The following is a 57,671-nucleotide window of genomic DNA, read 5'->3' as shown; positions in this document are numbered from 1 at the left end:
GCTTGCGCGCCAACATCCGCCATTAAAAGCGTATCTTCTACATCTTGCCAATCGTCTTCACTAATATTATCTTTGCTTAAAATGTTAAAAAGCGCGCGTCCAAAAGGATTTTGACTATTCGCAAGCTTGCCTCTAAGCCTAGCCATTCTAGACGTTGCATTTTCTGGCAATTGCGCGCTAAAATCGCTATTATTTTCAGCGCCACTAGACAATGGGTCTTCTTTGCTAGTAGGTATTACTGGGCCATGCGATTTTCCAATAATTCGCAAAACAACAGCTACCGCCACTAAAGCAACAGCTAAAATAACTGCGCCAACAGTAAACCATATAATCAAATTTAAGTCCATAACCATGTTCATATAATAAGCCTATGAAATTAAAGGGACACATTAAAGGGAATTTGCTCAAATTTTAGTTAAAATTGTTGATTATTCGCAAAAATTACACAAATATTAGTGTTCTAATACAATGATTTTACAGACCATTATGAGTGAAAATTTATAATACATTTGCAAACCACTTTAATTGCCACTTTAATGGCCACTTTACAATCAAACTGAATTGGGGTAATAGTTTATGGAGAATCTGCCATTAGTCGATGTTTACGGAGCCGATTGGTGTGGCGATTGCATTCGCGCAAAGTCCGCTCTTAACCAGTTTAATGTTGCTTTTACTTGGCACAATATTGAGTCCGAAGACGGAGCTGCTCAAAAAGCTATTGAGATTAGCGGTCAGAAGCATATTCCTGTTGTGACTTTTAGCGACGGCAGCTTTATGGTTGAGCCATCCGCAAGTCAAATCAAAGATAAGCTTATGCAACTAGGACAACTTGCAAATTAACACGCCAACATCAAAGAAGTTGGATTAGTCTACAAAATGTAGTATACTAAGCATTTGTTGCCCCTTTAGCTCAATTGGCAGAGCAGAGTCCTTTTAAGTCTTGGGTTGTGGGTTCGAGTCCCACAGGGGGCACAAAATAAGCACTGCACGTAGCAGATGGTTCTTAAATTCCAAATCATCTTGTTAAACGCAGTGCTTTTATGCTATAACACTTAGATTTCTATATCTCTACAAACAGATAACAAGCAAATAACAGATAAATAGCATATAAATATAAACTTATTTACCTATTTACGCTACTCTCCAGCAAACACCACGCCCTTACGCAGCATAATGTTAGCGTATTGAGCACGCTCACCCGTGGCAACAACACAATATGCCTTCTTTGCCTCATCGTAGAACGCAAATCTTTCAAGAGTTCCTAAAGTGCTTGCTCCACGTTTATCGTATTTAGCAATAATATCTTCATATTCTTTCCAAATTGGAGTTTCGCAAGGGTCTCCTGGAACAACTTCCATAAGTGTAGCTGGCTTATCGGTGTATTGATCGAGTGGCATCAACTTTAAGATTGCAGTTAGCAATTCCGAAGTTCCATGACCATCGCAGCGTACAACTATAGCGTCTTTTCCTACAGACTCAGTTGGAAAATTTCCATCGGCCAATACTAAAACATCTCCATGGCCCATTTCGCAAAGAACCTTCAGCAATGCTGGAGGAATTATAGAATCTACACCTTTTAACATAATAATCTCCCTTGATTAATTGATAAATAACTATGATTAGTTGGCAATCATTGACAACTAACAAGAAAATTCTATCACCATTCACAAAAGAAATTAACAAAATTCCTAAAATAAATACGAATTATTCCACATTTCAGAGAGAATAATTCCACACTTCACTAAACAAAAGTAAAGCAGATGCAAAACAGGTGTAAAGTAAGGAATCTCTTAAAACGCTAGCAAAACAAAAAAGCTCACAAAAAGCTCACAAAAAGCTCAGCTTGCCCAAACACTTGCGTCTTGATCGTACTCGTCATCGTCATCACTCGCTGCAGCGGCAGGAGCAGCTGCAGGCACAGGCGTAGAATATGTGTACTCGTCGTCTACAACGCCAGAATCCGCATCCGCATTAATCGCAGCCAAAACGCGCTTATCCATCTTGTATTGTGGCAAAACGTTCTTAATATAGCTTGTTACAGCGTCTTGCATAGAAACATCATGCCCAACGCGTTCCGCCATAAACCAACGATGATCCAAAACTTCGTGGAAGAACTGCGCAGGCTGAATTTGCGATCTAAACTCAGGCGGAATCATGCGAACTGTAGGCTCAAACACTTCGCGCATCCAGTCTGTAGCAACAATCTCCAGCTCTTCGCCTTGACGCCATGTAGAAGTGCGATACGCGTCTAAATCGTTAAGAAGCCTACGCGCTTGATTTTCTTGCACGTCTAAGCCAGTCAAACGCAAAAGCTTTCTAGAAGCGTATCCAGCGTCCACAACTCGCGGTCTAACCAAAACTCTTCGCCCATCTTCGGAAGTCTTCATCTCAAGCTCGTCTACATCAAATCCAAGCTCGTTAAGACGATTCACGCGGCGCTCAATACGCCACATTTCGTCTGGGCTAAACTTATCTACGTCTGTAAGCGTGCTCCAAAGCGAATGGTATCTGTCTACAAGCCTGTTTCCAATGCTAATTTCGTCAACTTCTCCAGGCAAAAGCTGGCCAGAACTCAAATCCATTAATTCGCCGATTATATTTGTGCGAGCTAAATCAATATCGTATTCGCGCTGGCCTTCGGTAAGGCTTCCGTGCAAATCGCCAGTTTCCGCGTCCACCAAAAACGCAGTAAATGCGTCGGCATCTCGCAAGAACAGAACGTTAGAAAGCGAAACATCTCCCCAATAGAATCCCGAAAGATGCAAGCGAACCATAAGCACAGCAAGCGCATCAATTAAACGCTCCGCAGTATCTGGTCGCAAAGTTCTAGCAAATAGTGCTCGATAAGGCAGTGAGAATTTAAGATGACGAGTAACAAGCATTGCTTCAAGCGGCTCACCATTCTTATCTTTTCTACCAGCAACAACCGCTATAGGCTTAACTGTTGGAAGTTCCAGCTTGCGCAAACGTCTTAAAAGCTCATATTCGCGCTCCGCGACTTGACGAGTAATCTCCTTCATTGCGTACACTTCGTCGCCTACGTGCACAAAACGCACAACGTGCCTAGATATGCCTCGAGGAAGGTTAACAAAAAGATTTGTAGGCCATTGAGAAAGCGGCAGCTCCCAAGGAAGCATAAACATTTGAGGATTAGAGCTTGCAGCAGTAATCTTCAACGCTGGCGGTTCCGCAGAAGATACGGTCTCGCTAAGAGCAGAAACCGATGTTGCTTGCGCAGCACGCGGATCCATTAAAGGAGTTTCGTTCCATTCCATAAAATCTAGTCTACCTGTAAAGATGAACGCTAATAACCAAATAATCACCAAATGTGAATAAATGCAAATACAACTACAGATTAAAATAAGCTAAATCATGCGAAAACGGGGCTCGCCTAGCGAACCCCGCCATACCCTTATACAGAAATCTTGGGCACTCAAAACAAGAATCAAGTGCCCAAGAAAACGCTAGTTCAAACGCAACTCTGTAGAAGGTGCAAACAGGTGCATCTTGGATGGATCAATCTTAATCTTTACAACGTCACCAACCTTTGGAAGCGCACGTGGGTTCACGCGAATCGTTGTGAGCTTGTTCTGGTCGCTCATCATTGTAGATGCTTCTTCTGGAGATCCATCGGTGATGATGTTTCCGTAGATGTAACCGTCGGAGCCAAGATCTTCCACGTTTACAACCTTCAAGGAGAAGGCATTTGGATCGTCGGAAGTTGCCAAGCTTGCATCTTCTGGACGGAAGCCAACAATAATCTGACCCTTATCTTCCTCGGTAAGCTTATCAACAGCTTCTGCTGGAAGAGTGATGGAATCCTCGCCAATTTGAGCCTTGCCATCAACCACTGGATGCTGGTTAATATTCATAGATGGGGAACCAATGAAGCCTGCAACAAACACGTTTGCTGGGCGGTCATAAAGCTCGGTTGGAGCACCAACCTGCTGCAAAATGCCAAGCTTAATAACGGCAATGCGGTCGCCCATTGTCAAAGCCTCGGTCTGATCGTGCGTTACGTAAAGAGTAGTAACGCCGAGCTGACGCTGCAATGCTGCAATCTGCGTACGAGTCTGTACGCGAAGCTTTGCATCAAGGTTGGAAAGAGGCTCATCCATAAGGAAGACTTTTGGTTCACGAACAATTGCGCGACCCATTGCAACACGCTGACGCTGACCACCAGACAAAGCCTTTGGCTTACGATCCAAGTACTCAGTCAAATCCAAAACTTCAGCAGCTTTTTCAACGCGCTTGCGGATTTCTTCCTTGTTTACGCCTGCAATCTTAAGAGCAAAGCCCATGTTATCTGCAACAGTCATATGTGGATACAATGCGTAGTTCTGGAACACCATTGCGATATCGCGATCTTTTGGCTGCATTGTAGTAACGTCTTGACCACCAATAAGAATGCGACCTTTGTTAACCTCTTCCAAGCCAGCCAACATTCGTAGCGTTGTGGACTTACCGCAACCAGATGGACCAACGAGTACAAGGAACTCGCCATCCTTAATAGTCATGTTCAAATCATCAACCGAAGGCTTATCGTTGCCTGGGTAGATTCGAGTTACATGATCAAATACAACTTCTGCCATGATATTTTCCTTTCATCGGCAGGTACGTGCCGAACGATCCGTTGTGAAGGGTGTGCACTAAAGACCCCAAGTCCTACATCGGCGGCGTCAATCGTCCACATTTACTTACATGGTTCATTGAAGGTTCTCTTCGTTGAGCCATGATTCAATATATCATGTTTATTCAGTAAAAACAGCAAAATTACAGTATTTTCTAACACTTCGGCGTGTCGAGTATAAAAATCACTCATAAACAAAGGCTTATAAACACGATTACTTTTACAGTAGATATATAAACATTTGTTTATAAAATCGCGTGTTTAGTGTTAAAAAACAAATTGGCATAGCTGCACACTAACATAATGCATTATGGAAGATGTGAGCATGTTTGACTTGCGCTCTGGCCAAAATGTTGGCGGATACACGCTGATTGAGCGACTGGGCGGAGGCGCTATGGGCTCCGTTTGGCGAGTAAAAGACGACGGTGGCCATTTTTACGCAATGAAGATTTTGCGCGCATCAATGCTAGAAAACCAAGACGATGATTTGGAATCTGCAGAAGTTAGCAATCCGCAAGAGCAAGCAAGACTTAGACTTAGGCGCGAGGCGCTAGCTTTGCAAAAAATACACCACGAAGGCGTGTGCTCAATAGTAGACATGGAGCTTGATGCTTCAATCGCTTTTATAGTCACAGAACTTATTGACGGCCACAATCTTAAAGAAGACGTTGCAATTAACGGCCCATACGTTGGTGGTGATTTAGAACGACTTGCACACAAACTAATCGACGCTGTAAAAGCAGTTCATAGCGCGGGCATAATTCACCGAGATATTAAGCCTACAAACATAATGATTTCCACTACTGGCCCTGTTTTAGTTGATTTTGGAATATCTATGGGGCAGGGCGAGTCGCATGTTACGCGAACTGGCCTTGTAATGGGAACCCCAGGATTTATTGCTCCAGAAATCATTGAAGGTGGAGAATCGAGCGAACTTACAGATTGGTGGAGCGTAGCTGCCGTTTTAGCTTTTGCAGCAACAGGAAAGCCTGTTTTTGGAACCAAGCCAATAATGGCAGTTTTAGAAAGAGCAGCATCTGGGAACGCAAATCTTAATGGCCTTCCAATAAGAACAATGCAAGCGTTCAAAAGCGCATTGAATCCTAAAAGAAGCGAGCGATGCACTCCAGAACAGCTTGAAAACGCAATTTTCCAAGATGCCATGAACCCTACAGACTGGCAGGATTCAAGCTACCCTTTTGAGAACAGCTTTAGTGGAGAAACTGTACCTAATAATGCCAAAACTCACGATTTTAACACGACTTTTCAAACAAAAAAACTTCCAGAAAACCCTAGAAAAATGTGGGTTTCTAAGAATGTTGACAATACAACTTTGTTACACTCTACAGAATCGGATTTAATAGATTCCGCGCCAACATCTTTGCTAGACGCCACTAGCACATCTATTACCAAAGTCTACGCGCACAACCCAGAACAAGTTGCAGAGACGGAACAAGTCGCAAACGATCCAGAACAAGCGCCCGAAATTGCTGTGCTGCCTAATCCAGACGAAAATCCGCATCCAAACGTAAATAAATACTTATTTCGTGGGCGAGTGGCGTCGGCTATATTCCTTACTCTTGCAAGCTTACTAGCTGCGATTTCTCCAATAGATGCGCTTGCAGCAAATCTTATTTTTATGCTAATTACAGCAACAATCGGATACAATGTTTGCTCAAGCGTACGCAGAAAATGCGCTAACGAATCCGTTGGCGGAAAAGACGTATTCATAAGAATCGCTAGCATACCGTGGCATTTTATTAAAGCAATAGCATACTCGATTAAAAAAGTCATAACTCTTGCAATAGCAGGAGTTATTGGAGCATACGTGTACCCAATTTTAATCCACGCATCTAGCCAATTAATCAAAGTTCAAGTTTGGTCAATTAGCGTGATTTTACCAACATACACTCCAGATATTTGTTCGCCAACTTCAATTGGATACATTATTGGATTTATTGCAGGATGGATTATTTCTTTTATATTAGGTAAAACTAAAATATTCGCCGTTGGAGCAGGGGCCATTTGCGGCGCGGGAAAATCGCAAGCAACCGATGGCGATTAAGCCCGTTGATACCGTAATCTAAACTATTCTTTTAGATTAATTTACTTATGTATGTTATTTGTAAAAATCAGGGGAAGGATAGGCATGCCTAACAGTAGCAAAAGCGCGCAAAATCAATCAAATCAAAATCTTCAAGCGCGCAAAGCTAAAGAATTACGCCAACAAACAATCGTTGGAATTGTTGTTGTTGTCATTTTAATTGGCATGATTGCAGCAATTGGAATTACAGCTCTTAACGCCACTAATGCGCAAAATCAAAAGAATGTCGAGCAAGCTCAACAAGCAAGACGAGCTGTTAAAAATCTTACGACTAATCAAAAGCCTAAGTACGCAAACGAACAAGGCGGAATTTTAATTAGTAAAAGCGGCTATAACACAACGGCTCCAAACGCTCCGACTATAGCGGTTTATGCCGATCCTCTGTGCCCAGGATGCGGTAATTTTAATCGCGATTCCGATCAAATGCTTATTGCAATGATGAAAGCCGGCCAAATCAACCTTGAGATTCACCCAATGTCGTTCTTGGATCGAATTTCTAGCGACCACTATTCAACACGCGTAACTGGCGCAATCGCATACATTTCTTCTAACGACGACAATCCTTCGCACTTACTTCAATTTATTAACAACATTTTTGCAGAAGACTTCCAGCCAGAAGAAGGCGACGACTACAAGCCTGTTAGCAACAAAAAGCTGATTGAGCAAGCCATAAACGCTGGCGTTAGCGAAGAAGTGGCAAACAAAGCATTCAACAGAAATTATCTTGATTGGCAAAACGCTATTAATGCCGATACACCAAATCGCAAGGCTTTGTGGAATGTTAGTGGAGCGAATAAGGGAGCTATGACAACGCCAACAACCACTATCAACGGAAAGTTGCTAGATATGGTTGCGGTTAGTAAGAATAAGCTTAGTACTCCAGATGCAATTCTTAAGTCTATTGGATTAGACAAGTCTAAGGTTGGAGTTGAAGGTGTTATGCCAAAGGTAACAGATAAAGATCAGCCAAATCCTCTTGACTAGTTCTTGTTGATTAGTGTGTTGGTTCCAAAAGTTGCACTTGGCAACGGGTGCTGATACACTAATCAATGTTTTGCTCGCGAAGATTTTTAACTAGCGTGCAAGAACTCGCCTCCTTAGCTCAGATGGCCAGAGCGGCCGCCTTGTAAGCGGCAGGTCGCCGGTTCGATCCCGGCAGGAGGCTCCATTTTATAGGCGTTTTGCATAACAAAAACGGTCTAAATTATAAAAATCCACTTGTATGCATATTATGAGCCATAAGCATATAAAAAGTTTTTAGTAAATTTACAATAACAATAATAAGATAATAAATTATAAATAGATTTATTTTATGATGAATCGTAAAGCTTACAAAAATACTTTATGCTGATTACTTCGCTTGAGTAAGTTCTCGGGAACCTTCCCCCAACTCAGGGTTTCCGAGCATGAGGATGGAGCGTCCCCCAACCAGCTCCTCCTCATGGGGGCAGGACAAATCCCCTTCTCTCCTGCCCCCCTTTACCTTTTATAGTTTTATAGTTTTATAATTTTATAATTTAAGACTGATTCTTCTTAACGCATTTTTAATGAGTTAGATCATATGCTTATAGTCTTATTTTTGGCTGATTGTAATCATTGCTATAATTAAAATTCAGTTTTGCATTGAAAGTGAGGTTGAATGGCACGCAGATGGACGCCTCAGCGGTTTGTAATAATGAGAAGACTACGCGTTTTTATATGCGTTCTAGCTCTTGTTATTTCTAGCACTGGGATTTTTGCACTTTCTGCGCGTAAATCTATTGCTTTAATCATAAATGGCAAAACTAAAGTAGTAACAACTTATGCATCTACTACACAAAGACTTCTACAAGAACAAAAAGTACCAGTTAAAACACACGACCAAGTTATTAGTACTTCGGGAGACGTACTAGCAGATCGCGCAACTGTTACCGTTAGAAGCGCTTATCAAACATCCATTACAGTAGACGGTGTAACAATACCATTTTGGACTGTTGCAACAAGCATTGACCAATTAATCGGATTCTTCCAAGCAAACGCAGATCATGCTGCAAAAATAACTGTTAATTTGCAAAACATTTATAACAAGCTTACTGGTGGACTTTCTATAAACAAAAAAGGACCAGTCACAGTTATTTGCGATAACAAAACAAGAGTTGTTCCAGACGGAACACTGCCAGCAAGCTCCATTCTTGATTCTTTAGGAATAGTCTTAGGAAAAGAAGACCAAGTAACTGTTAGCGAAGAAAACGGAAAAACATTGCTTCGCATTCTTAGAGTAACGCATGGAAAAGAATCTAGAAACGTTGTTATTCCATTTAGCACTGTAAACATAATCGACCCAAGTCTTGCAATAGGAGCTAGTGTTATTAAACAAGCTGGCGTAAATGGCGAGCGCATAGATTTGTATAACGTGACTTATGTGGATGGCAAAGCTCAAAGTGCAACGCTAATAAAGCAGTCAATTGTTAAGCCGTCGATTGATCAAATTGTTGCAATTGGCGCAAAGTCTACTCCTAGAACACAAAACGAGTCTAAGCCAAGCAAACGAATCAATAAACAAGAAGAAAACAAGAAACCAAATAATCAAACTCAATCGCAAAAAACAAACACGAATCAACAAAATACTCAAAACCAGAGCACACAACAGGGCGCGCAAAATCAAAACATTCAACAAAATAATAACAACAATCAGCAAAATTCTAAGCAAACTGCTGAAACTTCACAAGCTATAAAACAAACACCTGCCCCAACACCAACTCCCGCACCCGCAGATAACCCAAATGGCATGGTTCACGCAACGCCCGAACAAGCAAAACTTTACGCTCAAGCAGCATGCGCACAACTTGGTTGGACTGGCGCAATGTGGGAAGATCTTGTTAAATTGTGGACAAAAGAATCGAATTGGCGTTGGAACGCAGAAAATAAAAGCTCTGGCGCGTACGGAATTCCGCAATCACTTCCAGCAGATAAAATGGCGAGCGCGGGAGCAAACTGGCACGAAGACGCGTCAATACAAATAACGTGGGGCCTTAGTTACATTAGAAGTAAATACGGAAATCCTAGCGAAGCATGGAAGCATTCACAAGAAGTTGGATGGTATTAAAGTTTGGATGGTATTAAATTGACGAAAGATAATATTGAAAATCAACAAGGCCGTCTTCTTGGAGCAGTAGATATTCGCGCAATCGCAGCACAAGAGGGCATTACACCTACAAAAAAGTTTGGTCAAAATTTTGTTATTGACCCAGGAACAGTTAAAAAAATCGTTGCTGCGTCAAAAATTAATTCAAACGATTTTGTTATGGAAGTAGGCCCTGGTCTTGGCTCGCTTACACTTGCGATTCTTCAAGCGGGCGCAAATCTTACTGCTGTAGAAATAGATCCGCATCTTGCTAAGCGTTTGCCAAGAACCGTTGAAGAATTTATGCCTAATGCTTTAGAACGGTTTAATGTGATTCTTAAAGACGCGTTAGAGGTAAACGCTCAAGACGTTCCCGATTTAGCAAAAGCGGCGCACTTTACGCTTGTTGCAAATCTTCCATACAACGTTGCAACACCGATTATTCTTACTCTTTTAGAAAAATTCGATAATCTTACAAGCTTTCTTGTAATGGTTCAAAAAGAAGTTGCAGATCGCTTATGCGCGCAGCCTGGCAATAAAACGTATGGCACTCCAAGCGTAAAGTTGGCGTGGTACGGTACTGCTCAAAAAGCTGGTTTGATTGGCAGAAACGTATTTTGGCCTGCTCCAAACGTTGACTCCGCGCTAGTGTACTTTAAGAGAAACAATAATCCAAAAGGCAGCGAGCAAGAAAAAGAAAAAGTGTTTAAGATTATTGATGCAGCATTCCAGCAGAGAAGAAAAACGCTAAACGCAGCACTAAAAGGCATTGTTCCTAAAGAAGCCTACGAACTTTCTAAGATTGATTCAACAAGACGAGGCGAAACTTTAACTTGCGACGAATTTTTAGCTCTGTCTAAAGCTTTTAACAGTTAAAATACGCTTATAAACGCCGTCATGCATAGTAAGTAAAATAGCTAACACTTATGCATACGCATATGCACGCACAACGCGCACAATACAGGTACACAATACAAGCACACAGTACAGATCGGAAGTTAGCATGACGCAGTTTTACGACGAGCGACTAGCCCGAAGAGAGTTCATGTATCAAAGAAAACGATTTGTGCTATCGTCTGTTGCAATCGGAGTTGCAATTGCCTTTGTTCTAGCTCTTATTGTGCAATCTCATCTTTTTGGAATCGCTGCTCCTAGAACTCCAGAAGTAGACCCAAATTACGGCGTTCAAGCGCCTTGTGCTATAAAAAACAAAGACGAAAATAAAGCATCTTATATAGATAATCGTGCTGTTTCTATACGCGTTCTAAATGGAACAAAATTCCGCGGATTCGCGCGAGCAGTCGGGGAAGGCCTTAGAAATCGCGGTTTTAACTTAATCGAAGTTGGAAATAGCGAAACACGCGTTAAGCGCACAACAATCTATTTTGGAAAACAGTCGATTAACGAAGCTTATACACTAGTTGCCAATTTTAAGGACGCTATTTTGCGCATGGACGACCGTCAAGATAAGCTTATTGACGTTGTTTTAGGAACCACTTTTAGCAATCTTCGTCCTAAAACCGACGTTCCTGCTGCTGGAGCTACGATTAACGAGATTAGAGGCTGCGCAGCGTATAACACAATTAAGAATCTTCCAAAAGCTGCAAACCACAAGCCTATTCAGTAGTATTCTAGCTTGTATAGACGCTTATATAGACGCTTTGCGTGATTCGCTTTATTCAGCTTTGACTTTCGTACCATTTTTTAAGCTCTTCAACAGCAACACTGTGCTCTACAGGACCATTATCTAGTCTGTATTCCAACATGTGCTTGTATGCCTTCCCAACAATCGGGCCAGGCTCTAGGCCAAGAAGATTCATGATTTCATTGCCATCCAAGTCTGGACGAATTGCGTTAAAATCTTCCTGCTTTTTTAATTCGCGTACGCGATCTTCCATCTCGTCCATAGCATGCTCAAACATAAGCGACTTGCGCCTGTTTTGTGTAGTAGCGTCTGCGCGAGTTAAGCGATTTAGCCGCTCGTACAAGTGGCCAGAATCCTTAACATACCTTCTAACTGCAGAATCCGTCCAAGGCTCATCTACGTAGCCATGGAATCGCAAATGCAAATTCACAAGCTCGCTTACATCGTCAATAATATGATGGTCAAAATGCAAAGCTTTCATGCGTTTTCGAGTCATTTTAGCTCCAACAATATCGTGATGATGGAAGCTAACTTTTCCGCCGTCTTCAAACTTTCTAGTACGCGGCTTGCCAATATCGTGCAAAAGAGCCGCAAGTCGCAAAGTCAAATCAGGCCCAGGAACAGCACCTTCGTCATCTGTTTCAAGCGCTATTGCGCGCTCAAGAACCATCATTGTGTGCTCGAAAACATCCTTATGCCTGTGATGCTCATCAATTTCTAAGCGCAAAGCAGGAATTTCTGGCAAAACCCTATCTGCAATACCAGAATCAACCATTGCTTCAATTCCAGCGCGCGGATTTGCCGAAAGAAGCATCTTTGTTATTTCGTCACGAACGCGCTCCGCAGAAACAATATCTAATCTAGAAACCATGCTCAAAATGGCCTCAGCCGTGCTTGCTTCAATAGTGAAACCAAGTTGAGCAACAAAGCGAACAGCACGCATCATTCTTAAAGGATCGTCGTCAAAAGATTGACGTGGGTCTACCGGAGTTCGCAAAATACCTTTAGATAAGTCGCTTGCTCCGCCAAATGGATCCACAAATTCTAGACTTGGCACGCGCAAAGCCATTGCGTTTACAGTAAAATCGCGTCTAGAAAGATCACCTTCCAAAGTATCGCCATATTTTACTTCTGGCTTTCTGGAATCTGGATTATAAGCATCGCATCTGTAAGTTGTTATCTCTACTTTTACTTCGGTTCCGTCTTTTCTGCGCTTCAAAGCTCCAAGCGTGCCAAACTTTCGACCCATGTCCCAAAAACCGTCATGACCCCAAGACCTAAGAAGTGGCTCAAACTCTTCTGGCTTAGCAGATGTGCAAAAGTCAAGATCGTGCGAAACTCTATGCAAAAGCATGTCTCGCACAGGGCCGCCAACAAGCGCCAACTCGTAATTGTGATCGGCAAATAATTTACCCAACTCTATGGCTTCTGGCCAAACTTCAAAGTTCACAGACACGCTTAAAAACACCCTTTCAGCAAAAATCAAACTACATTCCAGCATACCGTTACCCCAATGCACAGCGGATTGAGTAAGGTGGAGTGTATGGTTACTCCGAAAGACTTAAGACGCATGCTCGCCAGAGCCTCGGATAATCATACCCAAAACACTCCAAGCATTCGAGTCACTCCTCTTGATGTTGCTAGAATGAAAAGCAAAATTCATCCACAACAGGCCGAAGAAGAGGAGTCGATTTTTGTTGATATTTCGGGCTTTTCAGGCAGCTACACTGTTGAAAACATTCATGTTAATATAACGGAATCCAGGCAGCAAATATCTTCTATTAATGCCCCTTCTCCTGCATTAATGCCTCAAAGAAGAGTTAATGACGGCCCTAAAACTTTTGCTTCTCTAGACGCACAGGATTTGCCTATTGTTCGAGAATATTCCGCTGGAGGATTAGTTTTTGACTCTCTTGGGCGTGTCGCGGTTATAGCACGGCATTCGCGAAGTGGACACATGGAATGGTGCTTGCCAAAAGGCCATATTGAAAAAGGCGAAACACCGCAACAAACAGCAGTTAGAGAGATTCGCGAAGAAACGGGTATTCTTGGCGAAGTTGTTGATTCAATTGCAACTATCGACTACTGGTTTACTGGAACAAGCCAGCGTGTGCATAAACTTGTTCACCACTTTGCGCTTAAGTATGTTAGCGGCGAATTATCTGTTCTGGGAGACCCAGATCACGAAGCAGAAGACGCGATTTGGGTTGATTTTAAGAACCTTAACGACATTTTAAGCTACCCAAACGAACGAAAAATAGCATGGATGTATGCTAAAAAGGCGAATAGGCGGCAAAACCGTGATTAACGTTACTAACGTGATTAATGTGATTGATTTTTCAAAAAACCAGTTGCGTAAGTCGCAAAAAAACGCGTTTTTAAGACTTTGCGTAACCACAGTTCTAATGGCACTCTTGCTTGCGACTTTCCCATTTTTCTTCGCACCAAAAGTCGCGTATGCTAATCAGTCTTCCTTAAGCTCCTACTCTTTGTATAACACAAAATTCAAAGGAATCTCGCTAAAAATCGTAAAGTCAACTTCGATTCTTACAGATAAAAGCGGATACCACATTAATCTTCTGCTTAAAAATAACAGTTCTAAAGATTTTCCAGAAGGCAAAATTCAAGTCACTTTTAACCCTTGGTACACTTTTATGTCTAGAACCGACTTGCAAAAATGGAGCCAAGCCGAGTCTAGGATTCCAACGCCTCAACTAATAGGCGAAGTTAGTGTTCCAGCGCTTGCAAGCGGAAAATCCTATAGTGCGCAAATTGACGTTGATGCAAACAGTCAAAATCTTTCAAACATTATTTATTGGGGTCCAAAACCTGTTTCAATAACGTATTCTTCTTTAGATTTTAAGCATTATTATTCTGTTAAATCGTTTGTAACTCGAGCAAATATTGGCATTAAAAACGTTCAAACTCCGCCAATTAATGTGACTTTACTAATGCCAATAATCGCAAAATCTTCCGATTGGCGTTTTAACATTAGCAAGCACAATATTTCTCCTTCTATTAGCGCCATTAGTGAATCGCAAGAAGATTTAGCAGGTTCTACAGCAGGTTCTACAGCAGGTTCCACAACAAGTTCTGCAACTAACAGAAAAATCAGACTTAGTAAAAGCAGTATTAAGCGCATTACTTCTTTGATAAATCTTGTTCAAAAGCATCCAAAGTTGCAAACAATAGCAGACCCAAACACTCTTAAATTTAGTGAACCAACATTTACGCCTTCCGTATTTATGCAAAATAACGGTTTTAACATAAGCAGGTATGCGGAATCTGAAAATCGTGTTTCTTATAAACTAGCTGGAATTGGTTTAGATTCTTGGAGTAAAAAATCATCTATATTAGAAAATTCAACAACAAAGCCGCTAAATCTTGATTCCTACGCTTTTCAAACAGGCGAAAAATGGACTCTACGCGCACTAGAGAAGGCTGCCGCAAACGGATACAAAACAGTAGTGGCCACTAGCGGATTCGACCCTCTAGCAAACCGTTTTGCCGTAAAAAATGGTGTTTACGAGGTTCAAACATCTTCGGGAAGCGTAAAAGTGCTTTCTTGCCAAGAAACGCTTAACGAATTAATAAATGGACATTTTACGAGCGCTCAATCGGCAGCAGAAACTACTAGCGCAGGACTTCTAAACAGACTTGCAGCACAAAGCGCCTTCTACCAGATGGAACAGCCTTATATGCCTAGGCATTTGCTACTAACGTTTAGCCCAGATTCTTCTATACCTTTAATCGAATCAGTTGTAAGCATTCTAGAAAAATCGCCTTGGATTAGTCTTCTAGATATAAATTCTTTAACACACTCAAAAGCGATTACTAAAGAGCACCTTGGATATAGCCCAGTTCCTAAGGCGAGTGCAATCGAAGGAAAATCATTAATCGCAAGCAAATCTAAGATTAGCCAATTAGCTTCCGATAGAATGCTAGTAAACCAATTTATAAACAGCATTCTTGATCAAAATGAGCTTAATAACCATAAAACATGCGAGTCAGATGCTCAGTCTCTTGCAAAACAAAACGCAAAGTTAAAAATTAATCAAAACAGCAAAATCTGGAGCGAAAATCTTATTAAACTTTTTGACGCAATGGCTCAAAGAGAGCTAGATAATACGTTAAATAGCGCTAGCCAATCAAACAGTAGCGCTAGCGAATCGCAGATACAAACCAAAAATGGCACTCACGATTTGGCTAAAATGCTCATTTCTGGAATCAATATTATTCCTCCAAAAGACGTTACTCTTGTAAGCGAAACAGCAACCATGCCGATTACAATCAGCAACACAAACCCATACCCGATTAGCGTATATTTAACTGCGTATACCAATTCTATGGAAATAGTAACTAGAAGAAAAACACCAGTTAAAATCGCAGCAAATAGCGAATCCCAGGTGATTTTGCCACTTAGATCTACAACATCTAGCAAAGTTAAAGCCACTTTTGCTCTAGAAGATAGAAACCACAACGTTTTTAGTAGCACTAAAGAGACGGCAATCACAAGCACGCTGCAAATCAGCGATAAAAGCGGTACGATTATTATAATATTTGCTTTTGCACTTGGAGCTTTTGGGCTTTTCAGGCAGTTTAATCGTAAAAAGGATCCAGACGAATGAATTCAGTAGGCCGCAACTCGATTATAATGGCAAGCGGCACGGCTGCTTCCAGAATAACTGGCCAGATTAGAACAATTTTGCTCGCCGCAGCCCTTGGCACAACTGGTTTGGCAGCAAATGCTTACCAGGCTGGGTCTATGATTCCTCAGCTTATTTATACGCTTGTTTCTGGCGGAATTTTCAACGCTGTTCTTGTTCCACAAATCGTTAAGACTCTAGAAAAACAAGATGCAAAAAATAGGCTAAATAAGCTAATAACATTTGCTATTATTCTGCTTTTAGGCGTAACCGCTTTAATGGCGATTGCCACACCTGTTTTAACATGGCTTTACGTTGGATCAAACCCAGCAATGATTGCACTTACAAACGCTTTTACGCTATGGTGTATGCCTCAAATATTCTTCTACGGCCTTTATACCGTACTCGGCCAAGTTCTGGCTGCTAAAGGCAAATTTGCAATGTATGCTTGGAGCTCGGTTGCTGCAAACATTGTTAGTTGCACGGGATTTGGCGTGTTTATTGCGATTTTTGGAAAGGCAAGTAGACAGCCTGCGCATTTTTGGAACAACACTACAATGCTTTTAACTGCAGGCTTTTGGACTTTAGGCGTTGCAGCTCAAGCACTTGTTTTGTTTATTCCTCTTAAAAAAATCGGATTAAAGTATAAGCCAAGTTTTGGCATTAGTGGCATTGGCTTGCGCTCTATGGGACCTGTTGCAGCTTGGAGTTTTGCAATAGTGGCTGTTAGTCAGCTTTCTACAATGGCTACAACTCACATAACAACAAGCGCACCTTCTATAGCCGAAGAAACATTGGGATTAAGCCAATTTGATGTTGCAGGAAACGCCACTTTTCAAAACGCATACACAATGTTTATTCTGCCATATTCGCTTATAGCTGTATCGGTTGCAACCGCTGTTTTTCCAAAGATCTCCAAGTCGATTGCACAACACGATTTATCTACAGTTCGCGCAGATTTAAGCTCCTGCATTAGAAGCGTTAGCATTTTAATGTGCTTCTTTAGCGTTGCTTTTATTGTTATTCCAATGCCTATCTCTTTGGCTCTTTTGCCTTCAATTAGCATAAAAGAAGCATACTTAATGGCGGATCCGCTTATGATGCTTTCGATTGGCTTGCCACTATCTAGCGCCTATTTGATTATTCAACGCACATTCTACGCTTTTGAAGACGGAAAGCATCCATTTATGTTTTGTGCAGCGCAACTTTGCGTAGAGCTTGTTATTGTGTTTTCTTGCATAAAGTTCCTTCCACCAAACTACTGGGTTAGCGCTTTAGCAGCAGCTGCATCATTTAGCTACATTCTTACTTTCCCTGCGCTTGTTAAAATGATTAGGTCTCGTTTTAACAATAATTTAGACGATAAGCAGCTTATTGTTACTCACATAAAGGTGATTGCGGCTTCGATTGTTTCTATTGTTGTTGGAATTTTGACTAGAGAATTTATTTACAAGTGGATTTCTTTAGATTCACCAAAGCTTCGTGGTGTTAATCGATGGTTGCTTGCGATTTTTGTTTGCGCAATTATAACTATTATTCTTGTAATCGTTTACGTATCTACTCTTTTGCTTTTAAGAACAAGCGAATTGGCGATTATTATTAATCCAATTCTTAAAAAAATCGGCGTAAAATGGTCGTTCTTGCTAAATCTTGAGCGTGCAAATGCTGTTAAAAGTAATGTAAAAAGTAATGCCAAAAACAGCAGCGAAAACAGCAGCGAAAGCAGCAGCAACAATGGCAACAAAAATAATTCGTCTCGCGTTGTTCGTTCAAAAATAGGCAAAAACAGTGCATAATGTGCAATAAAAGGCCACAATAGTCAACAATAAATCGTCGCAATAAAAGTCGATAAAAATAAATCAACACAGTGAGCAATAATTAAATCAAAATAATTAAACAACAATAATTGCAAAATAAGGAGCGTTTTACTAAATTCTGCAATTACAATAATTGATGGGATTTATTATTTACGCATATTCATTACTCATGTAGGAAGCCGGGGAGTAGATGAAACCTCAGTTGGGAGATATTATACTTAATCGCTATGCTCTAATATCACCTTTGCGAGAAGAAGCAGGCGTTCAAGTATGGAAAGCTAGCGACCGCATACTTGCTAGAGATTGCCAGCTCTTTATTGTGCGCGACCGTAGATTCCTTCCCGAAGTAAACACAATATCTTCTACTCTTGCACTATCTAGAATCCGCAAATTTACGCCAGTTCTAAAAATTCATAACATAGATGATGTTGCTATTATTATAACTGAGTTGGATTCTGGAATAACTGTAGACGACTACATAAAATCACATAGCTCTACACTTAGCTACGAAGCTATACGCTCTATTGTTGCCGAAGCAGCAAATGCACTTAGCAAACTTCTTGCATCTGGAATAACTCATTATGCTATTTCAACAAACACAGTAAGAATCACAAATAATGGAGTAGAGCTAGCTTGCGCGCCAATAAGCCCTCTACTAAAAGACGTTACTGTTGAATATTCAAAGCAAGATTCGCAAAAAAACAAACAAGATAAGCCGAATACTAAAAATAAGCAAGACGCGCAGGATTCGCAAAACGAAAGCGAAAATCAAGACAAAAGCGAAGAACAGTCTAACAACTTGCCACAAAGTGTAGAAAACATTGCAACACATCAGCTTTCTGCACTTTTATATGCTCTTCTTACGCGTACAGGATACACGCAAAATAACACAGTTTTTAACGTTTCTAGACTTGCAGACGGCGTTCCTGGCGAATTTGTTATGATTTGCAAAAGAGGCCTTTCTTCTGCTAAGGATTCAAGCATTATTCCAATGGCATCTATTGGGGAGCTTCTGGCACTTTTAGGCACATATACTCCTGTTAAAAAGCTTAGCGAAAAAGATATTATTCTTAACAATAATGCAAGCGAATCTTCTATTCAAAAAGCACTACTTTTACCTTGCAAAGACGAAGATCTTATTGATTTTCCAGAAGGATTATCTAAGAACGAAGATTTGCTTGAAAACCAATTATCAAGTCAAGAATCTATTGGTATTTTAGATTCAAGTGATTTATCAATAAAAAATGAAGACGAAAAGCCTAACAAGTTTGGCAAAAACGCTAAAAATACTGGTCTTAAAAATGCAAGCAAAACCATTGGTGCATTGAGCGCTTTGCTAAAAAGAAATGGTGATAATTCTGAGAAAAAACTTGATTCTTTACCAGAGTCCGATTCAACTGGAACAGACTACGACTTCCACGATATTGCTGCAGCAGAAATGGCGAATATTTTAGCTCCAACTGAGCTAGACGCCGATGATTCAATTTTCCACAATTTGTCTTCAACATACACAAGTTTCCCTGGCTATTCAACCGATAAATCGCAAGCAAGCGAAGAGAATAAGGTTGGCGAAAATAAAAATAATAAAAATAACGAGAATAGCAAGAATACAAACATTGGCAATGATTCTACAAACGACTCGTACGCAAAAGAAAATGGCAATAAAAGCGCGTTAAACGCTTTAGACTCGCTAACTTCTGGAAACGATTATTCACAAAAAGATGACTTATCTTCGCCACTAATGCCTAGAAGATTCGACTTTGAAGACCTTCTAAGCAGTAACACAAGGCACACGGAGTTGCTTTCTAAGCCGCAAATCTTGCCATTAGAAGCCGAATCAACAGGAAGAGTGCCTGTTGTAGACAGCAATGGGCGTTTTGTTGCTCCTGGCGAAGAATCCGCTAGAGCGTTGCGAGAAGAGGAGCTAGAAAACGAGGAATATGGCGATTATAGCAGCCAAAATACTGGATTATTGTCTCACTCATCCATGCCTCCTAGCTTCCAGCCTAACGAGCATCAAGACGACTTAAAAGCAAAGAAATCTTCTGGTCAAAACAATGTAGATATTGCGGATGCTAAGATTTTTGGAGGACTTTCTACAAAAGTCTTAGCTATTGGCGTTGTTGCATTGCTGGTAGTTGTTGTTTTTGCAATATCTTTGCATAGTCTTTTTAACTCTCACGAAGCGCCATCAAACTTTGCAAAATCTAATTCTTGGGATTCGCAAAGTGTTGAAAATGTGCCTTTTGGAAGCCAAGGTGTTCTTTCGGAAGATAAAAGCGATTCGTCTAAAGAAAAGCAACCAAATAAGAACAATACGAGTAAGTCTGACGAAAAGAAGGCTGGCGAAAAGAATAAGAGCAATAAGGATAATAAAAGCCTTAAAAACAAGCATAAGAAACAAAATAGACGCAAGAAAGTAAAGCAAGTACCAAAGCCTAAAATGCCTACTAACAACACGCCTTACCCTATAGATATTCAGCAATTCTTGGAAGATACGGGCAATCAACGCGGCTACGGCTATTACATGCACTTAACTCAGCCTCAAGAAGCATACAGATTTGTTGTTTCGATTCGTTCTTCGGGCGGGCATGGATATTTGATTGCAAATTCCAAGAACGATCCTAGCGCTGGAGAAAAAGTTGCAGACTTTACTTTTGACGCTAGCGGAGTAACAGATGTAAAGTTCAAAAAGCCTATAACAGCGCAAGACTTTATCTTGTGGGTTCCACAAGGGTCTATACCAATGAATGTGCTATACATAAACTACGTTAGAATTTACTAAAAAATATTAAAACTGTTAGAAATATTAGGAATATTTTATGAAAACTGTACAAAAAAACGTAATTATTATTGGCTCTGGTCCTGCTGGGTACACTTCTGCTTTGTATTTAGCGCGCGCCGGCTACAGCCCTCTAGTTATTGCTGGAGCGCTAACACCTGGCGGGCAGCTTATGAACACTACCGAAGTGGAAAATTATCCAGGATTTGCAGACGGCATTTTAGGCCCAGACCTAATGGAAGCAATGCAAAAACAGGCAGAAAAATTCGGAGCACAAATCTTGCTTAACGATGTTATTTCTGTAGATTTTAATGGCGATTTAAAAGCGGTTACAACAGATGATGGTGTAACTTATACATCTAAGGCTGTAATCGTTTCTACGGGCTCACAAGTGCGCAAATTAGGTGTTCCAGGAGAGCAGGAGTACTCGGGCCGCGGTGTTTCTTATTGTGCAACTTGTGACGGATTCTTCTTTAGGGAAAAGCCTATTGTTGTTGTAGGCGGCGGTGATTCTGCTTTCGAAGAAGCGCTTTTCTTAACTCGTTTTGGCTCTTGCGTAACGCTTATTCATAGGCGTGATTCATTCCGCGCATCTAAGATTATGGTTGACCGCGCGCGCAAAAACAGCAAAATCAATTTTGTTTTAGATTCTGTTGTTTGCTCTGTAAACGGCGTGGATGGAGATGCACAATCTGTAACTGTTAAGAATATTAAAACCGGCGAGACTCAAAATATTGAGGCAAGCGGCATTTTTGTTGCTATTGGACACTCCCCATCTACAAGTTTCTTAGATGGTGCTTTAGATCTTAATGAAGACGGTACTATTGCTGTGCAAGGAGCATCTACTAAAACTTCAGTTCCTGGCGTTTTTGCTGCTGGCGATGTTGTAGATAGCGTATATAGGCAAGCAATATCTGCTGCTGGCATGGGCTGCCGCGCGGCCCTTGATGCACAAGCCTATTTGAACGATTTAACTGATTTGAACGAACAATAATTTTTTGTTCCACGTGAAACAATAACCCCCAATAGTTGTATTAACAGCTTATTGGGGGTTTATTATTAATCTTTTTTATCTACTAAAATATTGACTATTCGATGCAGTTCTTCTGGAGAAGAAAATACTATTTCGATTCTTCCGTGATTTTCACTTCCCTTAATGGCCACTTTTGTGGAGAATCTATCTTCAAGCTGCTTTCTAATTGGAGAAGACACCCACTTGTTGTTTCTTTTAACTCTAGTTCTTCTAGAAGAATCGTCTCCATTGTCTACTTTAATCGAAACAATTTCTTCCGTACTGCGAACCGATAAACCTTCTGCAATAATGCGCTTTGCAAGAGCTTCCATTTCTTCTGTAGAAGCTAATGCAAGAAGAGCACGAGCGTGACCTGCAGAAAGCACTCCCGACGCAATATGCTTTTGCACACTGGCTGGCAAATTCAAAAGTCGCAAGGTGTTTGCGATTTGCGGACGAGACTTAGAAACGGACTTAGAAAGCTGAATTTGCGTAAGTCCAAAATCATCAATCATTTGAGCATAAGCTGCAGCTTCTTCTAGCGGATTTAATGCAACTCTGTGCAAATTCTCCAAAAGCGCATCCCTAAGCATGTTTTCATCCGAAGTGGTTCTAACAATCGCTGGAATCTTTTTAAGACCTGCTAATTGCGTTGCTCTCCACCTTCGCTCGCCCATTATTAACTCATAATGAGCATTGTGTAAATCATCTTTACTTACATCCTTAATTTTTCGCACAACAATCGGCTGCAAAACTCCAACCTCTTTGATTGAAGCAGATAATTCTTGAAGTTCTTCTTCATCAAAAATTGTACGTGGCTGATGAGCATTAGGAATAATATCACTTGGATCTAAATACTCTAAATACCCACCTTCAATAGGCTTTAGCTCTTGCGTTTGGCTTGTTTGTTTATCTTGCGATATTTTTTCTACAACTTTATTTTTATCATTATCTTCGTTCTTTTGCTTTGAAGAAACAAATGACTTAGAAGCAGAATCACCAAAGAAAAAGTCAATTGGCCTTGTAACGTCATCAATTGACGGCATAGAAGTTCGCTTTGCCGAATGCTTGTTTTTGCTAGCGATTGACGGCACTGTTTCACGTGAAACGGAAGTATTTTCCCCCAATTTTTGGCTTAAATGCGGGGAAATTGCGTTATCTACACTTGGTACTTTAGTAGATATCTTAGCGAAGATTTTGGTTTCACGTGAAACATTTTTTTGCGTATTTTTATCTACGATTTTACTGTCTGTTTCACGTGAAACAGTGCTCGAAGTGTCATTACTCTCTAATGTTTCATGTGAAACATCTTCAATCTTTTTGTTAGCAAACTCATCTAAACTATCTTCTCCAGGAAGTGCAGGGAATAATGCTCCCAATCCTTTCCCCAAACGCGATTTACTTGCACTCATCACTAATTACCCTCTCTTTTTGAATCAATAACAGACAAAATTACATCAGACTTATTAGCTATCTCAAATGCAGCTTCTCTATAAGACACAGCACCTGTTCCATGCGGATCGTAGGTTATAACACTTTGATTAAAACTTGGCGCTTCTGGAATCTTAACAGTTCGCGGAATAGTGGTATTAAGAACAATATTTGGATAATGATTTTTAACTTCTTGAAAAACTTCCCTACCAAGAAGAGTTCGCTTATCAAACATTGTTACAAGCATTGTAGAAACAACAAGCGCAGGATTATAGTGCTTTTGAACCAAACCAATTGTTCTAATCAACTGACCCAATCCTTCGAGCGCATAGTATTCTGCTTGAATCGGAATTAGCATCTCGTGCACAGCACACATTGCATTAATTACTAAAAGACCAAGAGAAGGTGGGCAATCAATAAAAACGTAATCGTAATGTTCGCTGCTAGAGCTTAAAAACTCATCAATTGCATTCTTAAGAAGATTATTCCTATCTTCCATTTGAGCAACTTCTAATTCAGCACCACTTAACTCGATCGAAGCTGGAACAACATCTAGCCCTGCAATATCTGGGCACTCTTGTTTAACATCAGCAATGGTCTTTCTTCCTTCAATAACATCATAAATAGAAGGATCTGCGGAAGAATGTGGTATATTCATTGCCGTAGAAGCATTACCTTGCGGATCCATATCAATTAATAAAACTTTCGAGCCGCCAACAGCCATTGCTGCCGACAAATTCACAGCGGAACTGGTTTTTCCAACTCCGCCTTTTTGATTCGCAACCGCAATAAAACGTGTAGTCTTCGGCTTAGGGAACACAACGCCATCAATGGCGTGAAAGCGACTGGTTATATCTGCCAACTCACTGCCCAAGGAAGATCCAGAATCCCCAAAAATACGTTTAATTGTATCTTCTGCTGATTCCACCATTCACACCACCCGCCCACCTATGGGAAATTACCAAACTTAACCAATTTAACCGTAGTATTTTCAAGTTTCCTTTCTTCTATGGACATAAAACACCATAAAAATTGCAGAAAATACTACAAAAATATTATAAAAACACACAGTTTCACGTGAAACATATAACATTTTTATTCAGTTTCACGTGAAACATTCAATGAAAGTTAACGCAACAAAATAATTGCGCATAAAAGTACAGAACTAAATCACAAAACTTAAATCAGCCTTTATAAATCAGCCTTTATCAATTATTACAACACTTGTTGATTGAAGGCCTTTAGCAACAGGGGCATCAACTACTCTAGGATTTAACCCTTTTACTTTTTTAATCATCTTTTCAGCTTTATCAATCTCCGCTTGTGCAGACTTTCCTTTTAACGCGATTAGTTGGCCATTCTTGCCTAATAGTGGAATGGTCCATCCAGCCAATTTTGTCATAGGTGCAACAGCTCTACATGTAACTACGTCAAAGGCTGGAATTTCGTGAGACTTAACTTTAGCAATAACTTCGTCTGATCTTCCATGAAAAACTGTAACATTTTTTAGGCTCATAACCTCTACGCATTCTTTTAACCAAAGAACTCGTCTTTCCATTGGCTCAATTAATGTTACTTTGCAATCAGGCAAACACGCAGCTACAACAATTCCTGGAAAACCTCCGCCACTTCCAACGTCTGCAATAGATTTCTTACTTGACTTTTCAACTGCTTTTTTAACAAATGGAACAACCGCAGCAGAATTTAGAATATGCCTTTCCCAAAGAATATTCATATCTCTAGGACCAACAAGGCCGCGAACTAATCCCTCTTTCTTAAGTTTCACGTGAAACATCTTGCATTTATCAAGAGCATTGCCCAAAACTTCACTCAACAAAGGGGAGTTGTCTAATTCATCTACATTGTTTTCATCTACATTGTTTTGTAAATTGTCAGCCTGTTCCATATCTAAAATCTTTTCCGCAAATCAGCCCCTCAAACAAAAAGTAACACAATAAAACATTTTTGTTCTATTGTGTTACTTTTTATTTAAGCTAATTGCTACTCTGTATATTCTTCGTCCAACTCTACGTCTACATCATCCATGTCTACATCCACATCTTCATCTAAATCATCGTCTTCAATGGCGCTTGCAGGCATATAAACAGTAACGTAGCGGTGTGGTTCTTCTCCATGAGACCTAGACCTTAAGCCTTCTTCTCTAACTGTATCGTGAATAACTTTACGCTCAAACGAATTCATTGGCTTCAAATCAACAGAATCGCCAGTTTCGCGAACTTCATCAACAGCATCCAACGCAATATCTCGCAAATGTTGACGCTTACGCTTAAGGAACCCATCAACGTCTACAATTAAGTGCGATCTTTCACCAGTTTTTTGCTGAATAGCTAGACGGCTCAATTGTTGCAAAGCATCAACAACCTCTCCATCTCTACCAATCAAATGCTTAATATCTGAATCGTCGTCTGCAACAATTTGAATCATTGGTCTATTGTTGCGAACTCCCATTTCAATATCACCTTCGTAATCAGCAATATCTAAAAGTCCTTCTAAGTAATCGGCAGCTATATCAGCTTCCTCATTGAGCTGGTCAATGCTCCTGGTCTCGTCTTGTGCCATTTACATACTCCTTAATTTCAATAAATGTCAAGAATCACAATTCTGTGTACAGTTTAACTGAAGATAAATCCAAATTTATAAATTATTTTAATAATTTTAATAAATCTAATAAATAAATTCACATTTACCTTGTTTTTACATTATTTACTTGTTTTTCGCTTGCGATTAGGCTGCTTACGTTGGAACCCTTCGGATTCTCTGCGCTTAGCTTCTTCTCGAGCCTGTTGAAGCTTTTCTTCTTCAATAGAAGGCAAACCTTCGCGCTTTCGGCGCTCGGATTCTTTTTTGTAATCGCGCTTTTCTTTTTCCTCTGCTGCAGGAGATCCTGGGGTTGGGAAGGCATACACCTGCCAAATAGAGCGAAGCATATTAATAATGTTGTTTACAAGCCAATAAACAAGCATTGCAAATGGAAGAGCAAATGCAGAGAAAACATAGATTAATGGGAATCCCCACATCATAAGTTTTTGCATTGTGTACTGGGAACCCTGCTTCGATTCTGGCGGAAGATTCTTACGAATATTGTTAAATTGCATGTACCACATTGCAGCACACATCAATATAACAAAGATTACAATAACAACTTTTCCGCCTGCTTGAACCGTCATAAACGTGTCGGAAACACCAACACCAAACACATGCGTTTTAACGAATTGCTGTGCTGTAGTAACATCAAAAGCACCCAAAGAAGCATGCTTTCCACGAGCAATGAACGGAATCACAGAAAGCGTATACCAAATACTCATAAATGCTGGGCCTTGAATCATCATTGGCAGGCAGCTTCCAGCAGGATTTGCGTTATTCTCCTGATACAGCTTCATCATTTCTCGCTGCATGGCTTCTTTGCTAGCAGAATCGTTTTTACCCTTATACTTTTGCTGAATTTTCTTCATTTTAGGAGCGATCGCTTGCATATTGCGCATACCTTTAATGCTTTTTATAAAGGCAGGGAATATGCACGCGTGCACAACAAGCACAAGAAAGACGATTGAAAGAACCCAGGAGAATCCAATTTCATTCATTCCAATAAGAACAAATAGCTTGTGGAAAAGCGCCATTACTTGAGTCATAAGCCACTCAACTGGCGTAAGGATTTTATAGAACCATCCCCAAATTCCATTATCAAGTAAAAAGTGGTCTTGATTAAACATTAGTTTTCCTTGTCTTGATCAGCCAAGGGAGTTAACCGTGGCTCTTCATGCGCTTTGGACCAAGCGCAACGATAAAAAATTGAATATTTGCGTGGTACATCGTCAATACTGCAGCTGGTCCATGGTCTACAGCGCAATAGTCGCAAAGCAGCTAGGATACCGCCCTTAAACGCTCCATAGCGGCTAATTGCTTCAATAGCGTATCTTGAGCAAGTTGGGTAGTATCGGCAGCAAGCTGGTCTATTAGCAGAAATCGCGCGTTGATACCAGCGAATCGCTTTTATAATCAAATTCGCTACAACACTTTTTCTGCTATTCATAGCTGTATCACTATTCCTTAAACCAACTTATTGTTGTTTTCGCCGATTTTCAACGATTCTGATGGTTGATTTAGTTGGCATTCTTGGTGTTCTTCTTGCGCTATTTGCTGGCTTTGATTTTGAACAATTTTGGTTATTTTCTCAAAAATCTTTTTAACCTGCTCATTTAATGATTCAAACGATGCACTAGCAGCAGTAGATTTAGCTCTTAGAACTACGTCACAACCATTTGGAAGTAACGATTGATGCTGTTTTGCTATTACTCTAAAGCGTCTTTTTACTTTATTTCTAATAACAGCTTTTCCTACGCTTTTAGATACAGCAAGCCCTAGCCTTAAGTCAGCTTCATTTTGTTGAGGCTGATTTAAGGTACCACAAAATGCCGCGGGTGTATTACCATCACGACCCGTGGCAATCTGATTCAGACTTGTTTTTTCGCCTTCGTTAAGCGCGTTTAACACGGCTATACCGCCACGCATGTTGTAATGCGCGACGATATCCCGTGAACACACCTTGCGTCGTTTTTTGAGCACCGCAACAAAATCGCGATGGCTTTTCAGCCTATCCATGCTTTACGACGCGCCCCATCTCAGGCAGATAGTGTCTTACGGCCCTTGGCGCGACGACGATTAATCACTGCGCGGCCAGCACGCGTACGCATGCGAACGCGGAAGCCGTGCTTCATGTGACGACGACGGTTGTTAGGCTGGAATGTCCTCTTCATAACTAACGCTCCTGTATTTAGCCATGCAAAAGCACGGCTCCGTATGAGTCAAGCTATACTAAATTACTATTACCCCTCACCAATAGTCAAAAAACTTTTGATTAAACGTGTTTATAAGTACGCTTTAATAAGTCAAATTTTTCAACACCGTAAAATTTTCTGTACCATTTTCACTAAATCAAACAACTTGTAAAAGTCTTGAAAAATGTGGATTAAAAGCTTTTATCTTATCCACAAATTACACACATGTTATTCACAATTAAGTATTTTCAACACGCGAGGCTGTGGATAACTTCTTAGGGTCGGAGTAAACATATTCTACTAGCACTCTTTACGCGCGCGAATGGATATGTATCTCTGTTTTGCATATCTGTTTTGTCTAAGCGTAAAGAATCGAATAAATGTTTCTGCAAGTTTATGGGGGTGTAGCATGACGGATTCTTTTAGCGATCCAAATGCGCAAGCCACTATTGTGTGGTCAAATACCCTTGCAGTATTGCGTCATAATGCCCTTTTAAGCAACCGCGATAAAAGCTGGTTTGAAAGCGTAAAACCTGAATCGATTTTTGGAACTACTATTGTTCTTTGCGTCTCTAATATAGAAACACAGCAAGCTTTGCAAAATGAGCTTAGTTCAGCTCTTCTTACATCATTAAAAATTTGTACTGGAAAAGATATGTTTCCAGCATTTAAGATTGTTTCTCAATCAGAAAATAACAATACTTCAACTAACAGTGCAGCCGCTAACATCAATGCCACTAACAGCACTTCCGATTTAAGCAATCTTAATCAAAATGTAAACGAGACTTCCCGAGTATTTTCAACATCTTTAGAAGAAAATACAAACGTTAATTCAGACTTATCTTCTTCTAAAAGCAACTCTTTAGAGAACGTAAAATCAAATTTTGGCGCACAATCTGTTGAAAATACTAACAATCTTGTAAACACTAATAGCGTTGAAAATGTTGGTTCATCTAGCAATACTCCTATTCAAAAAGATTTTGACTACGCAACCGGCTTAAATACCATGCAAAACACTGGTTTAGATGTTTCTGGTATTAATTCTGGTATTAATAATCCGCAAGCAAAAATTCCTTCTTCAATAAAAAGGGATCCCGTTACTCACTTAAATACTTGCGCAACTTTTGATACTTTTGTTCCTGGAGATTCTAATCGTTTTGCGCGCACAGTTGCTTTAGCTGTTGCAGAAGGCTCTGGAAAAGACTTTAATCCTTTATGTATTTACGGCGGATCTGGTTTAGGTAAAACACATTTGCTTAATGCTATTGGCAATTATGCTCTTGTTAAGGATTCTTCACTTAAGGTTCGTTATATTACAAGCGAGGAATTTACTAACGAATTTATTGAGGCTTTACAAAACACAAGTCAAAATCAGGGTCAAATCGCTAATTTTAATAGGCGCTTCCGCGAAGTTGATGTTCTTTTAATCGATGACATTCAGTTTTTGGGAGGAAAAGAAGCAACTCTGGAACAATTCTTCCATACTTTTAATGCTCTTTATCAAGCAAGTAAAAGAATTGTTATTGCTTCTGATGTTGCTCCTAAAAATCTTAGAGGATTTGAATCAAGACTTATTTCTAGATTTGAGTCTGGCTTAACTGTTGATATTAAGCCGCCTGATTTAGAAACCCGAATAGCCATTCTAAGAATGATGGCATTAATGAATAATTCTAACGTCCCTAGCGATGTTCTAGACCTTATTGCGGAGCGTTTTACAGAGAATATCCGTGAGCTTGAAGGTGCTTTAACTAGAGTTACAGCCGTTGCATCTTTAAGTAATCAACCTGTGAGCAAAGCCTTGGCAGAACAAGCTTTACAAGACTTCTTTGCTTCCGATATTGAAATTCGTCCAACAGATATTATTGGTCAAGTTGCTAAGTACTTCCATATGACTTTTGACGAGATTGTTGGCAGATCTAGAACTAAGAATGTTGCTTTGGCACGTCAAATTGCAATGTATTTAGCTAGAGAAATGACAAGTATGAGTCTTGTTGATATTGGCGAAGTCTTTGGCGGCCGCGATCACACGACTGTTATGCATGCTTATACGCGCATTAGCGGAGAGATGCAAGAAAAGCAGGAAATCTATAACTATGTTATGGAATTAACTGTTCGATTAAAGCAAAATCCTACGAATAAAAAGTAGTTTTACACAAATCTATACAACTCTGTTAATTAAAATAAAAAAAGTTATCCACATAGTTAGTCACAAATGTGGTTAAACCCTGCGGATAAGTGGTGGAAAACGCCGTTAAAAAAGTGAATAAACTGTTTATAAAGCCGCTCAAAATGTGGATTAATGAAAAAATAGCTTTGAATGTGGATAACTCGACTCTTTTTGCACACAATTGCCCATAGGTTATCCACATTTTTCTTATGTGGATAATGGCTTTAACAAAGCTTTTCTAGTCAGATGTTAACATTTCCACATTGCTTATTACTATTATTACTTTATTTTTGAATAATAATAATATTTTTTATTAACGCTTAGCACTTATTTCTAAATTAGATTTTCATTAGCCAATGAGATAGAATAAACACAGTTTTACTGAAATGAGGAAATATGAAAGTTGAAGTTAATTCCGCTTCTTTTGCAGACGCACTATCTTGGACTACTCGCGTTATAGATAATCGTCCAGCAAATCCTATTCTTGCTGGCTTAAAGCTAGAAGCAAAAGACGGAACTTTGCAGCTTTGCGCATTTAACTATCAACTTTCTAGTCGTCATCACGTTGATGCGGGTGTAGATGAAGCAGGGAGTGTGCTCGTTTTAGGCAGACTACTTGCAGATATAACAAAATCTTTGCCAGCAGAAAAAACATATTTATCTTCTAACGAAACAACTCTTACAATTACTTCTGGAAAGTCAACATTTACTTTGCAACTTATGCCAGAAGGAGAATATCCAGATTTACCAGAAATTCCTTCAAAACTTGGTCAAGTAGATGCTCCTACTTTTGTTCAGGCTGTAAATCAGGCTTCTGTAGCAGTTTCTAGAGAAGAAGATAGGCCAGTTCTAACAGGAATTCATGCTCATTTTGAAGACGATACTGTTACTTTTACAGCTACTGACAGATATCGTCTTGCTCGTTCCACTTTTAAGTGGACTCCAGAACATAGCGATATAAATACTTCAACTCTTATTAAGGGAAGCATTCTTAAAGATATTTCGCGCTCTGTTGACGAACATCAAAATGTTGTTATTAACTTAAACGAGCAAGAACCTTCTATTCTAGGATTTGAAAATTCTGGAAGAGTTAGCACTTCTCAACTTATTGATGGAGAATTTCCTTCTGTAGATCGTCTTTTTGTTGACGAGTATCCTATTCACGCAATTATTAATCGACAAATGCTTATTAACGCAATTAAACGCGTTGCTATTGTTGCAGAAAAAGATGCTCCAATCTACATGTCTTTTGCGGAAGATGAACTCACTCTAAGTGCTGGAAACGACAGTGAATCTAAAGCAAAAGAAATTATTGACATAGATATGGATGGTCAAGATATTATTGTTGCTTTTAATCCTAACTACTTGATTGAAGGATTAAGCGCTATTAGTGAGCCATTTATTCACGCTAAAATCACGTCTGCTGTTAAGCCTGTTGAATTTAACGGTCAACAAGAAGCAGATGGAGATGAATCCATGAATTACAGATATCTTGTTGTTCCAATGCATCCTTAAAACTAATAAATGTAAACGAATAACGTAGCCAAATAAATGTATGTTTCAAAGCTTGCATTAGACCATTTTCGCTCGTGGAGTAGTTGTGTATTCGACTTTTCCCCAAAAATTAATATTCTATTAGGTTCAAACGGTTTAGGTAAAACTAATATTGTTGAATCGTTAGAAGTTATTTCAACGGGAACAAGTCATAGAGTATCTTCTTTAATGCCATTAATAGAGATAAATCATAATTGCGCTACAATACGTGCAAATGTTAAGGATTTTAACAATACTTTCAATAGCAATACTTTAGATAGTTCAAATGATTTAGACGAAACAACATTTGAGCTAAGCATTAATCTAAAGGGTGCTAATAGAGCAAGGATTAATGGTAAAAAATCTCTATATATGAAAGATATAGTTGGCTTAGTTCCTTGTGTTTCTTTTACTCCAAGAGACCAAAATTTGATTGTTTCAGATCCTACTGTTAGAAGAACTTTTATTGATCAAGCTGGAGCATTATTAATACCAAACTATTTGCCTATTTTGCAAGAATATAATCATATTGCAAAGCAGCGTTCTGCACTATTAAAAAGTTTATCTAATAATTATTCACCAAATTCAATGAATAATTACAATACGGTTTCTGATTTAGAAGTATGGACTGCTAAGTTTATTGAAACTGGAATAATTCTTACAAAATTACGCAAACAAATAATAGAGTTACTTAATAATGTTTTTTCAAATATTGTTAAACATCTTTCTAACTCATCTAATTTTGCTTCAATCGAATATAATCCTTCTTTTAGTGAGATTGATTTTAGCGAAAACGATTTTGAAGAAAATAATGATAATTCTATTAGGCTTGCGATTAGTGAGCATTTTCAAAGAATTTATAATGGAGAAGTTGCAAGAGGATACAATCTAATAGGGCCTCATCGAGACGATTTTACTATATTACTTAATAATTATAATGCAAAAGAATTCGCTTCAAACGGTGAATCTTGGACTCTTGCATTAGCGTTAAAAATGGCTTTATTTAAGTCATTAGAAAAAAAGAATGGGAAAAAACCTATTGTTATTTTAGATGATGTTTTTGCACAATTAGACGAGTTTAGAAGAAAACAAATTTTAGAATTTGCAAAAAATCAAGATCAAGTTTTTATTACTGTTGCGTCTTTAAGTGATATACCAAAAGATAAAAGTGTGTTAGAAAACTCGATTATTGATGTGTCTAAAATAGCAAAAGATCAAAATGAAGATGATTCTAAATCTTTAGAAAACAATATTGATATTAATCATAAAATTTTATTGGAAAATATTGTTAATAGTCGTAAAAATAGTGTTGATTATATTGAAAATAACCAAAATAAATCTACTGACTTAGGGGATATTAGATGAAAATTCCCGTAAATAAAATACTAAAATTAGATACAAGAAAGCTTCCAGAACTAATTTTTACGCCTATTAAAAAGAAAGCAATAAAAAAGGTAGTTAACGAGCAGAATGCTTATAAAGCTTTAGAAAGTTTTGGAAAACCTGGTAGAGATCCACAAAATCTTTATTCTTTACTTGCAAATTTTGCTAATCAAAACAATTGGAATGAGCAACTTTCTATAGCAAAAATGCGCGAAGATTGGTGGAAAATAGTTGGAAAAAGCGCATCATTGAATTGTTATATAGACAAAATAAAAGATGGCGTTTTAATTGTTAGAACAAAATCAAATGTTTGGTATACGCAACTTAGCTATTGCAAGCCTATGCTTGAGAAAAAAATATTTGAATATTCTAAGAATATTAATATTAAAGAAGTCAAAATAGTTGGCCCATCTTTGCAAAAAACAGGCAAAAAATCAATAAACAGTAGGTTTAATATTAAGAATCACTAATAATGGCTCTTAATAAAGAGCGGTCATTATGCATGTGTAGAATGTTATGTAATATAGTTAAATCGCTAGAAGACCCTTTTTTGTGCTTTCTAGCGTGTATAGACCTCGTAAATGCCTCTTGGCATGAGGTAATACGGGAAGGGATCTAAAGTGTTAAACACTGAAGATAATTCAATGGAAAATTCTGTTGAAGAACATAAACTAGATGATGCTCAGCTAGATGATTCACTTTCTCCTGAACATTATGATGCTAGTGATCTTCGAGTTCTAGAAGGATTGGAAGCAGTTCGAATTAGGCCAGGTATGTATATTGGTTCAACTGGCCCTAGAGGATTGCATCATCTTGTATACGAGATTGTAGATAATTCAGTTGATGAAGCTTTGGCTGGTTATGCTTCTCACATTGAAGTGACAATTTTGCCAGACAATGCAATAAAAGTTGTGGACGATGGACGTGGTATTCCAGTTGACGAAGTACCAGGCGAAGGTGTTTCTGGTGTTGAAACAGTTATGACTAAGCTTCACGCTGGCGGAAAGTTTGGCGGCGGCGGATACGCTGTTTCTGGCGGCTTGCACGGCGTTGGCATATCTGTTGTTAATGCTCTTTCTACGCGTGTAGAAATCGAAGTTCGTCGTCAAGGATTCCATTGGACTCAAACGTATGTAGATCAGCATCCAACGGCTCCTCTTAAAAAAGGTCAGCCAATGGAAGATGGTGAATCTACGGGAACTTCTGTAACGTTCTGGCCAGATGGCGCAATTTTTGAAACAACTACGTACGATTTTGAAACTTTGCGATCTAGATTCCAGCAAATGGCTTTTCTTAACAAGGGATTGAAGATTTCTCTAACCGATTTGCGTAAACCCGATGAAGCAGGGGATGAAGTCACTGGAGAAAATGAATCAATTAGCGAAGAAAAGCATCAAAGCGTTAGCTACAAGTATGATCACGGAATTAAAGATTACGTTGATTACTTAGTTAAATCTCGTAAAGCTGTTCCAGTAGAGCCAGATGTTATTGATTTTGAGGCAGAAGACCTTGAGATTGGTATTTCTGCAGAAATCGCTATGCAATGGACTGTTGCATATTCGGAAGCGGTGCATACTTTTGCAAATACGATTTCTACTACAGAAGGTGGAACTCACGAAGAAGGATTCCGTGCTGCGCTTACATCTCTTGTAAATCGTTATGCTCGAGAAAAGAACATATTAAAAGAAAAAGATACTAATCTTTCTGGAGACGATGTTCGAGAAGGCTTAACAGCAGTTGTTTCCGTAAAGCTTACAACTCCACAGTTTGAAGGTCAGACTAAAACAAAGCTTGGTAATTCCGAAGCTAAGACTTTTGTTCAGCGAGTTATGACCGAAAAGCTTGGAGATTGGTTCGACGCTCATCCAAGTGAAGCAAAGAACATTATTCAAAAAGCAATTGAAGCATCGCGTGCGCGTCTTGCAGCTAAGAAAGCTCGCGAAAATACTCGTAGAAAGTCAATCTTTGAAACTGCTGGAATGCCAGATAAATTGAAGGATTGCCAGTCTAATAATCCAGAAGAATGCGAGCTGTTTATAGTGGAGGGTGATTCCGCAGGTGGCTCCGCAATTCAAGGACGAGATCCTATTACGCAAGCAATTTTGCCATTGCGCGGTAAGATTTTGAATACTGAGCGCGCATCAATCGACAGAATGATGAAGTCGGAAACTATTGAATCCTTAATCACTGCTGTTGGTGGCGGTTATGGTGAAGATTTTGACTTAAGTAAAGTTAGATATCACAAAGTCATTATTATGGCTGATGCTGATGTTGATGGTGCTCATATTGCTACATTGAATTTAACACTGTTCTTCCGCTATATGCGACCAATGATTACAGCAGGCTACGTTTACGTTGCAATGCCTCCTCTTTATCGCTTGAAGTGGAGCAAGGGTGCGCATGATTTTGTTTATACGGATGCAGAGCGAGACAGAGTTCTTGCAGAAGGTAAAGCTGCAGGCAGACAACTTCCTAAAGGCGAAGGCATTCAGCGATACAAGGGCTTGGGTGAGATGAGCTATCAGGAATTGTGGGAAACAACAATGGACCCTGAGCACAGAATCCTAAAGCAAATTCATATTGAAGATGCTGCTCGAGCTGATGAAACTTTCTCAATGCTTATGGGAGACGAAGTGGAACCTCGTAGGCTCTTTATTCAACGTAATGCTCACGATGCAAGATTTATTGACGCTTAAAAATTGTTAAAAATTGTCAGTAAAAGCATTAAAGCAAATAAACTTAAAGCTAATAAAAAGGAATTACAGTGGTAGACGAAATAAATGCCGCTAATAATAGCGAAGAGCCAGATCAGTTACCTGACGGTTCAATGGAGCCACAAAGCCCGCAAGAAGCAGATAATACGGATTATGGCTTAATGAAGGGTGCTCGCGTAAAGCATATGGATTTGCAACAAGAGATGCGCGAATCCTATCTTGCTTATGCACTTTCTGTTATTGTTGAGCGTGCTTTGCCAGATGTTCGAGATGGCTTAAAGCCAGTGCATCGTCGCGTTATTTACGCAATGTACGATGGCGGATATAGGCCAGATCGCGGATACAACAAGTGCTCTCGTGTTGTTGGCGATGTTATGGGTAAGTATCACCCTCATGGTGATTCTGCTATTTACGACACTTTGGTTCGTATGGCTCAATCTTGGTCAATGCGATACTTGCTTGTTGATGGTCAAGGAAACTTTGGATCCCCAGGTGATGATCCTGCAGCAGCAATGCGTTATACAGAATGCCGTATGGCGCCTCTTGCTATGGAAATGGTTCGAGATATTGACAAAGATACTGTTGATTTCTTGCCAAACTACGATGGAAAAACTCAAGAGCCAACAGTTTTGCCATCTCGTTTCCCAAATCTTTTAGTTAATGGTTCTGCAGGTATTGCTGTTGGTATGGCAACTAATATTCCACCTCACAATATGCGCGAGGTTGCCGATGGCGTACATTGGGCTTTAGATCACCCAGATGCCAGTAATTCCGAGCTTCTAGAAGCATTAATTCAGCGAATTAAAGGGCCTGATTTTCCTACTGGAGCAACAATCTTAGGCCACAAGGGAATTGAGCAAGCGTACCGCACTGGTCGCGGATTAATTACAATGCGCGCTGTTGTTAATACCGAGGAAATTAAGGGACGTATGTGCTTGGTTGTTACTGAGCTTCCATACCAAGTTAATCCTGATCATTTAGCTGCTTCTATTAGAGAAGCTGTGCGAGACGGTAAGATTCAAGGCATTGCAGATATGCGCGATGAAACGTCTGGCCGTACTGGTCAGCGTTTGGTTCTTGTTCTTAAGCGAGATGCTGTTCCAAAAGTTGTTTTGAACAACTTGTATAAGCATTCGCAATTGCAGCAAACTTTCGGCGCTAACATGCTTGCGCTTGTTGATGGTGTTCCTAGAACTTTGAGCTTGGATGCGTTTATTCGTCATTGGGTAAGTCATCAGCTTGAAGTTATTGATAGGCGTACACGCTACTTAAAGCGCGAGGCAGAAGAGCGAGATCATATTTTGCAAGGCTACTTAAAAGCTTTGGATATGATTGACGAAGTTGTTGCATTAATCAGATCTTCTAAAGATGTTGAAACAGCTCGCACTGGTTTGATGAATTTGCTTGATGTTGATGAAGTTCAAGCAGATGCTATTCTTGCAATGCAACTTCGTAGGCTCGCAGCTTTGGAACGTCAAAAGATTCTCGACGAGCATGAAGAATTAATGCGCAAGATTGAAGATTACAACGATATTCTTGCAAGCCCAGAGCGTCAGCGCAAGATTGTTGGCGATGAGCTTGACGAAATCGTAGCAAAATATGGAGATGAGCGCAGAACTAAGATTCTTCCATTCTCGGGAGAAATGAACGTTGAAGATCTTATTGCCGAAGAAAACGTTGTTGTAACAGTTACTCGCGCAGGCTATATTAAGCGTACAAAAGCAGACGAGTATCGCGCACAACACCGTGGAGGTAAGGGTATTAAGGGCGCAAAGCTTCGTGAAGATGATGTTGTAGATCACTTCTTCTTAACATCTACTCACAATTGGCTTTTGTTCTTCACTAATCGCGGACGCGTTTACCGCATTAAAGCATATGAGCTTCCAGAAGGATCAAGAGATTCTAAAGGTCAGCATGTTGCAAATCTTCTTCAATTTACTCCTGGAGAAACAATTCAAGCGGTATTGTCAATTCAAAATTATGATGTAGCAAAGTATTTGGTTTTGGCAACTCGTTCTGGAAAAGTTAAGAAAACTGCTTTGCAAGAATATGATTCTCCACGACAAGGTGGCTTGATTGCTGTTCGACTAATGGCAAACGAAGAAACTGGGGAGCCAACAGACGAGCTGATTGGTGCAGCTTTGTGCAACCCAGAAGATGACATTATTCTTGTTTCTAAACTTGGTATGAGCCTTAAGTTTAGAGCAGATGATGAGCAACTTCGACCAATGGGCCGTCAAACTGCAGGCGTTCAAGGCATGAGATTTAGAGAAGGCGACGAATTGCTGGATATGGATGTTGTGTCGGTAGATACAAGCAAAGATCTTCTTGTTGTTACAAACGAAGGATTTGCTAAGCGTACAGCTATTGAAGAGTATCGTTTGCAAGGAAGAAACGGCTACGGTGTTAAAGCGGTACAGCTTACAGAAGGCCGCGGTTCTTTGGTTGGTGCTTTGATTGTTGAAGAAACAGATCAAGTAATGGCAATTATGAAGTCTGGTAAAGTGATTCGTTCCGACGTTAACGAAGTTAAGCGCACAGGTAGAACCACTCAAGGAGTGACTTTAGCAAAGCCAGATAAGGGTGATGAAATCATCTCGATTGCTCGAAACGAGGAAAGAGATGATGATGAAACTCAAAATGAAGAATCATCAGAAAAAACTATTGGAAGGAACTTAGATGAGTGAAGATTTTGAAGCATCCAATAGCAAAGTTAGTGGAGAATCTAATACTAGTTCTCCAAGAACAGTAGGTGCAACAGCTACGTCTTCTTCTAATGCGTATAGCGTTAGAAAATCTACTCAACCAAGAGCTAGAAGGATGAGTCTTTCCCTAGTTAGAGTAGATGCTTGGAGTGTTGCAAAAGTAACATTTTTGCTAAGTGTTGCTGGCGGAATAATACAAGTTATTGCAGCGGGATTAGTTTGGCTATTTCTAAACATGATTGGTGTTTTTGATCAAGTAACACAGATTGTTTCATCAACAGGCTTAAATAGCAACGGTTTTAACCTTGCAGACGTTTTTTCTTTGCCAACTGTTTTAAGTGCTGTAATAATTTTTTCTGTTGTAGAAATAGTTATTGCAACATTATTATCTGCAATTGGATCTTTGCTTTATAACGTTGTTGGATCATTAGTTGGTGGAATTCACTTAACTCTTGGTGATGACTAAAGCAAAAGCACTTATAATTAATAATTTAATCTCATAAAATTAATCCCCACTAAACTTTAAGTAGATTAGTGGGGATTAGTTTTTATAAAAATCATTTATAAAAATCATTAAACAAACTATTTTTTATAAGATAGATCTCGAATATCTTCCAAAATTTTAATCATTTTTTCTTCGCGATCTTTGCGTTTTTCTTCATCACTATTTTCTTTTTCAAATTGTAAGAAAGGAAGACCAATCTCCCTTAACTTATTAATAGGAAGAACAATGCAAAAATAAACAGCTGCAGCAACAATAAGGAAGTTTAAGATTGATCCAAGAACGGCACCAAATGATATTGTTGCACCATTTATTGTTATTGTTAAAACACCATCAAGATCTGGCTTTCCACAAATCATTGCTATAAGCGGATTAATAATGTTTTTAACAATCGAAGTAACAACGGAAGTTACGGAGCTGCCCATAACAACACCAACCGCCATGTCGATTACACTACCTCGTGCAATAAATTTTTTGAAACCATTAAACATAGAAAATCCCTTCTGGTATTTAATATTTTATGTCTATTTTGATATCTATATTATTTTAATTTTCTTAATATTTTGTTGTAAATAAAACTATTACTTTTAGATAGATTAAGAATAGACAAAACAAGTATTGGGTACATTATTGCAGAAGTTAAAACATCACTAGGGAAGTGTGCTGCAACAACAAGTCTAGAAATTGCAACAATAGCAACAATAATAATGCTAACGATTAATCCAAGCCTTAAGAAAGACTTATTTGCAATATAAATAATCATAAGAGCCATTGAACAAATAGCTACTGCTGCTGCAGTGTGACCGCTTGGAAAACTTGGATCTGGTGGAACTTTAATTTTTACACCAATAAATGGCCTAGGTCTATGAACTATGAATTTAACAGCAAAAATATAAATCATTGGCAAAAGGCAAGTCGCAAGCTGTATTAGAGTTATGCGCCAATCTCGTTTTATAAAATAAGAAATAACAGCCAAAATAAAAAGTATAACAATGCATGATTTTGTAGAAAAAACTATTGCAAGCAATTTAGAAAGAGCCATTATAAAAGACGGAGAATAGTTGTGGAAAAATGCTACGATTCCTGCTTCAAAAGATCTTTCTGCACTATTAACAAGCAAAAGTTTTCCAATTAAAGGAACTAAAATCGCAAGAAGTATAACAGTAGAACACTTCTTATTATTAGTTATATAGAACTTTATTTTTTCTAAAAATTCGTAAAGCTTATTTTTTTGATTCATAATTAAAGATTACACTTAGAAATATATAATAAACTTGTAATATTAAATTGGTTTATAAGTTTTATTTGTTTATTTTGCATAATTTTGTAAAAATGTAGTATATAAACAAGTATGTAAATAAATTTAGCAAACGCATGTTTGGTATTTAGATGTGATTTGTACACCGTACGAGGTGACGAGTAATATGAGGAAAAGGTAGAAAGGGTTTACAATGAGCGTGCTTGACAGACTTGAGAAGAGCGTTGAAGGTGCAATGAATGGAGTCTTCGCAAAATTCGGGTCTAAAGACTTGCAACCTGTTGATCTTTCTAGTGCATTAGAGCGAGAAATTGATAACCAGTCTATGCCAATTGATCGCGATCGTACGGTTGCACCAAATGAGTATCACTTTAAGCTTAGTACTCCAGACTTTGATCAGCTTGGTAGTGAAGCTTTAGCAAATGAGCTTGCGGATAATCTTACACAATATGCAAAAAGTCAGCATTATGCTTTTGTTGGCCCAGTTGCAGTTATTTTTGAAGAAGATACTGATCTTACCAAAGGTAATTTCAATTTAACTTCTGATTCTGTTCCAGGAAACGCTGTTCCTGTAACAACGCAAGAGCAGTCAGAAAATCATCCAATGCTGGAGATTAATGGGAATAGGTATTTGTTAACAAAAGATCGCACAATATTAGGCAGAGGTTCTGGTTGCGATATTGTTATTGATGATCCTGGAATTTCTCGTAGACATCTTGGAATAGACGTTACACCAGATGGTGTTATTGCTAGGGATCTTGGATCCACTAATGGTACTTATGTTGAAGGTCATCAAACTCCAGCAGCAACGCTATTAGATGGAAACACTATTACTATTGGGCGCACCCGTATTCTTTATTGGGCTTCGGATCAAGATCAGGAGTAGTAGACGAATACGTAAAGAGATACGAGTACACGCATGATATTAACCGAGTTGACTTTTGCTATACTTAAGTACAGTTTTTTAGTACTTTTGTGGGTATTCGTATGGTTTGCTGTTCGATCTTTACGAAAAGATATTGAAATTTTTAGTCCTAAAAAGTCTAAAGCTTGGAAGAATAAGTCTCATCGCAGACCAAATCCTTCTAATGATGAATCTTTAAGAAATAACAATATTGCTTCTGCTAATTTAGAGAAGAATAATCAAGCTGAAATGCCAACTTTGCTTGTTATTATTGATGGTCCTTTAGCTGGTTCGTCATTCCCATTGGAACCTTCTGGCGTAACTCTTGGAAGATCTGCAAACAATACAGTTGTTCTAAATGACGAATTTGTTTCTTCTCATCACGCGCGCGTGTATTTTAATCAATCTGTAAATTCTTGGGTTCTTGAAGATTTAGGTAGCACTAACGGAACTATGATAGGTCATAGTAGAGTTAATGAACCTGTTGTTTTGCCTCCGCGCAAGCCTGTGCGAATCGGAGCAACAATGTTTGAATTGAGGTAAGTAAATGGCGCAATTCGATTCAAACATTGAAGATAAAACAAGTAATCAAAAGCAGCAAGATCAAGTTGATTCTGCAAGTAATAACGTTTCAAGTAGTGACGTTGCAAATGTTGTAAGTAGTGAGTCTGCAAATAGCAGCGATACAAATAATAATCCAGTAAATAATGCTGTAAAAAGTGAAGAACAAAACTTAAATAAGGACTATTTTATAGACAAAGCGTTGTTTATGTATTCAACAGCTGTTAGCGACGTTGGTACTGTTAGAAGCAATAATCAAGATTCTGCGTTTGCTGGAGAAAGATTGGCCGCTATTTGCGATGGTATGGGCGGTCATGCTGGAGGAGATACTGCTTCTACAATCGCAATTAGGTCTTTAGCGCACATTGAGCAAGATTCAAGGCCAAATGATGTAAAAGCTGTTTCTTCAATGATGGAAACCTCGATTATGGCTGCTCACGACGCAATTGTTGGCAAAGCCAAAAGAGAGCGCAGACTTGCTGGAATGGGAACAACAGTAACAGCCGTATCTCTTGTAAATGGTTACTGGGTTCTTGCACATTTGGGTGATTCTAGAGCGTACTTGTTGCGAGATAATCATCTTATAAGAATGACTTGCGACCATAGTTACGTTCAACATTTAATAGACACGGGTCACATTACGCCAGAAGAAGCAAGAAATCATCCGCAGCGAAATGTTGTTATGCGCGTTTTAGGTGATTTTGATATTGACCCAAGGCCAGATATTGCTATTAGGCAGGCACACCCTTCTGATCGTTGGCTTTTGTGCTCGGATGGTGTGTGTGGAGTGTTAGAAGATTCCACAATTCAAGAAGTTATGAGCACTGTATCTAATCAAGAAGAGTGTGCTCAAAAACTTGTTTCTATGGCACTTAAAGCAGGAAGCACAGATAATGCGACTGCTGTTATAGCGGATGCAACTTTGGCACTAGACGCAGATGCTTTTGACTTGCCTCACCAAACTCCATTAATTGGCGGTGCTGCAAGCAAAGATTTAGAGTCTATAGCAGATATTGTTAATAAGGCTGTTTCTTCTACGCCACCATTGCGTGAAGGTAAGGATTCTCCTGCTCAAAGAGCTGCTGCTCTTATACAAACAGACGCAAAATCGGCGGAAAAAGATGAGAAAATTGTAGAAACTACTCGTCTTGTGCAGCCTTCGCATTTAAGAAACGAAGAAGAGCTAAGATCTACAGACACAAACGAGATTCCTATTGTAAAAAAGAAGAACGGTAGAATATCAACAGATCCTAGGGATCCAGATGTTCAGCGTGCTGTAAAAAGAGAACAGGCAGAAGCACACAAAGCAAATAGAATTAGAAGAAGATGGATGAGAATAGGTGTTGCTTTTGCAACGCTTGTTGTGTGTGCGATTGTTGCTTGTGGAGCTTATCTTGTTTATTCTTGGACTCAAAAGCAATACTACATTGGCAAGGGAAACGGCAAAGTAGTTATTTACCAAGGTGTTCCTACTAACATATTTGGATTAGAGCTTTCACACCAGATTGAAGAAACAAATATTAAAGTCAAGAATTTGGATAAGTCTTGGCAAGATCAGCTTGATGAAGGTATTAGTTTTAGCAGTCTTAAAGAAGCAAGAGGTCATGCAAGGCTAATTGGAAGAGAAATGCGCGCTCGAGAAAGCGAGAAGCGTGGTAATAAGCCAAAAAGTATTATTTCTAATTCAGATAATAAAGACGGAAATAATAGTGGAGTTGTAGATTCAAGCAATGATTCAGGAGGTAAAACCTCGTGAACATGTTTAGTATGCGCATTAAGCAAATATCTTTGTTGCTGTTTTCTGTAATTATATCTTCAATAGCATTTTTACAAATGTTTCTAAGGATTGATGGATTCGTTCCAGCAAACTATGTTGGTATGCTTGTTTTAACAACGGCGTTATACCTTGTTTTGTGGGGCGTTTTGATTGTAAAAAAGCCTTATTCTAGTCAGGTAATACTCCCTTGTATTCTTCTTCTTACAGCTATTGGAACTGTTATGATTGCAAGAATAGATAAACAGCACAACACTAATGTTGCTATGAAACAGCTTATTTGGGTTTGTGTTGCTCTTGTATTATCCATAATTTTTGTGATGGTTCTAGAAGATTATAGGATTCTTAGAAGATTCTCGTACGTTAGCATGGTGATTGGTCTTGTTCTCCTTTTATCTCCAATGCTTCCAATAATCGGTAAGGAAATTGGCGGAGCGAGAATTTGGATTGGCTTTGGAAACCACACTATTCAGCCAGGAGAATTTGCAAAACTATTCTTAGCTTTCTTCTTTGCAGCATACTTGTTTGATCATAGAGACAGACTTGCAGTTGGTGGAACAAAGATTTTTGGAATTCATCTTCCACGATTCAAAGATATGGGTCCTATAGCGCTTGTTTGGGCTGCTTCAATGTGTGTGCTTGTTGTGCAACACGATTTAGGAACATCATTAATGTTCTTTGCAATGTTTGTTTCTATGCTTTACGTTGCAACTGGAAGAAAAGGCTGGCTTGCAATAGGCTTTATAGCATTTATAATTGGATGTTTAGTTGCTGTTAAGCTTTTTGCACACGTTCAATACAGAGTTGACGCTTGGCTTAACCCATACGACCCAGTTATTTACAACAGATTCCCAGGTGGGTCTGCTCAAATTGTTACTGGATTATTTGGCCTTGCTGCAGGAGGTATAACTGGAACAGGATTAGGCCAAGGTCATCCTTCTTTAACGCCACTTGCTAATTCCGATTTTATTTACGCTTCGGTTGGGGAAGAATTAGGATTAACTGGTTTGTTTATAGTCTTAATTCTTTACATGATTATTATTGCGTCGGGCATGATTACTGCTATGAAGATTAAAGACGGTTTTGGAAAGCTTCTTGCATCTGGTCTTGTTTTTACAATGGCGTTCCAAGTATTTACTGTTGTTGGCGGAATCACGCTTGTTATTCCACTTACTGGCTTAACAATGCCTTATATGGCAGCTGGTGGTTCTTCTCTAGTTGCAAACTATGTGCTTGCATCTATTTTGATTGTTATATCTAATGCTGCTAATAAGCCAGAGGCTGCTATATCGTCTGATACTTTCCAATACGAAGCTTTAGCTGCTCTTAGGGAAAGAGAGCTTAAGCAAAGAGAAAATAAGTCCTCTAATCTTAACTCCTCTAATCTTAAAGAAGATGGGGGTGAATCTTATGAATAAATGTTTGAAGCAGCTTTTTAGTGCAGTAATTGTGTTGTTTGTTGTTTTATGTATTTCTAGCACGTATATAACATCTATAAAAGCAAACGAATTAAATTCTGATCCTAGAAATAGGCGCGCACTATATCACGAATTTGGCGCTCCAAGAGGAGCAATTCTTGCATCCGATGGAACTGTTTTAGCGAAATCAGATCCATCTAAAGATGCATTCGTGTATCAAAGGTCATATTTTAACGGCCCTGCTTATGCTCCAATAACGGGTTATTATTCAATAAGTCAAAGAGCAGATAGAGGAATAGAGGCTTCTAGAAATCAGCTTTTAAGTGGAGAATCCGACGCGCTATTCCTTCAAAAGTTTAAGTCTCTATTTACAGGAGCAGAAAACAGAGGTGCTTCTATAGAAACATCTATTAACACTAAGCTTCAAACTCTTGCATACAATCTGCTAAAAGACAAGAATGGCGCTTTAGTTGCAATAGAGCCAAAAACTGGAAGAATACTAGCAATGGTTAGTACGCCTAGCTACGATCCTTCTTCTCTTGCATCTCACAATGTTTCTTTAGTAAACAGAGCATATAAGGATCTTATATCTAACATATATAATCCAATGCTAAATCATTCAATATCTGAACTTTATGCTCCTGGTTCTACTTTCAAAACGGTTGTTGCGGCAACTGCGCTAGAAACTGGAAAATATGATTTAAATACTTCGATTCCAGCTGGATCTTCGTACACTCTTCCAGGAACGCAAACTCATCTTACAAATGTTGTTCCAAGCGCTAGCGGATTGAATGGTCAAATATCTTTTGAAGATGCTCTAGCTTATTCTTCAAATACTGCATTTGCACAACTAGGAGTTTCTTTAGGAGCAGATGCGATTGTTAAGCAGGCTAAAAAGTTTGGATTATTTAGCTCATTTACTTTAGACGGATCTGATTCAACAGGATTCCCAATGAGGGTTGTTGCGTCTTTGCTTAATCAAAAGCCTACGCAAGATAAACTTGCTCTTCAGTCAATTGGTCAGGGAGATGCTAGGGTTACTCCTCTTCAAAATGCTATGATTGCAGCTGCTATTGCAAATAATGGAACACTTATGAAGCCAACGCTTGTTGATTGCGTAAGGTCTAGTGACTTGTCTGTTATTTCTCAAACAACGCCTACCGTTATGAGTCAAGCTTTAAGCGCACAAAGTGCTGCAAAACTCAATGCTATGATGCAAAGTGTAGTTGTAAAAAGTAATCAAAATCTTTCTTTGCCAAATGTTGCTGTTGCAGCAAAATCGGGAACAGCACAAATTGGGTTTAGAAATCAAGCTATTAATGGGTGGGGTATTGGATTTGCTCCTGCACAAGATCCTAAAATAGCTGTAGCAGTTGTTATTCACAACGCTAGTACGTATGGAACGCTTACAGCAGGGCCAATTATGAGACAGGTGATGAAGGAGGCGCTTAAGCAATGAAACTTGTTGAAGGACAGTTAGTTCATCATCGATACAGACTAGATAGAAGACTTGCACAAGGAGGCATGGGGGAAGTCTGGAAGGGCTTTGATATACAGCTCGGCAGGATTGTTGCCGTTAAAGCGCTTAGAACCGATACAAGCAATGTTGAAGCTAAATTACGCAGACTTAGAGCAGAAGCGCATAATTCAGCCAATCTTGCTCACCCAAATATTGCAGCGTTGTTTGACTACTACGAGCATGATGGCATTGGCTTTTTGATTATGGAGTATGTTCCTAGTAAGTCTTTAGCAGACTTATATCATAAAGAAAAAACTGTTGAGCCAACGCGATTGCTGCCTATACTTATTCAAACTGCAAGAGGTCTTTTTGTTGCGCATTCCCACGGTGTTATTCATAGAGACGTTAAGCCAGCAAATATTATGGTTTCCGAAACGGGAAGCGTAAAGATAACAGATTTTGGTGTTTCGTACTCTAGTGACCAAGAACAGATTACTCAAGATGGAATGGTTGTTGGAACAGCTCAATATATTTCCCCAGAGCAAGCTCAAGGAGAGCAAGCAACTGCCCAGTCCGATATTTATTCTCTTGGAGTTGTTGCATACGAAGGACTTTGTGGACATAGGCCATTTACTGGAACTACGCCTGTAGATATTGCAGCCGCACACGTTAATGACCCTGTTCCACCTCTTCCAGATAGTGTTGACCTTCAATTAAGACAGTTTGTAATGTCAATGCTTTCTAAGAATCCAAAAGATAGACCTAAAGATGCTCTTGTTGTTTCAAAAGTGCTTGCAAAAATTGAACGAAGACTTTTGGATCAGCAAACAGCGTTTAACAATAAAAACACAATAGATTCTTCCAATGCTCAGCGCATTAAACGCAGCGTTAGAAGTGTTCCAAAAACACAAGTTAATATTATTAACATTTTGAATAATAACGACCGCAAGGAGCAGCAATGAGTAACACAATGCCTACCTCATTAGCGAATGGACGGTACCAATTAGGTGAATTGATTGGCCGCGGTGGAATGGCCGAAGTGCGAGTCGCAGAAGATAAGCGCTTGGGTCGTACCGTTGCTGTTAAAATCATGCGTTCTGATTTGGCAAATGACGAAATCTTTTTGTCTCGTTTCCGCCGAGAAGCACATTCTATTGCGCAAATGAATAATCCAAACATAGTGAATATCTATGATTCTGGAGAAGAGTCTGTTGTAGACGACAATGGCGTAGAAGAGCATTTGCCGTATCTTGTTATGGAATACGTTAAAGGAAAAACGCTTCGCGATATTCTTAAGATGAATGGTGCTTTAAGTCAAAGAGATTCCGAACAAGTTATGCTTGGAGTTTTGAATGCCTTGGAGTATTCGCATAGAATGGGCGTGATTCACCGAGATATTAAGCCTGGAAACATTATGATTTCCGAGCAGGGCATTGTTAAGGTTATGGATTTTGGAATCGCAAGAGCGTTAGACGATTCTGCAACAACAATGACACAATCGCAAGGTGTTGTTGGAACCGCGCAATATTTGTCTCCAGAGCAGGCGCGTGGAGAACAGGTGGATATGAGATCCGACTTGTATTCTGCAGGATGCGTCTTATACGAGATGCTAACTGGAAGGCCGCCTTTTACTGGCGATTCTGCAGTTGCAATAGCATATCAGCATGTTTCAGAAGTTGCAACTCCTCTAAGTACGCTTGTTCCAGGTCTTCCTTCAATGTGGGATAAGATTTGCGCAAAAGCAATGGCAAAAGATAGGCAGAATAGGTATGCAACGGCTGCTGAATTTAAGAACGACATATTAGCGTTTATGAACGGCGGTGTTCCTGTTGCAGCAGCTTTTAATCCGCTAACCGATTTAGCTAATATGCGCGCAAGAAAGCAGGCAGAGCAGAATGCTGCAACTCAAGCTATTGGAGCGGCAGACACTGCCTCTACTCAAAGTTTTGGCGCGATTACAGGCCAGTTTGATGCGTATCCAAATACGGGCTACAACACAAGAGCCGCTCAGCGCGCTGCAAATCAGGCAAAAAGAAGTAAGCGAATTGTTATTGCTTCTGTTGTGTCTGCGATTGTTTGCGCGATTGTTGTTGGCGGAATTCTATTTATGCTAAATCGCAGTAAGCTAGCTGGAGATATTGTTGTTCCAACGTTTAGCGAAACTACAACTCAAGATGCTGCTAAAGAAAAACTTCGCGCGCTTGGTCTTATTCCAGATATTTTGGAAGACGATAAGTCTACTAAGCCAGAAGGTACTTTTACCAAGCAATCTCCTAAAGGTGGAGAGAAGGTTGCGTCTGGGTCTAGAGTTAGCGTTTGGTTCTCTATTGGTCCTCAATCAACTAAGGTTCCAGATGTTACTGGAAAATCGCAAGAAGCAGCTAGAAAAGCTCTTGAGCGCGCAGGATTTAAGATTTCTAACGTTAGAGTGGAAGATAGTACAGACGTTAAAAAGAATCACGTTACTAGAACTGACCCAGTTGCAGATTCGTTTGCCGATAAAGGTTCAATGGTAACTTTGTACATTTCTTCTGGCTTAACTAAGGTTCCAGATGGAATGGTTGGGCAGTCCAAAGATATTGTTGCTGGAGAATTGCAAAATCTTGGATTTACTGTTAATACCGTAGAAGAAGAATCCGACACTGTTGCAGAAGGAATGGTTACTAAAATGAATCCGTCTTCTGGAGTTGCTGTAAAACCTCATAGCGCTATAACTGTGTATGTTTCTAAAGGAAAGCCTAAGGTAGAAGTTCCTCATGTTGCTCTTGGAACATCAACGTTAAAGCAAGCTAAGCAAATACTAGAAGCAAAGGGCTTTAAGGTTGTTGCTGATGGCTCCGCTACAGATGACGATATTGTTGATAGTATGTCGGAAAAGGAAGGGTCTAAGATAGATAAAGGCTCTACAATAACGCTTACTGTAAAAACTCCCCAGCCTTCTGTAGACACCACTACAAAGCCTGGAAGAACTTCAACATCTGGCTCATCTTCTGCAACAACAAGCAATAGTGATAAATAACAAGAAGCCACCTATCTTGCCGTTGTTTTAACGGTGCTAGGCGGCATTTGTATTTAACTTGTAAGCTATTTAACTTGTAAGCTACTAAGATTAATTAATAGTTTGTGTTTTAATAAGCTATTTTAATAAGCTATCAAACCAATGATTTATAAGCTGTTTGTAATCTAATAAGCTAGAAAACTAATTAGACAAGTAAACTGTAAACTAATAGATTCCTAGCTTATTAGTAGCGATTTAATAAATCGTTGTTGTGTATGCAGACATTTCTCTTAAGAATGGAATTGTTGCCGAAGCAAACGGATATATCCATTGCATAAGAATTGCAATTGCTGTTACGTAGATTAGTGCGCAAAGAACTAATCTTATTGGCAAAATACCAGGCTGCAATCGCATAAGTCCGCCAAAAATGCTGAATTCTGGCTTTGGTTTTAATCCAGCTCGGATTTGACGTCTTAGAGGCCATTGCCAAGCGATAGCTGCTGCAGCGAAGATAATAATGTACGCAACTATAGCAATAAGTATAACTGGAACAAGCGAATCGAGCTTAGAAGCCAAAGACTGCTGCTCGTTGTTTACAAACTTAACTTGACCGTTTGCATCTACTGTAGAAAGCTCTTTAGGAATACCTTCGGAAACCTTAGCCCAATAATCAAACTCGCCAAAGCTAATAAAGCGGAACTTAGGAGTGGAATATTTTGGCTCACAAGTAACAAGCGTAATCATGCGCTTTTTAGGATTCTTGCTGTGATTTATTGGGTCTTGATCAAGAACTTCACTTTGATCTGGTCTAACAATCTTGTGAGTAACGTACTTATAAACGAACCAATAATCTTTTGTACGAATAATAATAGGATCGCCCTTTTGGAATCGGTCAACGTCTGCTAAAGGCTGACCGTAACCATTTCGGTGACCACTAATAGCCAAGTTTCCAATTTCTCCTGGCATTTCTGTTTTAGGGAAGTGTGCAAGTCCTCGCCTATTTAATATTTCTAGGCTAACGCCTTCAACAATATTGCGCTCCCATTGATTGCCAAACCTAGGAATGTATACTCGAGCAACAAGTTCTCCATACTTTACTTTTTGCAATTTAGGAGGATCGTCTACTTGAGGAAGAGCAATCTTGGTTTTTTTACCAGCAGCAGGATTCTTCCACGAAACAGCCTCTCTGGTTTCAAACTGTACATGCTCGGATTGAGCGCCCGTCCACCACATTTGCCAGACAATGTACAATGCGCAAACAACTGCAAAAGCTATAAGAAGTTCTCCAACAACGCCAGCTATTGTCCAAAGTGCGCTAGCCTTTGTTGTTTTGGCTTCGCTACGTTCGTGCTTGTAGTTAGAACGCTTCATTTTACTCCTTTATTGTTTGGTGGAATGGTGTTGGGGAATATTTCCAATAATATCGGCATCTTTTGGAACCGAAGCAAACCTTAGAGGCTGCAACAGGGCAGACGACTCTAAGAACTTTAAGTTTCCCCTTTTTTCCACTTTCCATCCCAGTCCAAAAGTACTGACATAGTCTTTATATGTTTGAATTGCTGGAGAATTATCCAACGATTCTATCATGTCTTCTATTGAACCAATAGCAGATATTCTATACGGTGGCGAGTACTGATGGCCTTGCAACATAAGCACATTTCCAATACAAACAACAGCTGAATTAAACAAGATTCTTTGACCCTGAATTGTTATAGCCTCCGCTCCGCCTTTCCATAGGGCATTTACAACGGCTTCTATATCTTGTTGGTGAATTACATAGTCATTTATGTTTGCGGAGCTTCCAGACCCGTTTACGGCCGTTTTCCAAAGTGGCGAATCGTTTAGCGTTACAGTAATTCCTGGTCCTTGTATTGCTGGAAGTATTGTGCTTGCGCCAGTATCGTCGGAAGAATCAGACCCGCTTGCGCTGCTTGTTAACGTTTTGTTTAGAAGATTAACTTTAGAATCTAACTCTTTAACCTCTTCTCTCAAAGATTTTGCTCTTTGAGAATTTCTTTCCACCATTTGCCCCGTATCGGAAGTTACAAATGCAGTACGATTTATGTGCAAATTAGTAACGAATAAGTAACCAGTAAAACAAATTGCTAGGGCAACGGCAACGCTTCCTAACAGCGATTTTCTAGCGCCGTGTTTACCTGTTTGTTTTGCCATATTACCCATTCTTCTTCTTGCGTTCGAGTGTAACTATTATTATAGCGTGTAGCCGATTGATTGGAGTGTTACTGTTATGGCTGACGAAGAATTGAATAAATTGAATACCACTTCATCTGCCGATGTGGATGAATCTCAAAACTCTTCTAAAGAAGACTTGTATGGTGTTCCTATGGAACAGGTTGAAGCTGTTTTGAACGCAACTGCCGATAAAGAGTCGTTGTCTCCGCAAATACAGCGCATGATGAAGCGTCAAGAAGAAAATACTCGCAGAGTTGAAGAGTCCATTAAGGGCACTAAAGCTAATGCTGGATGGTTTGTTCCACTATTTTGCACGCTTATGATTGTTGGCTTGTTCTGGGCTGTTATTTATTACTTGAATCCTGCTTTGCCAATTCCAGGAATTGGAGCGTTTAATCTTTTGATTGCAGCATGCTTGGTTATGGCTGGGTTCTTAATGACAATGTGCTGGAGATAGTTTGTATATAGCTTGATAGCTTTATATAGCTTGTAGATAATATTTGATTTTGGCTGCATGTAATAAGCGTGCAGCCATTTTTATATGCGTGCTTTGTGTGTTTATTACTCCGCTTTGCTTGCACAAATAAGAACATGATTATTTTTAGAATCGGTAGTTGCAATAATCCTAGTGTTTCCACCGTCTTTTAACTTAAGCCTTTTCTTTAAGTCGTTTACGCTTAGTGGAAAATTGTATGTTGCAATATTTGCGTAAGTTATTTTAGAAAGAGCTTTACTGATTTCTTTTTTGTTTAAGCTGCAAATATTATTTATTTTCCAAATGTTTCCAGGAAAATCTGATTTATATTCGCAAGATATAAAAACGTGGCTGTTGCTTGCGATTTGAAACACGTTGTATTTAGAGCTTAAAATCTTAAAACATCCCGACTTCATAATTGAAGAATTTGGCTCATAGGCATATTTAGCGCAGTTTTTCCAATCTCTTATTGAATCATTTGAGTTTTGCTCGCTTTTTATGTGTGATTCTTGCGATTCTTGCGTCTCTTGCGCTTCTTCTACTTTATTTAAGTCTGGATTGTATTTTGCGTTAAAAACGGTTACTGAATCGTTGTTTGCGCAATAAACTTCAATATGCGAATGCATGTTTGAGTCTAATACTAAAAGCAGCTCTTTGCACTCGTTATTGTGTGAAACAATGTGTACTTGACTAACGTTTCCACAAAAGTCGCAAACAGCTTTTCTCCAATCAAGCATTGGAGATAGTTTAATAATCACAAATTTTGCTACTTGCAGCATGCGTTGTTTTAGCTCTAAAACATTAGGTGTGCAATCTTTAATCGCGTACGTTCTAGCTCCACTTTTATCTCGTCTTGCTGGGTCAATATAAATAATCGTTGCGTAGTCTACTTTTTCTAGCACTTCTACGCTTGTTGAGTTTACGCATTGAACATTGTTTAAGCGCATAACAGTCATATTGTGCTGGCTTATGGCCGATAGTTCTTCTTGAGTTTCTACGCAAATGGCTTTGCAAAACTCTTGGCTCATAATTGCGCAATCTACTCCAAATCCGCCAGTTAAGTCGATTAGAGTTGTTTTGCACTTATCAATATTGTTGTTTTTTATAAGACGATTTGCGATGCGTGCTTTATATTGCGCGGTTGCTTGCGACGAGCACTGTTCCATAGAAATATGTGATGGGTAAATAACTTGATTGTTTTTATACCACATTGGCAGTTTTGTTTTTGCAATCTGCTTTCCGCTTATTTGATTAACAGCAAAAGCAACATTCACGTTTGGGTTATTAGACGCTTTTAGTGCAGCTTCTTTTGGGTTTGTGTTTTGATTTTGAAGAATAAAATCAATAGTTTGCTGATTTTGATCTTGTAGTTGTTTTGTGTGAATGTTGTTAGATTGCATAATTCTATTTTTGATTAAGGTTTAGAGAAAGTCACAATTTTCCAAAAATGTGGATAACTTTTATACACTTGTTAACATGGCTAAAAATGCAGAGTTATCAACGATTGTGTATAACAATGTGGATAACTTATTTAGATATACCCATGTTATACCCAGGTTATGCACATTTATGTCCACAATTGTGGAGAACTACACGCGTGTAATTTAACGCTATTTATTGCAAACAGAATGCGCTTATTGCCAGAAGAACAATAAGTATTAGTAAAGAGTAAACAGCAAATCGCTCATTAAAAGATGCTTTTTTAAGAAGAGGATTATTAGTGCCAAGTAAAGCAGACAGAACTATTCCAGTAACAATTCCACCAATATGAGCTTGCCAAGCAATATTTTGAACCAAAAGAGGCATTGCAAGCGTTAGGCCAATCCAAATTAAAGTTCCATTAACACTTTCGCCAAGTCGCCATTGCGCAACCAAAAGAGCGCCAATAAGACCCATAATCGCTCCCGAAGCCCCATAAGCTGCAATCACCCAGTCTTGTGTAAGCTTTGAGTAAAGTAGAGTTGCAACGCATCCACCAAGCCCACTAATAGCGTATAAGAAAAAGAACTTCCATTTACCAAAGAATCTCTCAAGCTCTACGCCAAGCGAATACAAGCAAATCATGTTAAAAAGAATGTGCGTAAGTTCTGGCGCGTGAACAAACATAGACGTAAACCAAGTCCAGCTTGCTTTTGTAATCAAAAATGGCGCAAAAGCAGTATTTTCAACAAATAGTTGATATGCGCTTGGCAAAAAAGTGTGAAGAATCATCTCAATAATCCACACAAACACGCAAATGTAGATAATTGAATACGTTGCGGTTTTGCAATTAGTTTTAAAGCGCTTAACAATAGTGTTTATGTCAAAATTGTTCATAAAATAACATTATCTAATTGCATACACAAATTTGCATACATAAGTAGCAACCATAATGGTCATTAAAAATGTTTTGTAAGATTTATGGTGTTTCGTGCATAAAAATATAATAAAAAGATGCAAGTGTTAAAAAAAATCACTATTATAGTGAATACACGAGTAAACTCGATACAAACGTTGACTTGGACGAGCAGGTCAGCTTAACGAAAGGAGCCATCATGGAGAACAGGTCCTCTGGCGGTTGGAAGTTCTTTGCACTGCTCTTTGGAGCACTGCTCGCAGGTATTGCAGCATTGTATGTTTACAAGCAGCATAATCCTGATTACGATCCATGGGAGCAGCCATGGGAGAACAGCTCTTCGCCAATTAACATAGGCGCAGAAAAAGAAGATAAGGAAGAATCTGAAGCAGCTAAGGCAGTTGAGGCTTAGTTAGAATTAAAATTCTTATACTCAAATCTTTAGCTATATAAGGTGTGAAGTATTGCACTCGTAGTGCATAGCTTCACACCTTATTTTTATTTTGATAGTCGTTTTTTAGTCATTTTTATAAATAAAAAAGCTGTGACCAACAAACGCTAGTCACAGCTTTTATTAAAGCAATATTAAAATGCTTTTACATAATTATTCGGCAGTTGGAAGAGCGCCAGTGTGCCAAATGCGATCGAGATAATCTTCGATAGAGCGATCAGAAGAGAAGTAACCAGAGTTGGCTACGTTCAACACAGCCATGCGTGCCCACTTCATAGGATCGCGGTAAGTTTCCTCAATTTGAGCTTGAATATCCATGTAAGAGCTAAAGTCAGCCATTGCCATGAAGTAATCGTGAGTAAGCCAATCGTTGACGAGTGGCTCATACACGCTCTTGTCGCCGTTGGAGAATGTACCGTCAGCAACCATGTCTACAGCTGTCTTCAAGCGAGGATCAGACTCGTAGTACTTACGGGAGCCGCCGTGATCGTAGCCTTCAGCGTAGAGCTTCTCAACCTCGTCAACAGTCATGCCGAAGAGGAAGAAGTTCTCAGCGCCAACGCGTTCACGAATCTCAACGTTTGCACCGTCGAGAGTACCAACAGTCAAAGCACCGTTCAAAGCGAACTTCATGTTACCAGTGCCAGAAGCTTCCTTACCAGCTTGAGAAATCTGCTCATCCAAATCGGTTGCAGGAATCAAGTTCATAGCAAGTTCAATGTTGTAGTTCTCTGGGAAGAACACTGCAAGCTTGCCCTTGCATGCTGGATCGTTGTTTACAACGCGAGCAACATTGTTGATGAGCTGAATAGTAAGCTTTGCCATAGCATAGCCTGGAGCGGACTTAGCGCCGAAGAACACGGTGCGTGGAAGCATCTTGTCTACGTCGATTGTGCCATTCTTGATTCCAGCGTATGTGGAGATAACCTGGAGGATCTTCATGGACTGGCGCTTGTACTCGTGCAAACGCTTAACAATGGTGTTAAACATAGTGTCTGGGTTGATTTCAAAGCCATACTTGTGCTTTGCAAAATCAACGAAGGCAAGCTTGTTTTCCTGCTTGACTTTAGCGAACTTCTTAACGAAGGATGGATCGTCAGCCAATGGCTTCAAACCTTCAAGAAGCTCCAAATCACCCTGCCATGCGTCGGTGCCCAAGCCCTCAGTAATAAGAGCAGACATGCGTGGGTTGCTCAAGCGAACGAAACGACGAGGAGTTACGCCGTTAGTAACGTTCTTGAACTTATCTGGGTAAACGCTGGAGAAGTCCTTTAATGTAACATCCTTCAACAACTCAGAGTGAAGCTCGGCAACGCCATTAACGTAAGAGCCGCCGTAGGTAGCCAAGTAAGCCATGCGAACTACAGCACCTTCGCCATTTTCGTCGGCGTCGGTAGCGATGCGCATGCGCTCAACCTGATCCTCGGAAACGCCCTTGCTGCGAAGCTCGTTGCGGAACTGCTCGCTAATGCCCTGAATAATCTCAAGGTGGCGTGGCAAAAGTTCGCCAATAAGCTTTGCTGGCCATACTTCCAAAGCTTCTGGAAGAAGCGTGTGGCAAGTGTAGTTGAAGGTCTTGGTAGTAATGCCCCAAGCGGTGTTCCAATCGTAGCCGTACTCGTCCATAAGAACGCGCATAAGCTCTGGAATACCAATAACTGGGTGAGTATCGTTCAACTGGAAGTTGATCTTGCTTGGGAATGTTGTAAGATCTGGCTTATCTTGACCAGGATAGAACACGCGAATAGCGTCGTGAATAGAAGCAGCTACGAAGAAGTATTGCTGCTCAAGACGCAAAGCCTTGCCCTGTGGAGTGGAATCTTCTGGATAAAGAATCTTAGAAATGTTTTCTGCTTCAACCTGTGGCTTAACAGCATCCAAGTACTCAGACTTGTTGAAGGTGAGCAAATCAAATTCGTCGTAAGATTTAGAAGTCCACAAGCGAAGAGTGTTTACGCGACCAGAGTTGTAGCCTGGAACCATGTAGTCAACTGGTACTGCGCGAACAGCCCATGCTGGCTTCCAAACGCGCTTGCCGTTTTCTTCAACAACTTCGCCGCCGAAGTTAACGCGCTGATCTCTGCCGTAGTCAACGTGACCCCATGGCTCTTCGTTGCTAAGCCAGTAATCAGGGGTTTCTACCTGCTTGCCCTGCTCGTCGAAGCGCTGCTTAAAAATGCCGTAACGATATTGGATGCCGTAGCCGAATGCTGGAACGCCGATAGAGGCGAGCGAGTCAATAAAGCAGGCTGCGAGACGACCCAAACCGCCGTTACCTAAACCTGGCTCATACTCAGCATCGATAACATCTTTTGGCTCAAAACCAAGCTTTGTAACAGCCTTGTTGAACTGATCGGTAAGGCCAGCGTTAAGCAAAGCATTTTCAAGCTGCTTGCCCATTAAGAACTCTGCGCTTAAATAGCCAACAGCCTTTGTGTTTCCGTTAATCATGTCATGCTGTGTCTGCATCCAAGAGTCCATCAAATGACGACGGACAGCGGTAGCAGCGGCAACATACACATCAGCCGTAGTGGCCTGTTCTGGGGTGACACCCTGGGTGTACTTCAGATTTTCTTGAAGTTCTTTGGCAAATGCCGCCGCAGTAGTCTTGGCTTTAGGCGCGACGTGTTTAGTCATATTTGACTCCTTGTGCCGTGAATAATATATTTACCTAAAATGTGCGAATAGCAACCCTTGATTATGCTGGTTGTAGCCGCGCCAAATTGCACTTAACAAGACGGTACGCGGCAATGCACACGTTTTCATTGTTGATGATATCACAACCCCAAACCCTTATTAATAATTATTCACAATATGACTTTTATAAAACAACATTAAAATCGCAAATAATACTTAGACAATTCGTGAGATAATT

At 39.7% G+C, this 57,671-nt stretch carries 47 protein-coding genes and 2 tRNA genes (1 of these 49 cut by a window edge); 29 read left to right on the top strand and 20 right to left on the bottom strand.

All coding sequences use genetic code 11. From position 1 onward, the window contains the following. Nucleotides 1–359, bottom strand: the start of a protein-coding gene (gene ftsY / locus NYP69_RS04770; RefSeq protein ID WP_473412992.1) for a signal recognition particle-docking protein FtsY. Its footprint begins 763 nt before the window's first position; the window shows 359 of its 1,122 coding nt (coding positions 1–359); it begins with the start codon at nucleotides 357–359; its stop codon lies off the left edge, out of view. 217 nt (nucleotides 360–576) lie between these two features. Between ftsY and NYP69_RS04765 the strand changes: the two genes are divergently transcribed. Both NYP69_RS04765 and NYP69_RS04760 read left to right on the top strand, forming a co-directional pair. Beyond that, nucleotides 577–840: a mycoredoxin gene (locus tag NYP69_RS04765; protein WP_004131123.1), complete on the top strand. Its 264-nt coding sequence runs from the start codon at nucleotides 577–579 to the stop codon at nucleotides 838–840. A 59-nt stretch (nucleotides 841–899) separates the two neighbouring features. Then, nucleotides 900–972: transfer RNA gene (locus NYP69_RS04760), tRNA-Lys, on the top strand. Between the two features lie 164 nt (nucleotides 973–1,136). Here the strand turns inward: NYP69_RS04760 and NYP69_RS04755 are convergent. The 3 genes from NYP69_RS04755 to NYP69_RS04745 all read right to left on the bottom strand — a co-directional run bounded on the left by NYP69_RS04755 (nucleotide 1,137) and on the right by NYP69_RS04745 (nucleotide 4,592). Then, the gene (locus tag NYP69_RS04755) at nucleotides 1,137–1,583 is read right to left on the bottom strand and encodes an RbsD/FucU family protein (protein WP_004131125.1); all 447 of its coding nucleotides are present in this window, start codon (nucleotides 1,581–1,583) and stop codon (nucleotides 1,137–1,139) included. A 255-nt stretch (nucleotides 1,584–1,838) separates the two neighbouring features. Beyond that, the gene (locus tag NYP69_RS04750) at nucleotides 1,839–3,275 is read right to left on the bottom strand and encodes a DUF4032 domain-containing protein (protein ID WP_421778681.1); all 1,437 of its coding nucleotides are present in this window, start codon (nucleotides 3,273–3,275) and stop codon (nucleotides 1,839–1,841) included. Nucleotides 3,276–3,464: 189 nt separating this feature from the next. Then, complete coding sequence (locus tag NYP69_RS04745) at nucleotides 3,465–4,592, bottom strand: ABC transporter ATP-binding protein (protein ID WP_004131128.1); 1,128 nt, start codon at nucleotides 4,590–4,592, stop codon at nucleotides 3,465–3,467. Between the two features lie 348 nt (nucleotides 4,593–4,940). On the opposite strand from NYP69_RS04745, the gene NYP69_RS04740 reads away from it, so the two are divergent. From NYP69_RS04740 to NYP69_RS04715, 6 genes are all read left to right on the top strand, one after another. Then, a complete protein-coding gene (locus NYP69_RS04740) occupies nucleotides 4,941–6,695 on the top strand; it encodes a serine/threonine-protein kinase (RefSeq protein ID WP_473412991.1) in 1,755 nt (584 codons plus the stop codon). 84 nt (nucleotides 6,696–6,779) lie between these two features. After that, complete coding sequence (locus tag NYP69_RS04735) at nucleotides 6,780–7,718, top strand: DsbA family protein (protein ID WP_004132352.1); 939 nt, start codon at nucleotides 6,780–6,782, stop codon at nucleotides 7,716–7,718. Nucleotides 7,719–7,825: 107 nt separating this feature from the next. After that, nucleotides 7,826–7,902 (top strand) — tRNA-Thr (locus NYP69_RS04730). Between the two features lie 471 nt (nucleotides 7,903–8,373). Next, on the top strand, nucleotides 8,374–9,819 hold the full coding sequence (locus NYP69_RS04725; RefSeq protein ID WP_472781621.1) for an aggregation-promoting factor C-terminal-like domain-containing protein: 1,446 nt from the start codon (nucleotides 8,374–8,376) through the stop codon (nucleotides 9,817–9,819). 3 nt (nucleotides 9,820–9,822) lie between these two features. Further along, nucleotides 9,823–10,713 (top strand): 16S rRNA (adenine(1518)-N(6)/adenine(1519)-N(6))-dimethyltransferase RsmA, encoded by an 891-nt coding sequence (gene rsmA, locus NYP69_RS04720; protein ID WP_473412990.1) that lies wholly within the window; start codon nucleotides 9,823–9,825, stop codon nucleotides 10,711–10,713. A gap of 127 nt (nucleotides 10,714–10,840) precedes the next feature. Then, entirely contained in the window at nucleotides 10,841–11,464 is a 624-nt protein-coding gene (locus tag NYP69_RS04715; protein WP_016832410.1) for a LytR C-terminal domain-containing protein, read from the top strand. A gap of 52 nt (nucleotides 11,465–11,516) precedes the next feature. Here NYP69_RS04715 and NYP69_RS04710 read toward each other — a convergent pair whose 3' ends face one another. After that, nucleotides 11,517–12,983, bottom strand: a complete 1,467-nt coding sequence (locus tag NYP69_RS04710; protein ID WP_174191201.1) for a CCA tRNA nucleotidyltransferase — start codon at nucleotides 12,981–12,983, stop codon at nucleotides 11,517–11,519. 42 nt (nucleotides 12,984–13,025) lie between these two features. Between NYP69_RS04710 and NYP69_RS04705 the strand changes: the two genes are divergently transcribed. The 5 genes from NYP69_RS04705 to trxB all read left to right on the top strand — a co-directional run bounded on the left by NYP69_RS04705 (nucleotide 13,026) and on the right by trxB (nucleotide 21,721). After that, nucleotides 13,026–13,790, top strand: a complete 765-nt coding sequence (locus tag NYP69_RS04705) for an NUDIX hydrolase (protein WP_004131150.1) — start codon at nucleotides 13,026–13,028, stop codon at nucleotides 13,788–13,790. Next, nucleotides 13,753–16,110: a DUF6049 family protein gene (locus NYP69_RS04700; RefSeq protein ID WP_346284378.1), complete on the top strand. Its 2,358-nt coding sequence runs from the start codon at nucleotides 13,753–13,755 to the stop codon at nucleotides 16,108–16,110. The genes NYP69_RS04705 and NYP69_RS04700 overlap by 38 nt, the downstream gene beginning before the upstream one ends. After that, a complete protein-coding gene (gene murJ / locus NYP69_RS04695) occupies nucleotides 16,107–17,924 on the top strand; it encodes a murein biosynthesis integral membrane protein MurJ (RefSeq protein WP_473412989.1) in 1,818 nt (605 codons plus the stop codon). The genes NYP69_RS04700 and murJ overlap by 4 nt, the downstream gene beginning before the upstream one ends. 211 nt (nucleotides 17,925–18,135) lie before the next feature. Beyond that, a complete protein-coding gene (locus tag NYP69_RS04690; protein ID WP_473412987.1) occupies nucleotides 18,136–20,730 on the top strand; it encodes a protein kinase family protein in 2,595 nt (864 codons plus the stop codon). Nucleotides 20,731–20,767: 37 nt separating this feature from the next. Further along, the gene (gene trxB, locus NYP69_RS04685; protein ID WP_473412986.1) at nucleotides 20,768–21,721 is read left to right on the top strand and encodes a thioredoxin-disulfide reductase; all 954 of its coding nucleotides are present in this window, start codon (nucleotides 20,768–20,770) and stop codon (nucleotides 21,719–21,721) included. A 65-nt stretch (nucleotides 21,722–21,786) separates the two neighbouring features. Here the strand turns inward: trxB and NYP69_RS04680 are convergent, their stop codons facing one another. The 8 genes from NYP69_RS04680 to rpmH form a co-directional block, all read right to left on the bottom strand. Continuing rightward, nucleotides 21,787–23,151: a ParB/RepB/Spo0J family partition protein gene (locus NYP69_RS04680; RefSeq protein WP_101889480.1), complete on the bottom strand. Its 1,365-nt coding sequence runs from the start codon at nucleotides 23,149–23,151 to the stop codon at nucleotides 21,787–21,789. Between the two features lie 2 nt (nucleotides 23,152–23,153). Next, on the bottom strand, nucleotides 23,154–24,101 hold the full coding sequence (locus NYP69_RS04675; protein WP_004131167.1) for a ParA family protein: 948 nt from the start codon (nucleotides 24,099–24,101) through the stop codon (nucleotides 23,154–23,156). A 267-nt stretch (nucleotides 24,102–24,368) separates the two neighbouring features. Beyond that, entirely contained in the window at nucleotides 24,369–25,076 is a 708-nt protein-coding gene (gene rsmG / locus NYP69_RS04670; RefSeq protein ID WP_004131168.1) for a 16S rRNA (guanine(527)-N(7))-methyltransferase RsmG, read from the bottom strand. A gap of 95 nt (nucleotides 25,077–25,171) precedes the next feature. Further along, a complete protein-coding gene (locus NYP69_RS04665; protein WP_004131169.1) occupies nucleotides 25,172–25,750 on the bottom strand; it encodes a Jag family protein in 579 nt (192 codons plus the stop codon). A 140-nt stretch (nucleotides 25,751–25,890) separates the two neighbouring features. After that, the gene (gene yidC, locus NYP69_RS04660; protein ID WP_473410667.1) at nucleotides 25,891–26,901 is read right to left on the bottom strand and encodes a membrane protein insertase YidC; all 1,011 of its coding nucleotides are present in this window, start codon (nucleotides 26,899–26,901) and stop codon (nucleotides 25,891–25,893) included. Beyond that, nucleotides 26,901–27,221 (bottom strand): membrane protein insertion efficiency factor YidD, encoded by a 321-nt coding sequence (yidD, locus tag NYP69_RS04655; RefSeq protein ID WP_004131171.1) that lies wholly within the window; start codon nucleotides 27,219–27,221, stop codon nucleotides 26,901–26,903. Before yidD ends, yidC begins: the two co-directional genes overlap by 1 nt. Before the next feature lie 17 nt (nucleotides 27,222–27,238). Further along, nucleotides 27,239–27,790, bottom strand: coding sequence for a ribonuclease P protein component (gene rnpA, locus NYP69_RS04650; RefSeq protein ID WP_004131172.1), 552 nt, complete (start codon nucleotides 27,788–27,790; stop codon nucleotides 27,239–27,241). Nucleotides 27,791–27,810: 20 nt separating this feature from the next. Then, on the bottom strand, nucleotides 27,811–27,945 hold the full coding sequence (rpmH, locus tag NYP69_RS04645) for a 50S ribosomal protein L34 (RefSeq protein ID WP_004114029.1): 135 nt from the start codon (nucleotides 27,943–27,945) through the stop codon (nucleotides 27,811–27,813). Nucleotides 27,946–28,288: 343 nt separating this feature from the next. On the opposite strand from rpmH, the gene dnaA reads away from it, so the two are divergent. The 7 genes from dnaA to NYP69_RS04610 all read left to right on the top strand — a co-directional run bounded on the left by dnaA (nucleotide 28,289) and on the right by NYP69_RS04610 (nucleotide 38,934). Beyond that, nucleotides 28,289–30,112 (top strand): chromosomal replication initiator protein DnaA, encoded by a 1,824-nt coding sequence (gene dnaA / locus NYP69_RS04640; protein ID WP_415684588.1) that lies wholly within the window; start codon nucleotides 28,289–28,291, stop codon nucleotides 30,110–30,112. A 417-nt stretch (nucleotides 30,113–30,529) separates the two neighbouring features. Then, nucleotides 30,530–31,648, top strand: coding sequence for a DNA polymerase III subunit beta (gene dnaN / locus NYP69_RS04635; RefSeq protein ID WP_473410666.1), 1,119 nt, complete (start codon nucleotides 30,530–30,532; stop codon nucleotides 31,646–31,648). A 36-nt stretch (nucleotides 31,649–31,684) separates the two neighbouring features. Further along, a complete protein-coding gene (gene recF / locus NYP69_RS04630; protein WP_004132375.1) occupies nucleotides 31,685–33,031 on the top strand; it encodes a DNA replication/repair protein RecF in 1,347 nt (448 codons plus the stop codon). Then, nucleotides 33,028–33,519 (top strand): DciA family protein, encoded by a 492-nt coding sequence (locus NYP69_RS04625; RefSeq protein WP_004131181.1) that lies wholly within the window; start codon nucleotides 33,028–33,030, stop codon nucleotides 33,517–33,519. Before recF ends, NYP69_RS04625 begins: the two co-directional genes overlap by 4 nt. A gap of 150 nt (nucleotides 33,520–33,669) precedes the next feature. Continuing rightward, the gene (gene gyrB / locus NYP69_RS04620; RefSeq protein WP_004131183.1) at nucleotides 33,670–35,745 is read left to right on the top strand and encodes a DNA topoisomerase (ATP-hydrolyzing) subunit B; all 2,076 of its coding nucleotides are present in this window, start codon (nucleotides 33,670–33,672) and stop codon (nucleotides 35,743–35,745) included. A gap of 68 nt (nucleotides 35,746–35,813) precedes the next feature. Further along, nucleotides 35,814–38,450: a DNA gyrase subunit A gene (gene gyrA / locus NYP69_RS04615; protein WP_473412985.1), complete on the top strand. Its 2,637-nt coding sequence runs from the start codon at nucleotides 35,814–35,816 to the stop codon at nucleotides 38,448–38,450. Beyond that, the gene (locus NYP69_RS04610) at nucleotides 38,443–38,934 is read left to right on the top strand and encodes a DUF3566 domain-containing protein (RefSeq protein ID WP_004131188.1); all 492 of its coding nucleotides are present in this window, start codon (nucleotides 38,443–38,445) and stop codon (nucleotides 38,932–38,934) included. The genes gyrA and NYP69_RS04610 overlap by 8 nt, the downstream gene beginning before the upstream one ends. A gap of 116 nt (nucleotides 38,935–39,050) precedes the next feature. Here NYP69_RS04610 and mscL read toward each other — a convergent pair whose 3' ends face one another. Then, complete coding sequence (gene mscL, locus NYP69_RS04605; RefSeq protein WP_473412984.1) at nucleotides 39,051–39,461, bottom strand: large conductance mechanosensitive channel protein MscL; 411 nt, start codon at nucleotides 39,459–39,461, stop codon at nucleotides 39,051–39,053. Between the two features lie 50 nt (nucleotides 39,462–39,511). Further along, a complete protein-coding gene (locus NYP69_RS04600) occupies nucleotides 39,512–40,210 on the bottom strand; it encodes a phosphatase PAP2 family protein (RefSeq protein WP_004132376.1) in 699 nt (232 codons plus the stop codon). A gap of 211 nt (nucleotides 40,211–40,421) precedes the next feature. Here NYP69_RS04600 and NYP69_RS04595 point away from each other — a divergent pair, with 211 nt between their 5' ends. Genes NYP69_RS04595 through pknB form a run of 7 tightly spaced genes read left to right on the top strand, consistent with a single transcriptional unit; the run spans nucleotide 40,422 to nucleotide 49,363 of the window. Next, a complete protein-coding gene (locus NYP69_RS04595) occupies nucleotides 40,422–41,114 on the top strand; it encodes an FhaA domain-containing protein (protein ID WP_004131193.1) in 693 nt (230 codons plus the stop codon). A 33-nt stretch (nucleotides 41,115–41,147) separates the two neighbouring features. Next, a complete protein-coding gene (locus tag NYP69_RS04590) occupies nucleotides 41,148–41,675 on the top strand; it encodes an FHA domain-containing protein FhaB/FipA (RefSeq protein ID WP_004132377.1) in 528 nt (175 codons plus the stop codon). Nucleotides 41,676–41,679: 4 nt separating this feature from the next. Next, nucleotides 41,680–43,449: a PP2C family protein-serine/threonine phosphatase gene (locus NYP69_RS04585; RefSeq protein WP_473412983.1), complete on the top strand. Its 1,770-nt coding sequence runs from the start codon at nucleotides 41,680–41,682 to the stop codon at nucleotides 43,447–43,449. Beyond that, on the top strand, nucleotides 43,446–44,885 hold the full coding sequence (locus NYP69_RS04580) for an FtsW/RodA/SpoVE family cell cycle protein (protein WP_004132379.1): 1,440 nt from the start codon (nucleotides 43,446–43,448) through the stop codon (nucleotides 44,883–44,885). Before NYP69_RS04585 ends, NYP69_RS04580 begins: the two co-directional genes overlap by 4 nt. Continuing rightward, nucleotides 44,878–46,344, top strand: a complete 1,467-nt coding sequence (locus NYP69_RS04575) for a peptidoglycan D,D-transpeptidase FtsI family protein (RefSeq protein WP_165845311.1) — start codon at nucleotides 44,878–44,880, stop codon at nucleotides 46,342–46,344. The genes NYP69_RS04580 and NYP69_RS04575 overlap by 8 nt, the downstream gene beginning before the upstream one ends. Next, nucleotides 46,341–47,306: a serine/threonine-protein kinase gene (locus NYP69_RS04570; RefSeq protein WP_004131203.1), complete on the top strand. Its 966-nt coding sequence runs from the start codon at nucleotides 46,341–46,343 to the stop codon at nucleotides 47,304–47,306. Before NYP69_RS04575 ends, NYP69_RS04570 begins: the two co-directional genes overlap by 4 nt. Then, entirely contained in the window at nucleotides 47,303–49,363 is a 2,061-nt protein-coding gene (pknB, locus tag NYP69_RS04565) for a Stk1 family PASTA domain-containing Ser/Thr kinase (RefSeq protein ID WP_004131204.1), read from the top strand. The genes NYP69_RS04570 and pknB overlap by 4 nt, the downstream gene beginning before the upstream one ends. Nucleotides 49,364–49,597: 234 nt before the next feature. Here the strand turns inward: pknB and NYP69_RS04560 are convergent, their stop codons facing one another. Together NYP69_RS04560 and NYP69_RS04555 are read right to left on the bottom strand one after the other, a co-directional pair. After that, nucleotides 49,598–50,713 carry a class E sortase gene (locus NYP69_RS04560; protein WP_473412982.1) on the bottom strand — a complete coding sequence of 372 codons (1,116 nt, stop codon included), beginning with the start codon at nucleotides 50,711–50,713 and terminating at the stop codon, nucleotides 49,598–49,600. 9 nt (nucleotides 50,714–50,722) lie between these two features. Next, entirely contained in the window at nucleotides 50,723–51,514 is a 792-nt protein-coding gene (locus tag NYP69_RS04555) for a DUF881 domain-containing protein (RefSeq protein WP_473413080.1), read from the bottom strand. A gap of 76 nt (nucleotides 51,515–51,590) precedes the next feature. Here NYP69_RS04555 and crgA point away from each other — a divergent pair, with 76 nt between their 5' ends. Beyond that, entirely contained in the window at nucleotides 51,591–51,992 is a 402-nt protein-coding gene (gene crgA / locus NYP69_RS04550) for a cell division protein CrgA (protein WP_004131207.1), read from the top strand. Between the two features lie 104 nt (nucleotides 51,993–52,096). Here the strand turns inward: crgA and NYP69_RS04545 are convergent, their stop codons facing one another. Then, complete coding sequence (locus NYP69_RS04545) at nucleotides 52,097–53,410, bottom strand: THUMP-like domain-containing protein (RefSeq protein ID WP_060785767.1); 1,314 nt, start codon at nucleotides 53,408–53,410, stop codon at nucleotides 52,097–52,099. Between the two features lie 214 nt (nucleotides 53,411–53,624). Further along, entirely contained in the window at nucleotides 53,625–54,326 is a 702-nt protein-coding gene (locus NYP69_RS04540; protein WP_018639895.1) for a rhomboid family intramembrane serine protease, read from the bottom strand. A gap of 218 nt (nucleotides 54,327–54,544) precedes the next feature. Here NYP69_RS04540 and NYP69_RS04535 point away from each other — a divergent pair, with 218 nt between their 5' ends. Next, entirely contained in the window at nucleotides 54,545–54,757 is a 213-nt protein-coding gene (locus NYP69_RS04535; protein WP_004131212.1) for a hypothetical protein, read from the top strand. 192 nt (nucleotides 54,758–54,949) lie between these two features. On the opposite strand, the gene NYP69_RS04530 is transcribed toward NYP69_RS04535, so the two are convergent. Then, nucleotides 54,950–57,433 carry a glycogen/starch/alpha-glucan phosphorylase gene (locus NYP69_RS04530; protein WP_004131215.1) on the bottom strand — a complete coding sequence of 828 codons (2,484 nt, stop codon included), beginning with the start codon at nucleotides 57,431–57,433 and terminating at the stop codon, nucleotides 54,950–54,952. Between the last annotated feature and the right edge of the window lie 238 nt (nucleotides 57,434–57,671).

The organism is Gardnerella sp. c17Ua_118 (assembly GCF_055804255.1).
The sequence above is the reverse complement of the archived record's forward strand: the minus strand, read 5'-3'. Positions and strand labels throughout refer to the sequence as shown.

Coding starts and splice junctions, on each gene's coding strand:
- NYP69_RS04600 (WP_004132376.1), bottom strand. CDS start 40,210: ATGAATCAAAAAAATAAGCTTTACGAATTTTTAGAAAAAATAAAGTTC.
- NYP69_RS04560 (WP_473412982.1), bottom strand. CDS start 50,713: ATGAAGCGTTCTAACTACAAGCACGAACGTAGCGAAGCCAAAACAACA.
- NYP69_RS04675 (WP_004131167.1), bottom strand. CDS start 24,101: ATGGTGGAATCAGCAGAAGATACAATTAAACGTATTTTTGGGGATTCT.
- NYP69_RS04535 (WP_004131212.1), top strand. CDS start 54,545: ATGGAGAACAGGTCCTCTGGCGGTTGGAAGTTCTTTGCACTGCTCTTT.
- murJ (WP_473412989.1), top strand. CDS start 16,107: ATGAATTCAGTAGGCCGCAACTCGATTATAATGGCAAGCGGCACGGCT.
- NYP69_RS04625 (WP_004131181.1), top strand. CDS start 33,028: ATGAAAATTCCCGTAAATAAAATACTAAAATTAGATACAAGAAAGCTT.
- NYP69_RS04755 (WP_004131125.1), bottom strand. CDS start 1,583: ATGTTAAAAGGTGTAGATTCTATAATTCCTCCAGCATTGCTGAAGGTT.
- dnaN (WP_473410666.1), top strand. CDS start 30,530: ATGAAAGTTGAAGTTAATTCCGCTTCTTTTGCAGACGCACTATCTTGG.
- NYP69_RS04700 (WP_346284378.1), top strand. CDS start 13,753: ATGCTAAAAAGGCGAATAGGCGGCAAAACCGTGATTAACGTTACTAAC.
- rpmH (WP_004114029.1), bottom strand. CDS start 27,945: ATGAAGAGGACATTCCAGCCTAACAACCGTCGTCGTCACATGAAGCAC.
- NYP69_RS04715 (WP_016832410.1), top strand. CDS start 10,841: ATGACGCAGTTTTACGACGAGCGACTAGCCCGAAGAGAGTTCATGTAT.
- yidD (WP_004131171.1), bottom strand. CDS start 27,221: ATGAATAGCAGAAAAAGTGTTGTAGCGAATTTGATTATAAAAGCGATT.
- yidC (WP_473410667.1), bottom strand. CDS start 26,901: ATGTTTAATCAAGACCACTTTTTACTTGATAATGGAATTTGGGGATGG.
- crgA (WP_004131207.1), top strand. CDS start 51,591: ATGGCTGACGAAGAATTGAATAAATTGAATACCACTTCATCTGCCGAT.
- NYP69_RS04710 (WP_174191201.1), bottom strand. CDS start 12,983: ATGCTGGAATGTAGTTTGATTTTTGCTGAAAGGGTGTTTTTAAGCGTG.
- NYP69_RS04595 (WP_004131193.1), top strand. CDS start 40,422: ATGAGCGTGCTTGACAGACTTGAGAAGAGCGTTGAAGGTGCAATGAAT.
- NYP69_RS04530 (WP_004131215.1), bottom strand. CDS start 57,433: ATGACTAAACACGTCGCGCCTAAAGCCAAGACTACTGCGGCGGCATTT.
- NYP69_RS04590 (WP_004132377.1), top strand. CDS start 41,148: ATGATATTAACCGAGTTGACTTTTGCTATACTTAAGTACAGTTTTTTA.
- pknB (WP_004131204.1), top strand. CDS start 47,303: ATGAGTAACACAATGCCTACCTCATTAGCGAATGGACGGTACCAATTA.
- NYP69_RS04735 (WP_004132352.1), top strand. CDS start 6,780: ATGCCTAACAGTAGCAAAAGCGCGCAAAATCAATCAAATCAAAATCTT.
- mscL (WP_473412984.1), bottom strand. CDS start 39,461: ATGTTTAATGGTTTCAAAAAATTTATTGCACGAGGTAGTGTAATCGAC.
- NYP69_RS04610 (WP_004131188.1), top strand. CDS start 38,443: ATGAGTGAAGATTTTGAAGCATCCAATAGCAAAGTTAGTGGAGAATCT.
- dnaA (WP_415684588.1), top strand. CDS start 28,289: ATGGATATGTATCTCTGTTTTGCATATCTGTTTTGTCTAAGCGTAAAG.
- NYP69_RS04690 (WP_473412987.1), top strand. CDS start 18,136: ATGAAACCTCAGTTGGGAGATATTATACTTAATCGCTATGCTCTAATA.
- NYP69_RS04540 (WP_018639895.1), bottom strand. CDS start 54,326: ATGAACAATTTTGACATAAACACTATTGTTAAGCGCTTTAAAACTAAT.
- NYP69_RS04725 (WP_472781621.1), top strand. CDS start 8,374: ATGGCACGCAGATGGACGCCTCAGCGGTTTGTAATAATGAGAAGACTA.
- NYP69_RS04680 (WP_101889480.1), bottom strand. CDS start 23,151: ATGAGTGCAAGTAAATCGCGTTTGGGGAAAGGATTGGGAGCATTATTC.
- rsmG (WP_004131168.1), bottom strand. CDS start 25,076: ATGGAACAGGCTGACAATTTACAAAACAATGTAGATGAAAACAATGTA.
- trxB (WP_473412986.1), top strand. CDS start 20,768: ATGAAAACTGTACAAAAAAACGTAATTATTATTGGCTCTGGTCCTGCT.
- NYP69_RS04555 (WP_473413080.1), bottom strand. CDS start 51,514: ATGGCAAAACAAACAGGTAAACACGGCGCTAGAAAATCGCTGTTAGGA.
- rnpA (WP_004131172.1), bottom strand. CDS start 27,790: ATGGATAGGCTGAAAAGCCATCGCGATTTTGTTGCGGTGCTCAAAAAA.
- NYP69_RS04585 (WP_473412983.1), top strand. CDS start 41,680: ATGGCGCAATTCGATTCAAACATTGAAGATAAAACAAGTAATCAAAAG.
- recF (WP_004132375.1), top strand. CDS start 31,685: ATGTATGTTTCAAAGCTTGCATTAGACCATTTTCGCTCGTGGAGTAGT.
- NYP69_RS04740 (WP_473412991.1), top strand. CDS start 4,941: ATGGAAGATGTGAGCATGTTTGACTTGCGCTCTGGCCAAAATGTTGGC.
- NYP69_RS04705 (WP_004131150.1), top strand. CDS start 13,026: ATGGTTACTCCGAAAGACTTAAGACGCATGCTCGCCAGAGCCTCGGAT.
- NYP69_RS04745 (WP_004131128.1), bottom strand. CDS start 4,592: ATGGCAGAAGTTGTATTTGATCATGTAACTCGAATCTACCCAGGCAAC.
- NYP69_RS04765 (WP_004131123.1), top strand. CDS start 577: ATGGAGAATCTGCCATTAGTCGATGTTTACGGAGCCGATTGGTGTGGC.
- NYP69_RS04545 (WP_060785767.1), bottom strand. CDS start 53,410: ATGCAATCTAACAACATTCACACAAAACAACTACAAGATCAAAATCAG.
- NYP69_RS04570 (WP_004131203.1), top strand. CDS start 46,341: ATGAAACTTGTTGAAGGACAGTTAGTTCATCATCGATACAGACTAGAT.
- NYP69_RS04665 (WP_004131169.1), bottom strand. CDS start 25,750: ATGGCACAAGACGAGACCAGGAGCATTGACCAGCTCAATGAGGAAGCT.
- NYP69_RS04575 (WP_165845311.1), top strand. CDS start 44,878: ATGAATAAATGTTTGAAGCAGCTTTTTAGTGCAGTAATTGTGTTGTTT.
- NYP69_RS04750 (WP_421778681.1), bottom strand. CDS start 3,275: ATGGAATGGAACGAAACTCCTTTAATGGATCCGCGTGCTGCGCAAGCA.